At 64.1% G+C, this 41898-nt stretch carries 37 protein-coding genes and 1 pseudogene; 13 read left to right on the top strand and 25 right to left on the bottom strand.

The genetic code is table 11. From position 1 onward, the window contains the following. Nucleotides 1-156: 156 nt before the first annotated feature. The 3 genes from ACT9T4_RS23555 to ACT9T4_RS23545 are packed head-to-tail and all read right to left on the bottom strand — an operon-like array spanning nt 157 to nt 1940. Nucleotides 157-840, bottom strand: coding sequence for a GNAT family N-acetyltransferase (locus ACT9T4_RS23555; protein WP_499119236.1), 684 nt, complete (start codon nt 838-840; stop codon nt 157-159). 15 nt (nt 841-855) lie between these two features. Further along, a complete protein-coding gene (locus ACT9T4_RS23550; protein WP_042555686.1) occupies nt 856-1293 on the bottom strand; it encodes a GNAT family N-acetyltransferase in 438 nt (145 codons plus the stop codon). Nucleotides 1294-1313: 20 nt separating this feature from the next. Beyond that, nucleotides 1314-1940: an FMN-binding negative transcriptional regulator gene (locus ACT9T4_RS23545; protein WP_499119234.1), complete on the bottom strand. Its 627-nt coding sequence runs from the start codon at nt 1938-1940 to the stop codon at nt 1314-1316. Between the two features lie 90 nt (nt 1941-2030). Here ACT9T4_RS23545 and pdxR point away from each other — a divergent pair, with 90 nt between their 5' ends. After that, complete coding sequence (pdxR, locus tag ACT9T4_RS23540) at nt 2031-3503, top strand: MocR-like pyridoxine biosynthesis transcription factor PdxR (protein ID WP_499119232.1); 1473 nt, start codon at nt 2031-2033, stop codon at nt 3501-3503. Here pdxR and ACT9T4_RS23535 read toward each other — a convergent pair. Further along, nucleotides 3500-3607 (bottom strand): annotated as a pseudogene (locus tag ACT9T4_RS23535) (GNAT family N-acetyltransferase); the annotation flags it as partial. The gene pdxR and the pseudogene ACT9T4_RS23535 sit on opposite strands and share 4 nt — an antisense overlap. 619 nt (nt 3608-4226) lie before the next feature. Between ACT9T4_RS23535 and ACT9T4_RS23530 the strand changes: the two are divergent. Then, entirely contained in the window at nt 4227-5453 is a 1227-nt protein-coding gene (locus ACT9T4_RS23530; RefSeq protein ID WP_499119230.1) for a PrpF domain-containing protein, read from the top strand. Here the strand turns inward: ACT9T4_RS23530 and ACT9T4_RS23525 are convergent. The 16 genes from ACT9T4_RS23525 to glgA form a co-directional block, all read right to left on the bottom strand. Next, nucleotides 5450-5662 (bottom strand): DUF3079 domain-containing protein, encoded by a 213-nt coding sequence (locus ACT9T4_RS23525; protein ID WP_042555689.1) that lies wholly within the window; start codon nt 5660-5662, stop codon nt 5450-5452. The genes ACT9T4_RS23530 and ACT9T4_RS23525 overlap by 4 nt on opposite strands. Before the next feature lie 93 nt (nt 5663-5755). Further along, on the bottom strand, nt 5756-6748 hold the full coding sequence (locus tag ACT9T4_RS23520) for a lysylphosphatidylglycerol synthase domain-containing protein (protein WP_042555690.1): 993 nt from the start codon (nt 6746-6748) through the stop codon (nt 5756-5758). Then, on the bottom strand, nt 6745-7977 hold the full coding sequence (clsB, locus tag ACT9T4_RS23515; RefSeq protein WP_042555691.1) for a cardiolipin synthase ClsB: 1233 nt from the start codon (nt 7975-7977) through the stop codon (nt 6745-6747). The genes ACT9T4_RS23520 and clsB overlap by 4 nt, the downstream gene beginning before the upstream one ends. After that, nucleotides 7974-8753 carry an endonuclease/exonuclease/phosphatase family protein gene (locus ACT9T4_RS23510; protein ID WP_042555692.1) on the bottom strand — a complete coding sequence of 260 codons (780 nt, stop codon included), beginning with the start codon at nt 8751-8753 and terminating at the stop codon, nt 7974-7976. Before ACT9T4_RS23510 ends, clsB begins: the two co-directional genes overlap by 4 nt. Continuing rightward, on the bottom strand, nt 8750-9661 hold the full coding sequence (locus tag ACT9T4_RS23505; protein ID WP_499119228.1) for a DUF72 domain-containing protein: 912 nt from the start codon (nt 9659-9661) through the stop codon (nt 8750-8752). Before ACT9T4_RS23505 ends, ACT9T4_RS23510 begins: the two co-directional genes overlap by 4 nt. 77 nt (nt 9662-9738) lie before the next feature. Continuing rightward, nucleotides 9739-9942 carry a CBS domain-containing protein gene (locus ACT9T4_RS23500; protein WP_499119226.1) on the bottom strand — a complete coding sequence of 68 codons (204 nt, stop codon included), beginning with the start codon at nt 9940-9942 and terminating at the stop codon, nt 9739-9741. A gap of 148 nt (nt 9943-10090) precedes the next feature. Next, nucleotides 10091-10735, bottom strand: coding sequence for a glycosyltransferase family 2 protein (locus ACT9T4_RS23495; protein ID WP_042555694.1), 645 nt, complete (start codon nt 10733-10735; stop codon nt 10091-10093). Continuing rightward, the gene (locus tag ACT9T4_RS23490; protein ID WP_042555695.1) at nt 10732-11358 is read right to left on the bottom strand and encodes a class I SAM-dependent DNA methyltransferase; all 627 of its coding nucleotides are present in this window, start codon (nt 11356-11358) and stop codon (nt 10732-10734) included. Before ACT9T4_RS23490 ends, ACT9T4_RS23495 begins: the two co-directional genes overlap by 4 nt. Beyond that, the gene (locus ACT9T4_RS23485) at nt 11355-12113 is read right to left on the bottom strand and encodes a PIG-L deacetylase family protein (RefSeq protein WP_499119223.1); all 759 of its coding nucleotides are present in this window, start codon (nt 12111-12113) and stop codon (nt 11355-11357) included. The genes ACT9T4_RS23490 and ACT9T4_RS23485 overlap by 4 nt, the downstream gene beginning before the upstream one ends. Continuing rightward, complete coding sequence (locus tag ACT9T4_RS23480) at nt 12110-13147, bottom strand: acyl-CoA dehydrogenase family protein (protein ID WP_499119221.1); 1038 nt, start codon at nt 13145-13147, stop codon at nt 12110-12112. The genes ACT9T4_RS23485 and ACT9T4_RS23480 overlap by 4 nt, the downstream gene beginning before the upstream one ends. Continuing rightward, nucleotides 13144-15273 carry a glycogen debranching protein GlgX gene (gene glgX, locus ACT9T4_RS23475; protein WP_042555697.1) on the bottom strand — a complete coding sequence of 710 codons (2130 nt, stop codon included), beginning with the start codon at nt 15271-15273 and terminating at the stop codon, nt 13144-13146. Before glgX ends, ACT9T4_RS23480 begins: the two co-directional genes overlap by 4 nt. An 18-nt stretch (nt 15274-15291) precedes the next feature. Further along, on the bottom strand, nt 15292-15618 hold the full coding sequence (locus ACT9T4_RS23470; protein ID WP_042555698.1) for a DUF2934 domain-containing protein: 327 nt from the start codon (nt 15616-15618) through the stop codon (nt 15292-15294). Beyond that, complete coding sequence (locus ACT9T4_RS23465; protein ID WP_499119218.1) at nt 15615-18419, bottom strand: malto-oligosyltrehalose synthase; 2805 nt, start codon at nt 18417-18419, stop codon at nt 15615-15617. The genes ACT9T4_RS23470 and ACT9T4_RS23465 overlap by 4 nt, the downstream gene beginning before the upstream one ends. Next, the gene (gene malQ, locus ACT9T4_RS23460) at nt 18412-20490 is read right to left on the bottom strand and encodes a 4-alpha-glucanotransferase (RefSeq protein ID WP_499119216.1); all 2079 of its coding nucleotides are present in this window, start codon (nt 20488-20490) and stop codon (nt 18412-18414) included. Before malQ ends, ACT9T4_RS23465 begins: the two co-directional genes overlap by 8 nt. Beyond that, on the bottom strand, nt 20487-22229 hold the full coding sequence (treZ, locus tag ACT9T4_RS23455) for a malto-oligosyltrehalose trehalohydrolase (protein ID WP_499119214.1): 1743 nt from the start codon (nt 22227-22229) through the stop codon (nt 20487-20489). The genes malQ and treZ overlap by 4 nt, the downstream gene beginning before the upstream one ends. Next, complete coding sequence (gene glgA / locus ACT9T4_RS23450; RefSeq protein WP_179538528.1) at nt 22229-23767, bottom strand: glycogen synthase GlgA; 1539 nt, start codon at nt 23765-23767, stop codon at nt 22229-22231. The genes treZ and glgA overlap by 1 nt, the downstream gene beginning before the upstream one ends. A gap of 769 nt (nt 23768-24536) precedes the next feature. On the opposite strand from glgA, the gene pcaQ reads away from it, so the two are divergent. Further along, a complete protein-coding gene (gene pcaQ / locus ACT9T4_RS23445; protein ID WP_499119238.1) occupies nt 24537-25466 on the top strand; it encodes a pca operon transcription factor PcaQ in 930 nt (309 codons plus the stop codon). Between the two features lie 37 nt (nt 25467-25503). Here the strand turns inward: pcaQ and ACT9T4_RS23440 are convergent, their stop codons facing one another. Next, the gene (locus ACT9T4_RS23440) at nt 25504-26358 is read right to left on the bottom strand and encodes a DUF1838 family protein (RefSeq protein WP_499119212.1); all 855 of its coding nucleotides are present in this window, start codon (nt 26356-26358) and stop codon (nt 25504-25506) included. A 290-nt stretch (nt 26359-26648) separates the two neighbouring features. Here ACT9T4_RS23440 and pcaH point away from each other — a divergent pair, with 290 nt between their 5' ends. From pcaH to ACT9T4_RS23420, 4 genes are read left to right on the top strand one after another with little or no spacing between them, the layout of a single operon-like run. Beyond that, entirely contained in the window at nt 26649-27368 is a 720-nt protein-coding gene (gene pcaH / locus ACT9T4_RS23435; protein ID WP_042555704.1) for a protocatechuate 3,4-dioxygenase subunit beta, read from the top strand. Nucleotides 27369-27378: 10 nt separating this feature from the next. Next, entirely contained in the window at nt 27379-27987 is a 609-nt protein-coding gene (gene pcaG / locus ACT9T4_RS23430; protein ID WP_499119209.1) for a protocatechuate 3,4-dioxygenase subunit alpha, read from the top strand. Then, complete coding sequence (gene zapE / locus ACT9T4_RS23425; RefSeq protein ID WP_499119208.1) at nt 27977-29107, top strand: cell division protein ZapE; 1131 nt, start codon at nt 27977-27979, stop codon at nt 29105-29107. Before pcaG ends, zapE begins: the two co-directional genes overlap by 11 nt. Before the next feature lie 4 nt (nt 29108-29111). Continuing rightward, on the top strand, nt 29112-30053 hold the full coding sequence (locus ACT9T4_RS23420) for an AEC family transporter (protein WP_499119206.1): 942 nt from the start codon (nt 29112-29114) through the stop codon (nt 30051-30053). 131 nt (nt 30054-30184) lie between these two features. On the opposite strand, the gene ACT9T4_RS23415 is transcribed toward ACT9T4_RS23420, so the two are convergent. The 3 genes from ACT9T4_RS23415 to ACT9T4_RS23405 form a co-directional block, all read right to left on the bottom strand. Then, a complete protein-coding gene (locus ACT9T4_RS23415; protein WP_042555707.1) occupies nt 30185-30805 on the bottom strand; it encodes an NAD(P)H-dependent oxidoreductase in 621 nt (206 codons plus the stop codon). Further along, nucleotides 30798-32192, bottom strand: coding sequence for a class II fumarate hydratase (locus tag ACT9T4_RS23410; RefSeq protein ID WP_499119204.1), 1395 nt, complete (start codon nt 32190-32192; stop codon nt 30798-30800). Before ACT9T4_RS23410 ends, ACT9T4_RS23415 begins: the two co-directional genes overlap by 8 nt. 71 nt (nt 32193-32263) lie before the next feature. Beyond that, nucleotides 32264-33274 carry a DUF2804 domain-containing protein gene (locus tag ACT9T4_RS23405; protein WP_179538523.1) on the bottom strand — a complete coding sequence of 337 codons (1011 nt, stop codon included), beginning with the start codon at nt 33272-33274 and terminating at the stop codon, nt 32264-32266. A gap of 246 nt (nt 33275-33520) precedes the next feature. Between ACT9T4_RS23405 and ACT9T4_RS23400 the strand changes: the two genes are divergently transcribed. From ACT9T4_RS23400 to ACT9T4_RS23390, 3 genes are all read left to right on the top strand, one after another. Then, complete coding sequence (locus ACT9T4_RS23400; RefSeq protein ID WP_042555710.1) at nt 33521-34021, top strand: DUF2059 domain-containing protein; 501 nt, start codon at nt 33521-33523, stop codon at nt 34019-34021. 54 nt (nt 34022-34075) lie between these two features. Then, nucleotides 34076-34381 (top strand): BolA family protein, encoded by a 306-nt coding sequence (locus tag ACT9T4_RS23395; protein WP_179538522.1) that lies wholly within the window; start codon nt 34076-34078, stop codon nt 34379-34381. A gap of 110 nt (nt 34382-34491) precedes the next feature. After that, the gene (locus ACT9T4_RS23390) at nt 34492-36072 is read left to right on the top strand and encodes an EAL domain-containing protein (RefSeq protein ID WP_179538521.1); all 1581 of its coding nucleotides are present in this window, start codon (nt 34492-34494) and stop codon (nt 36070-36072) included. Nucleotides 36073-36993: 921 nt separating this feature from the next. Here ACT9T4_RS23390 and ACT9T4_RS23385 read toward each other — a convergent pair. Next, complete coding sequence (locus ACT9T4_RS23385; protein WP_499119203.1) at nt 36994-38007, bottom strand: zinc-dependent alcohol dehydrogenase family protein; 1014 nt, start codon at nt 38005-38007, stop codon at nt 36994-36996. Nucleotides 38008-38284: 277 nt separating this feature from the next. Here ACT9T4_RS23385 and trhO point away from each other — a divergent pair, with 277 nt between their 5' ends. The 3 genes from trhO to ACT9T4_RS23370 are packed head-to-tail and all read left to right on the top strand — an operon-like array spanning nt 38285 to nt 41629. Continuing rightward, nucleotides 38285-39223: an oxygen-dependent tRNA uridine(34) hydroxylase TrhO gene (gene trhO / locus ACT9T4_RS23380; RefSeq protein ID WP_499119201.1), complete on the top strand. Its 939-nt coding sequence runs from the start codon at nt 38285-38287 to the stop codon at nt 39221-39223. Nucleotides 39224-39225: 2 nt separating this feature from the next. Beyond that, nucleotides 39226-39858: a DsbA family protein gene (locus ACT9T4_RS23375; protein WP_042555714.1), complete on the top strand. Its 633-nt coding sequence runs from the start codon at nt 39226-39228 to the stop codon at nt 39856-39858. Then, on the top strand, nt 39851-41629 hold the full coding sequence (locus ACT9T4_RS23370; RefSeq protein WP_042555715.1) for an ABC transporter ATP-binding protein: 1779 nt from the start codon (nt 39851-39853) through the stop codon (nt 41627-41629). Before ACT9T4_RS23375 ends, ACT9T4_RS23370 begins: the two co-directional genes overlap by 8 nt. The last annotated feature ends 269 nt before the right edge of the window (nt 41630-41898 follow it).

The raw sequence follows: 41898 nt of genomic DNA, 5'->3' as shown, positions 1-41898 counted from the left end.
TTGCTGGCGAATGGTGGCCGTGGTGCGAGGTTGCGGGATGGCCGCTACCGCTTTCGCGCCGAGGGCGACGCTCCTACGCGATAGTGGGGATCCCGTAGGAGCCAGCTTGCTGGCGATTGGTGACGTGATGCGTGGTTGAGGCTGCCCGATAGATATCTATCTCGCCCGCAATGCTTCCAGGCGCTGCCGCTGCTTGCCATGTTCGTCGAAGTTGTCGGGCGACAGCCAGCGTTGTAGGGCGTCGCGGCATTGCGGCCATTCGCTGTCGATGATCGAGAACCAGGCGGTATCGCGGTTCTGTCCCTTGATTACCGCGTGCTGGCGAAACAACCCCTCGTGAACGAAACCCAGGCGTTCGGCGGCGCGCAGCGAGCGGGCGTTGCGTGCATTGCACTTCCACTCCAGGCGCCGATTGCCCAGGTCGTCCATCGCCAGGCTCATCAGCAGCCAGATCGCCTCGGTTGAGGCGGGGGAGCGCTGCATGGCGTGGCCAAAGGCGATATGGCCGATTTCGATACAGCCGTCGGCGGGCGCGATACGCAGGAAGGACAGCAGCCCTACGGCACGCCCGCTGGTCTTGTCGATCACGCTGAGGAACAGCGGGTCACTGGTGCTTTGCTTGTCCTGCAGCCAGGCATCGAACCCGGCGCGCTCGGCGAACGGACCATAGGGCAGGTAATCCCATAAGGCAGGGTCGCTGTCCACTCCTTGCAACGCCTCCCAGAGATCATCGCCATGCGCTGCTGCGTCCAGCGGTTCCAGGCACACGTAGCGGCCGTCGATGGCGCTGCGCGGTGGCGGCGAAACGGGTGTCCAGTCGAGCAGGGTGTCGTCGGTCATGGTCTGGGTTCCTGATTACAGCTGCTTGCGGTATTGCACGAAACCGGAGCGGTCGGCGATGTGATCGTAGAGCCGCATGGCGGTGGTGTTGCTTTCATGGGTCAGCCAGTGCACCCGCGAAGCGCCAGCCAGCTTGGCCTGAGCGTAAACATGCTCGATCAGCCCGCGCCCGGCGCCGCTGCCGCGAACGCTTTCGTCGACGAACAGATCCTGCAGGTAACAGTAATCGCCGGTCGTCCAGCAGGAGCGGTGGAAAATCCAGTGCACCAGGCCGATGGCGCGCCCTTCGTGCCAGGCGAGAGCCGCATGCATCGGTTCGTCGTCAGCGAGAAAGCGTTGCCAGGTCAGGGCTGTGGTGGCCTCGGGCATCTGCTGCCCGTAGAAGCGCAGATAGCCCTGCCAGAGTGGCGACCAGGCAGCCTGATCGTCAGCGGTGATTGCGCGTATTTCCATGATCGAAGTCTCCTCGGTGATTAGTCATTCATGCGCTGCGCCAGGGCGCGGTCGCGGGGATCAGCGCTGGCGCTGAGACCGTCATGCACGCCCTGGCGATCCGCTTCGCTGTGGTTCTGGCCAAGCTTCCATTTGCCCTCCAGGCGCTCGATGGGCAGGGCGAAGCCGACGATGGCGCGCAGCATGCCGGCGATGTACTCCCGGGGTGCATCGTTCAGTGCCCAGGGTTGCGGGCGCGGGTTCTCGTGACGGGCGCTGAGTTCGTCGAGCAGGCTCAGCAGGCGCTCGCTGTCATCGAAAACCGCGGCCTGGCCGTAGGCATGCACTGCGATGTAATTCCAGGTTGGCACCACCTTGCCGTGCTCGGCCTTGGCCGGATACCAGGACGGGCTGATATAGGCATCGGCGCTGTTGAAGATCACCAGCGCTTCACCGCCTTCGGCCAGTACCTGCCAATGCGGATTGGCCCGCGCCAGGTGGCCGTACAGCGTGCCGTTGCGGCCTTCTCCGGGGCGCAGCAGCAAGGGCAGATGGCTGGCTTGCAAGCCGTTCTCGCCATGGCTGATCAGGGTAGCCAGGCGGCAGTCGGCAATCTCCCGGTGCAGGGCGGCGAGGTCGTTCTGGCGAAATGCGGAGGGTACGTACATGGAGCATTCCCGTAGGTGGACGGACTCATGCTAGAACTGCCATTGGTCTGTTGTAAGATCCATTTTAAGTGACTTTCGTAGGGCCAATTAATGGCGTCTTCAGCTTCTTTGCCGGTCGACCTTTCCGGCCTGCATCTGCAGTCTGGCAAGGGATTGTCCCGCCAGCTCTACCAAGCCCTGCGCGAACGCGTGCTCGACGGCCGTCTGCCTGGCGGCACCCGACTGCCCGCCAGCCGGCAATTGGCCGAGCGCCTGGGGGTGTCCCGCAATACGGTGAACCGTGCGCTGGATCAGCTCTATGCCGAAGGCTACGTGCAGGGCCGGGTGGGTGATGGCACCTATGTGGCCGCCATCTCCGCGGTCGCGGAGCCGCCAGCCGCAGATGTGCCGGGCACGGCCAGTAGCGCCGCGCTGCAACGGCTCGACGAGTACCATCTGCCGGCACCGTTAGCCGGCGCACCGCGGGCGTTTCGGGTTGGCGTGCCGGCTTTCGATCTGTTTCCGTTCGAGACCTGGGCGCGGCTGTCGGCGCGTTTCTGGCGCAGGCCGTCACCGGCACGGCTGGGCTACGGCGATCCGGCGGGTGACCCGCAACTGCGCGAACTGATCGCCGCCTATCTGCGCAGCAGCCGGGGCCTGCAGTGCGATCCGGCGCAGATCATCGTCACCTGCGGCGCACAGCAGGCGATCAGCCTGTGCGCGCAATTACTGGTCGAGCCGGGTGATCCGGTGGCCGTCGAAGATCCGGGGTACCGTGCCGCCGGCCATGCCTTCAGCGTTGCCGGCGCGCAGCTGCGCGGTATTGCCGTCGATGGCGACGGCCTGGATGTCGCGCAGTTGGAGCGGGCAGGGGCGTGCCGGCTGGCCTATGTCACGCCTTCGCACCAGTATCCGACCGGGGTGACGCTGTCACTGCCCAGGCGCCTGGCGCTGCTCGACTGGGCCGAGCGTAACGATGCCTGGATCATCGAGGACGATTACGACGGCGAGTACCGTTACAGCGGCACGCCGCTGGCGCCGTTGGCCGCACTGGATCGTGGGCAGCGTGTGCTCTATGTCGGCACTTTCTGCAAAATCGCCTTTCCGGCGCTGCGGCTTGGCTATCTGGTGCTGCCACCCCGTCTGGCCACTGCCTTCTCCCGGCGTCGTGCGGTGGATATGCGCCACTCGGAGGTCGGCACCCAGGCGGTGATGGCCGCGTTCATCGCCGCCGGGCATTTTCAGCGGCACATCCGCCGCATGCGCAATGCCGCCCGCGCCCGTCGGGATGCGCTGCTGGCGGGCTGGCCGCAAAGTCTGCCGGGCTGCGAGCCGCTGCCCGATGTACACGCTGGCCTGCATCTGAGCGTGCGCTGCGAAAGCCTGGCGCGAGAACGGGAACTGGTTGCCGGTGCGGCGACGGTGGGTGTGGAGATCAACCCACTCAGCAACTACTGGCTACCTGGCGGCGATACGTCGATGGACGATCGCGCTGGCTTGGTACTGGGTTTCGCGGCGGTGCCGGAAAAGGCGATCGGCGAGGCCTTGCAGGCCTTGCAGGGTGCCTGGAAACTGTCTGATTAAAAAGGCGCCATCTTCGCCTGTAGACGAGTCTTCACGGCGGGCCACCCACTGTCGATGATGCTGAAACGCACCGAGTTGCACTTGCGCCCGTCGGGCATGATTCGTTAACGCTCACAGCCCAAGCTCCGAGCCGCATGCTCTGAGCCACCATCGGCGTTGAATGGCTTTGGTGGGTTAAAGCGCCACCCTACGGTCGATGCCCCTGGGGAGTAGGGTGGGCTTCAGCCCACCACCGAAAACGCTCACAGCCCGAAGCTCCGAACCGCATGCTCTGAATAGCCAGCCACCATCGGCGTTGAATGGCTTTGGTGGGTTAAAGCGCCACCCTACGGTCGATGCCCCTGGGGAGTAGGGTGGGCTTCAGCCCACCACCGAAAACGCTCACAGCCCGAAGCTCCGAACCGCATGCTCTGAATAGCCAGCCACCATCGGCGTTGAATGGCTTTGGTGGGCTGAAGCCCCACCCTACGGTCGATGCCTTGGGAGTAGGGTGGGCTTCAGCCCACCACAACAACGGCCACAGCCCCAAGTACTGAACCGCATGCTCTGAGCCACCAGCCACCTCGGCGTTGAATGGCTTTGGTGGGCTAAAGCGCCACCCTACGGTCGATGCCCTGGGGGTAGGGTGGGCTTCAGCCGACCGAACGATCGCACCACCGCCCGACCAGGCGAAGCCCCTGAACAGGTTAAGATGGGCGCCCACCCAAGCACGAGGAACTGCCGATGCGGATGTTGCAGTCTGCCGAATTTCATCCCCGTCTGCGTGAGGGCCTGCTCGAGTTTCCGGTGCACCATGTGCGCGGCGGGACGTCCACCGGCCTGGTGATCTGGGAACCGTTCGCGCCTGCGGATTCGGTGCTGCGTGAGGAACTGCTGCGCCATCTGATGGGGGTGCCCCTGAGTGGCTCGCAGCCCGGCAATCGTCAGATCACCGGCCTGGGCCGTGGTGCGCCGACCAGCAACAAGGTGTTCTTCGTCGACTGGGAAGCGACCCGTGACGGCGAGCGATTGGTCAGCACCCTGGCGCAACTGGCCAGTGATCACGCCGCCATCGACTGGAGCGTGAATTGCGGCAACCTGTCCAGCGCGTTGCCGCTGTGGGCGCTGGACGTTGGCCTGGTGACGGCAGCGGCGGGCGAAAGCCGTGACATCAGCATTCGCAACAGCAATACCGGAGTGATCAGCACCGGGCGCATCGGACGTACTGCCGAAGGCGCGCTGGTCTGTGCGTCGATTCCCGGTGTCGGCGGCGAATTTCCCTCGGTCGATCTGTTTCTGCACGATCCCGTGGGCGCCAAGACCGGGCAGTTGCTGCCGACCGGGCAGGCGGTCGAACAGATCGACGGGCGTGCGGTGTCCTGTGTCGATGTGGCAGTGCCGATGGTCATCACCCTGGCCAGCGATTTTGGCAAGACCGCCCATGAGCCCCTCGCCGACCTGCAGAACGACCAGGCCTTCATGGCTGACCTGCGCCGCGTGTGGGTCGAAGCGGGGTTGCGGATGAAGCTGCGCCGCCGCGACGGCGAGCTGATGACGGCGGACGAACTGGCGCGCAGCGAAACCCAGCCCAAGGTCTGCATCGTCGGCCCACCCCAGGCAGGCGGTAATATTTCGGTGCGTTATTTCACGCCCCAGGCACTGCATGCTTCGATGGCGGTTTCCGGTGGCTGCTGCCTGGCTGCTGCTGCACTGATCCCGGGCTCAGTGGCCTGGCAGGTGGCTACGGGGCTTGCCGCGCCGTCTGACGAGTTCGCCGATATCGAGGTGGCCATCGAAAACCCGGCGGGCGTTCTCGCCACCACGGTGGTGGCCCGTGAGCGCGACGGCAAACTGCAGGTCAGCAGTGCCGCCTATCGGCGCACGGCGCAGGTATTGTTGCGCGGCCACGTACCGCTGTATCGGGCATCGCCAGGGCTGGTCGAAGCACTATTGCCGTTGACCCAGCGCTAGACCAGGCGCTGTTTCGGGTTCTGTTCGGCGGGAGGAGGCTCGATGCCCCAGTCGCCATGCAGGTACCAGTCGTCACCGAGCATTTCGCTGGGATGCTGGGTGCGGCCTGCACCGTTGCCACACTCCAGGTCGTCGGCAGCGCAATAGCGGTCGCACCCCCAGCAGACGCGCTGGGGGTTCTTCGGGAGCAGGGGGAATTTCTTGGCCATGTCGCGCACTCCTGTGAGTCTCGAACTCAAGCTAGCGCGTCTGGCGTCGCGGCCCTTGACCTGGGTCAGCAGGGCCGCTGTCGATGCTGAACCTCAGGCCGGGTCGGTCGCTTCGCTGGAAGCGTCCTGATTGCCGTTCTGGCGCAGCTTCTTGGCCCGTTTTTCCAGCACCAGATACACCACGCAGGCGACGGCCAGTGGCAACAGGAAGTAGATCGCCCGGTAGCCGATCAGCGCGGCGACGATGCTGCCCTTGGACATTTCGTGCTGCAGCAGAGCAATGAACACCGCCTCGATGACGCCCAGCCCGGCCGGAATATGGGTGATCACCCCGGCGATACTGCTGATCATCAGAATGCCGAGAATCATCGGGTAGAAGGCTTCTTCCGGCAGCAACAGGTAGATGATCAGCGCCATCAGCGACCAGTTCAGTGCACCCAGGCCCGCCTGCAACAGCGCCATCGGCAGCGCAGGGAGGGTCAGTTCATGGCCACGCACCTTCCAGGTTCGGCGTTTGGAGAACTGGCAGGCGAGCAGGTAGCCGATGCCCACCGCCAGCAACGCCAGGCCGATGATGCGCAGGCCCGTGGCGCCGATGGCCCAGCCTTCCGGCAGCTTGAGCAGGCCGAAGGTGAAGATCACGCCTGCCAGCAGGATGTAACCCAGCCAGTTGGTGATCAGGCTCATGCTCAATACGCGGGTGATGGTCGAAACCTTGAGGCCGAGGCGCGAATACAGGCGATAGCGCAGGGCGACGCCGCCCACCCAGGAACTCAGGTTGAGCGTGAAGGCGTAGCAGACGAAGGTCAGCGGCAGGATCTGCCGCGCTGGCAGCTTGTGGCCGGTGTAGGCGCGGCCGATCAGGTCGAAGCTCGAGTACACGGCGTAGCTCAGCGCCGAGACGCCGATCGCGGCGAGCAGAATGCCGCTGCTGTAACCGCGCAGGGCCTTGCTGACTTCCTGCCAGTCGAGGTTCTTGACCAGCATGAACAGCAGCACCGGCACCAGGATGAAAAAGCACAGGGTCAGCAGGCGCTTGGCCCAGCGCCATACCGGTTTGCCTTGCTTGTCGTCGGGCTCGCTCACGAGACTTTCTCCTGGTCGATCTGCAGGGTGTTGCACTGTGGCGCCTCGACGTTCGGTTGCAAGAGCTTGAGCCGTGGCGAGTGGGCCGGGAACCAGCCGGCGATGGCCGGAAAGTGGCGCAGGAAGTGGAAGCACATGAAGATCAGCGGCGCGCGCCACCAGTAGCCGCGCATCACCCGCTTGAGCGGCACCGATTTGCAGCTCGAGGTGGCCAGTTCCATCAGGTGCTCGTATAACCGGCGATTGAGGGCCGGGTCACGGACGATCACGTTGGCTTCCAGATTCAGCGACAGGCTCAGGGGGTCCAGATTGCTGGAGCCCACGGTCGACCATTCGTGGTCGGCCAGCGCCACCTTGCCGTGCAGCGGGCGCTGGCAGTATTCGTAGATGGTCACGCCGTCGCGCAGCAGGTAGTTGTAGGTCAGCCGCGAGCACAACCGCACCAGCGGCATGTCCGGTTGGCCCTGAAGAATCAGGGTGACCTTGACCCCACGCCGCGCCGCGTTGCGCAATTCGCGCAGCAGGCGGTAGCCGGGAAAGAAATAGGCGTTGGCCACCACCAGGCGATGCTGGGCGTTGCGGATGGCGTCCAGGTAATGCTGTTCGATGGTGTTGGTGTCGTCGCCGTTGTCGCGGATCGCCATGAGCATCCGGCTGTTGCCTGCATGACGATGCTGAGTCGGCTGATTGCTGCGGCGCAGGGCCACTTCACGGTCGTCGCGCGCTTGCAGCAGGCGCTCGCTGGCAGCGTGCAGATCGGCAACGATCGGCCCGCGAACGCGAAGCGCGTAGTCCTGCTTGGCCATCGGCCCATTGGCGATGAGGTGATCGACGCCATAGTTGATGCCGCCGATGTAGGCCAGCTCGCTGTCGATCACCACGATCTTGCGGTGCAGGCGGCGGAACAGGTTGGTGCGCATGCCCATCAGGCGCTTGCCCGGATCGAACATGTGCACGCGTACGCCGGCAGCGACCAGCGCCGCGACGTATTCTTTCGACAGGTCGGCGGTACCGTAGCCGTCCACGGTGATCTCCACCCGGGCGCCGTTATGCGCGGCAGCGATCAACGCTTCCTGCAGCTCCATGCCGACCTTGTCTTCGAAGATGATGAAGGTTTCCAGCAGCACCTCGCGCTGGGCGTTGCGGATGCTTTCGAACACGGCAGGAAAGAAATCCTCGCCGTTGATCAGCAAATCGACCTGGTTGCCATCACGCCAGTCGTACTTCATAGCCGTATCTCCACAGCCAACGGTGCATGATCCGACAGGTGCGACCAGGGGCGGGTCGACAGCACCTGCGGGTTTTGAGTGGTTGCGTTGCGCACGTAGATGCGATCCAGGCAGAGCAGCGGCCAGCGCGCGGGAAAGCTCTTTGCCGGCGCGCCATGTTCGCTGACGAAGGCTTCCTTCAGACCGCTGGCGGCCAGCAACCCGTCGGCACGTTTGCGCCAGTCGTTGAAGTCACCCGCGACGATCACCGGCGCATCGGCAGGCAGGCGGTCGAGCACCTTGCAGAGCAGACCGAGCTGCTGCTTGCGATGGATTTCCCGCAGCCCCAGGTGCACGCAGATGGCGTGTACTTCGGCGTGGCCCGGCACGTCGAGCACCGAGTGCAGCAGCCCGCGCTGCTCCTGGGTGCCAATGGAGATATCCAGGTTCTCGTGGCGCAGGATGGGAAACTTCGACAGCAGTGCATTGCCGTGGTCGCCGTGGGGGTAAACGGCATTGCGGCCGTAGGCGAACTGCGGCCACATGCTGTCGGCGAGAAACTCGTATTGTGGCGTCGCTGGCCATTCTTCGTAGCGCTTGGCGTGGTGCTCGTGGGTACCGTGCACCTCCTGCAGGAACACCATGTCCGCCGACAACGTGCGGACCGCATCGCGCAGCTCCGGCAGGATGAAACGCCGATTCAGAGCGGTGAACCCCTTGTGGGTATTGACCGTGAGAATCTTCAGCGTGTGGACCGCCGTAGCCAGTTCGGTCGGTGCCGGTTGGTGGGTGCTCATTGGGAAACTCCTGGCGACCGGCCTGGGGCATTGGGCAGCCCCTCGGCCAGGTCGAACTGCTGTAAAAGCGAGTAGGCGTCGTAGGGGGCGCGTACCTTGAGATCGTTGTCGAAATAGCAGTAGACGTCGCGCGAGGCCCTGGCACGAGGCTTGTGGGCATCGATCAATTGCGCATCGCCTGGCTGGTTGCCGCGGCTCCAGGTGGCGATGCGCTGGTGCCAGTGGGCCAGCGCAGGCTCATCGTAGCCGCTGGCGTAGAGTTTCTTGTTGCCGTGCAGGCGCAGGTACACGAAGTCGCTCGTCAGGTCTTCGGCGTAGGGCCACTTGCCGCCACTGTCAGCGAACACCAGCGCCACCTTGTGCTTGCGCAGCAGGGCGATGAAGACCGGGTCCCGGAAACTGCCATGGCGGATTTCCACGGCATGTCGCAGACGCTGGTGATGGGGTGCGTCGAGACTGCCTTCGCTCTGCCGATCCGCTTCGCGGGCACAGCGTTGTGCCTGTTCGGTATCTTTGGGCAGCAAGGCGAGAAAGTCGGCGAAGCGCTGCTCATCGAAGACCATGCTCGGCGGGAACTGCCACAGGAACGGGCCGAGTCTGTCGCCGAGTTGCAGAGGCCCCGAGGCGAAGAAATTGGCGATCGGCGTGGCTACGTCGTTCAGGCGGCGTATGTGGGTGATGTAGCGCGGCGCCTTGACCGCGAAACGAAACCCCTCAGGCGTCTCGCTGGCCCAGCCGGCATAGCGCTCGGGCGTCTGCAGGGCGTAGAACGAGCCGTTGATCTCGATGCTGTTGACGGCCCGGGAGGCGAACTCCAGCTCCTCCTTCTGACGCAGGCCCTGGGGATAGAACTCACCCCGCCATGGCGCGTAACGCCAGCCGGAGATGCCAATATGGATGCGGCTCAAGGTGATTCACCCAAGCAACAGGCGCCAAGCGGCAAGCACCCAACCGGATGCCGTCTCGTCGCCTGTATCGGCATGGCTCAGTGCGCTCCGGTGAAGCTGCGAAACGGTGCCGTGCTGGCGTCACTGTCACCGGCCTGGGCGATGTTGCCCAGGGAAACCACCCCCACCAGACGATTCTCGCGGCTCAGCACCGGCAGACGACGTATCAGGTTCTCACCCACGTTGCGGGCCACATGACCGACGTCTTCGTCTTCGGAGCAGGTGATATCGTTGATTGTCATTCTGTCCTCCGGTCGGTGGTCGAGGTGTTCAGCGAGGCGACTGGGCAGCTTCAGGCGTTCCAGGCGTCGTTAAATTCCGACTGGAGCGGCGGGGGCGCGGTTCAAGGTTTTTGCCGCCTGGGCGACGGGAATCGGCGCTGAGCGGGTGTCAGAGCAGGGACTTGAGGTAATCGCCAAAACCGCCGCGTGCACGGCAGTCCAGTCGTGCGCTGGTGTAGACCTGTGGCAGGCAGCTCCAGGCGATGCGTGCGCCGATGCGCTCGAAGGCTGCAACCAGTTGTACGTCTTCATCGACCGGGATGGCCTTGAAACCGCCAGCGCGACGGTAGCAGGCGGCGCTGAAGGACAGGTTGGCGCCATGGATATGCCGGTGTCCGTCGCGGGCCTGGTAGGCGCTTGCGTAGCGCGCCTGCACCTCGTGGCCGAGGTCACCCCATTCGGCGACCTGCACGGTGCCGCAAACCATGTCGGCCTTCAGGCTCAACTGGCGTACCAGCCAGTCCGGGGCGACGCGGCTGTCGGCGTCCGAGCAGGCTATCCAGGTGGCGCCATGGGACAACAGCCACTCGATACCAGCAGCCCGCGCCAGGCCCACGTTCTGCGCCTCGATGGTGAGGGTGTCGACCGGGTAGTTGGCGATGACGCTGGCGGAGCCATCGGTGCAGCTGTCGAGCACGACCAGAATGCGAACGGCCACCTTCAGCTCGAGATGAGCAGCGGCGGTGAGCACGGCGTCGAGGCACTGGTCGAGTGACCGTTCTTCGTTGTGCGCAGGAATGACGACGCCGATCATGCTGGCAACTCGTCACCCGTGGAGGGGGCCAGCCCCTCACGTTGCGCAACCGACGTTGGCTCGGTGCCCCATACCTCGAGCAGCATGTCGGCATCTTCATGGCGCAGCAGGCGCGGCAGGCCCAATGCCTGATGAATGCGTTGGTGGACCTGGTCACCGGTCAGCGGGCATTCGTCGATCGGCCAGCGCCAGTGGCAAGCGAGCAGGTTGCCGCCCTGATTGAGCGAGGTCCGTGCCCGCTCGATGAGGCGATCGAGGTCTTCGCTGTCGAGGTAGTAGCACAGCTCGCTGAGTACGATGAGGTCGAAGCTGCCCTCCGGCCACTGCTCCGGCAGGCGGGTCTGCAGCAGGCGCACGTTGCTGCGATGGGCGAGACGATTGCGCGCCAGTTCCAGCGCGATGGCCGAGGTATCGCTGCACAGCAGTTGGGTGCAGCGCTCGGCAAGGCGTGCACTGAGCTCACCATTGGCACAACCTGGCTCGAAGATGCTGCCGTAATGGTTGCGCGGCAGGGCGGCGAGGGTCAGGTTGCGCTTGCGTTGCTCGTACCAGCGCTCGCGAAAGGACCAGGGGTCTTCGCTGCCTTTGAAGAGCCTGTCGAAATAGTTGTCGGCGACACTCATAAAAAAACCACCTCGAACGGTTGCTGCAGGCGCTCCACTGTCGTGGCCGAAAGCACCGGCTCGTGGCCCGTATCCGGGTCGCTGTAAAGCTGGCTGGCGAAGGCCTGTATGGCGTGGCGCTTGCGGGCTTGTGCCCATTTGTCCAGCTGCAGCTTGCGGGCCCGCTCCCAGGGCAGGCGAGGATCCTCGGGGTTCGCCCAGTGCCAGGCCCAGACCGGAATTTCGTGCACCCTTGCGCCGCAGCTCCGTGCCGCCGCCAGGGATGCGCGGCCTACGGCTTCATGATCGCTGTGACCGTCCTCGCTCCAGGTGGTGAACACCACGTCGCTGGGCTGCAGATAGGTGCTCAGGAATAGCTGCAGTTCGTGTTCGCGCGCGGCCACGCCGGTATCGGGAAATCCGCCGTGTACCCATTGCATCTGATTCAGGGGCAGGCCAAGGCGCTTCAGGGCGTCGGCGCTTTCCAGCGGGCGCACGACGCTGAGCCGCTGCGGTGTCCAATACCCGGAGCCCGGGTGGCTGGCACCGCCGTCGGTGACCGAGATCAACAGCACCTGGCGCTGTTCGCGGGCGAGCAACTGCAGCAGACCACCGCAGCCGAGTATTTCATCGTCCGGATGGGGCGAGACGATCACTGCCCTGTAACCTGCCGGCACCAGTTGCGTGCAGTCCATGTCAGGTACCTGAGCCAGGTGCCGCGACGCTCTCCAGGCTTGTGGCGAGGTGCCTTGTCCCTGAATCGGATTGGCTTTCATAGCGTCCAGCTCCCTGGTCGTTGTTGCGCTGCGAGACGGCCGAGGTCGGCCAGGTCGCGTTCTGCATGGCTTTGTCGCAGATACACCGGCAGATCGGCCAGGTGTCTGGCGAGTACGCCGTCACGGCAATAGGGGGCAGCGCCCAGTGCGCGGCCGACATGACGAATCACGCTGTCGGAAGCGCTTTCGCAGCGGGCACGCACCTGGCGCACCGGCAATTCGGCGTTCGCCTGCGGGTTGGCATCTATCCAGCGGGCGCAGTCGCGCAATGCGCTGGCCGCCGCGAGCAGGGCGTTGTCCACCTCGCCGAGGTGGGCGAGGGCGTGGGGTTCATCGTGGCGTGCACAGTGTTTGCGCAACGCCTCGCCGATCAATTGCGCCGAGCCGTACCAGCAGGCGGCGATACCGGCGCCACCCTGCCAGAAACCCGGACGCTGCAGATAGCCACCGGGCGGCCCCACGCGGTAGCCGCGAGCACCCTCGAACGACACCTCCACGCTTTGCGTGGCCTGCATGCCGATTGCCTGCCAGCCGCCGTTGCTGACGCTGACGCCTGACTGGGCCAGCGCGACGGCCACCAGTTGCTGCTCGCCGCTGGCATTCCAGGCGGTCAGTAGCCCATGGCTGAGCACCTTGGCGCCCGAGCACCAGGCCTTGCGCCCATGCAGATGGACACTGCCATCGCTCTGCTCGGCATGCAGCTCGACGCGTGCCTGGGGCGGCTCGGCGGCCCACATGCCCCAGGTGCTGTCGCTGGGCGGCGACGGTGCCGCGAAGTGCTGCATGATCGCCAGGGCGTCCGTGTGCCCTTCGTAGAGTTTGCACAGGCTCAGATCGTGTGCCGCGACCGTGGCCAACGCCTGCCAACGTTGCAGGGTATGGCCACCGCCGGGTTGCGGTAATTGGTCGAGGCCGGCGCCACAGAGCGTTTGCAACGCATGGGCGAGGGCCTCGGATTGGATCGGTGCAGCGAGCGGCAGCTCGTCCAGCAGAACGCCAAGGCGATCCACGGGAGAGCCGCCGCCGGGCGTCATGCCTGTTTTTCCTTGTGCAGCTCGAAGAGCACCAGAGAGCGATGGGTCACGGTGAACTCGTCGCCGAACTGGAAGCTTTCGTCTTCCGGTTCATCGGTGCGGTTGGTATCGAGCATGCAGGTCCAGTGGCTGCCCTGAGCGACTTCCGGCAGGCGGAAGTTGACCACGTCGTGATGCGCGTTGACCACCAGCAGCAGGGTTGCGTCGGCGCCGCTGCGGCGAATGCCGGTCGGCTGCGCGCGACCATCGAGCAGCATGCCAAGGCAGCGGGCGTGCGGATCGTGCCAGTTCTCCTCGCTCATCTCTTCGCCATGGGGCGCCAGCCAGGTGACGTCCTTGACTCCCAGCTCTTCGTTGTAGGCGCCGACGAAGAAACGACCGCGACGCAGGATCGGGTAGCTCATGCGCAGCTTGATCAGGCGGCTTACGAAGGCTTGCAGTTGCTTGCCCTGTTCACCGAGGTTCCAGTCGATCCAGCCGATCTCACTGTCCTGGCAGTAGGCATTGTTGTTGCCGTGCTGGGTGCGCGCGAACTCGTCACCGGCCACCAGCATCGGTGTGCCCTGGGCGAGCAGCAGGGTCGCCATGAAGTTGCGCATCTGCCGGAACCGCAGGTCGTTGATGGCTTCGTCGTCGGTTGGCCCCTCGACGCCGTGGTTCCAGGACAGGTTGTTGTTGCTGCCGTCCTGGTTGTTCTCGTCGTTGTCCTCGTTGTGCTTGTCGTTGTACGACACGAGGTCATTGAGGGTGAAACCGTCGTGGGCGGTGATGAAGTTCACCGACGTGAACGGGCGCCGACCGCGCTGGTTGTACAGGTCGCCCGAAGCGGTCAGGCGGCTGGCGAGCTCGGCCAGCTGACCTTCGTCACCTTTCCAGAAGCCCCGTACGTTGTCGCGGAACTTGTCGTTCCACTCCGCCCAGCCCGGTGGGAAACCGCCGACCTGGTAACCGCCCGGGCCGCAGTCCCACGGCTCGGCGATCAGCTTGACCTTGCTCAGCACCGGGTCCTGGCGGCAGGCGACCAGGAAGCTGTGGCGCTCGTCGTAACCGTCGTGGGCACGGGCGAGAATGGTCGCCAGGTCGAAACGGAAACCGTCCACGCCCATTTCCTTGGCCCAGTAGCGCAGCGAGTCGGTGACCATCTGCAGCACGCAGGGGTGGCTCAGGTCCAGGGTGTTGCCGGTGCCGGAATCGTTGATGTAGTAGCGCTTGTCGTCGGGCATCAGCCGGTAGTAGCTGGCGTTGTCGATACCGCGCATGGACAGGGTAGGGCCCAGCTCGTTGCCTTCGGCGGTGTGGTTGTAGACCACGTCGAGAATCAGCTCGAGGCCGGCGTCGTGCAGGTGCGCAGCCATCTCCTTGAACTCGTTGATGTGCCCACTGGCCAGGTAGCGCGGATGAGGCGCGAAGAAGCCGATGCTGTTGTAGCCCCAATAGTTGTTCATGCCCTTTTCCAGCAGGTGCTGGTCATTGACGAAGGCATGCACGGGCAGCAATTCCACCGAGGAAACACCCAGTTTGCGGATGTGCTTGATCACGTCGGCGTTCATCAGCCCGGCGAAGGTACCGCGCTTGTCTTCGGCCACCGACGGGTGACGCATGGTCAGGCCGCGCAGATGGGCTTCGTAGAGCACCGTCTTGTCCCAGTCGACGCGATGGTTGCGGTGTTTGCCCCAGGTATAGGCAGGGTCGACGACCTTGCACTTGGGCACGAAGGGCGCACTGTCACGCTCGTCGAAGCTGAGGTCGCCATCGGGATGACCGATCTCGTAGCCGAACAGCGCTTCCGACCACTTCAGTTCGCCAACCAGTTGCTTGGCGTAGGGGTCGATCAACAGCTTGTTGGGGTTGAAACGGTGCCCGGCTTCCGGCTCGTAAGGGCCGTAAACCCGGTAACCGTAAATCAGCCCCGGATGTGCATCGGGCAGGTAGCCGTGCCAGATCTCGTCACTGTACTCCGGCAACTCGATGCGTTCGATCTCCTCGAGACCGTCCGGATCGAAGATGCACAGCTCGACCTTGGTGGCGTGAGCCGAGAAGAGCGCGAAGTTGACGCCCAAACCATCCCAGGTCGACCCCAACGGAAAGGGGTGACCTTCGGTAATACGCGAGCGTGGTTGACTCATTCTGGGTGGCTCCTGGTGTCAGGCCTTGGGTTTCTTGGGGGCGGGTTTCGCTGCGGTCGGTTTGGCCTTGGCCGGCGCCTTGGCCGGTTTCAGTTCGGCCGGCTTTTCGGCTGCAGCCGGTGCGGTCTTGCTGGCGCGCGGCTTGATCGGCGCGGCAGGCTTCGGCTCGGTGGTGGCGGCCTTCGGCTTGCTCACGCGCTTGGCGGTGGCCTTGGCAGGCGTCTGCTCGGCTTCGGCGAGCTTGGTGGCCATTTCCCAATGGCGTTTGGCCTGGCCGCTGGGTTTCCCTTCGGATTCCCAGATCTGGTAGGCGAATTCACGGATGCGGTCTTCTTTTGCGCTCATGGGTGTGACTCCTGAGAATGGGTCGGGACGATCAGCAGATTGACGGGGACATCGCGCAGTACGTCGCGTACCGCGATATGGCCGTCGCTCGGTAACAGGTCGGCAGAGGAGAAGGCACTGTGCAAAGCCTTGTCGGACAGAGCCGGAGGCAGGGCGATGCGGGTGTCGCCCCATTGGTCATGGGCAATCAGCGGGGTCTGGCTGTCGCCCAGTAGCGATGCGGCCAGGCGTGGCACGATCACCAATGCGTGGGTGTCGCCATGGCTGCGCAGGAAGGCGAGCACCTTGCTGGCATGACGACCCGTTACGGTGAGCGGCTGATAGTCGCCTTTGGCGAACAACCGCTGATGTTGCTTGCGGGCGGCCAGGGTTGCGGCGATCAGCGCCTGCTTGATCTGGCCGTCGTGCCAGTGCGGCAGCGCCTCGGCAAGCGATGCATTGCTGTCCAGCGCCTGCTGGCGCGCGGCAAAATCCACTGGGCGGCGGTTGTCCGGATCGACCAGAGAGAAGTCCCAGAACTCGCAGCCCTGATACAGATCGGGTACGCCCGGCACGCTCATGCGCAGCAGGCTCTGGGCCAGACTGTTGAGTGCACCAGCAGGGGCGATCTCCACGGCAGCGGCGCGGATCTCTTCGCGCAGCTGGCTGCCTTGCCCGCTGCCCAGCAACTTCTCCAGATAGTCCCGGCAAGCACTTTCGTAGTCGCCGTTCGGGTTGCTCCAGGTACTGCGCAGCTTGGCCTCGCGAACGGCCTTTTCCTGCCAGGCGGTGACCCGCTCGGCGAGAGTCTGCAGGCCTTGGGAGTCATCCGCCGGGAGATCCAGCGGCCAGCAGGCCAGGAGGATCTGCAGCAGCATCAGCTCATCACCTGGCGACGGTGCAGTGCCGTCATCGAGCTCCTTGCGCAGCGGTGCTGCCAGCTCGCGCCAGTGTTGGCAACGTTCGGCGAACCATTCCGCGCGCTCGCTGAGCACCGCCAGCCGGGCACGGGTGTCTTCGCCGCGCTTGTGGTCATGGGTCGCGGTGGTCAGCAGGTTGGCCGGAAAGTGCTGAGCACGTTCCTGGCAGCCCTGATGGAAAGCCTCGACGGGAGCACTGAACTGCTGCGGGTCGAAGCCCACGTCATTGCGCGACAACAACACCGCGCTGCGGTAGCAGGCGGTATCTTCCACCGCCTTGGCGGCGGCCGGGGAAGTGAGCTGCTGGAAGCGCTCGATCATTTTCGTCCACAGCTTGCGCTGCGGGCTCGGTGGCAGCTCGGAAAGCACCTGGCCGCCCAGCCAGTTGTCCAGGTGCTTGAGCAGCGGCCAGTCGGCTTCGGCCAGGGTGCTGCGCGCGCCTTCCAGGGCCTGGTCGAACACCGCCTGGTCGCTGGCGCTGCGTCCAGCGGCGGACACGTAAGTGCGGTACACGGGGAAATGCACGATCAGTTCCAGCAGGGCCCGGCGAATGGCACCCAGGGTCAGGTCGCGGGTAGCGATATCGTCCCGAGCGATCAGCAGCAGGCCTTGTGCCAGCGCCTCCAGATCGCCGGCCAGAGAGGTGGTCAGCACCAGTTGGCGGGCCTGACGCACTTCCTCCATGAAGTCGGCGCCACGGCCGCTGGTTTCGCTCCACAGTTGGGCCAGCACGGCCTCGCCCTGAGGGTCGTGCTGCAGCAGGGACACCTGGTTCATGAACTCGTAGCCGGTGGTGCCATCGACACCCCAGTCGAGAGGCAGCTGCTCACCCTCGCCGAGAATCTTCTCGACGTAGATCGGGAAGCGGCTGCCGCGCAGCTCGGCGGGGCGCTGCGGCAGCAGTCTCTCGACGCGACGGCGCAGCTTGCGGCAGTAAGCACGTGGGTTGGCCAGGCCATCGACATGGTCGATACGCAGACCGTCGACCAGACCTTTCTCGATCATCTCGAAAATCTTCGCGTGGGTCGCTTCGAACACCTCGTGGCGTTCGACCTTGAGGCCGCCCAGTTCGTTGATGTCGAAGAAGCGCCGCCAGTTGATGTCGTCCGCCGCGGTGCGCCAACTGGCCAGGCGATAGTGCTGGCGCTCGAGCAGTTGATGCAGGGGCTCGAAACCCTTTTCTTCGCTTGGGCGCAGGCTGGCGATGGCGCGATCGATTGCGCCTCCGGCCTTGCTGGCCAGTGCGACCAGCTCACGGAACAGGGTGCGCGCCTGGCGTTGGCCGTCCTGGCTGTCGTCCAGTGCCGCGAAGCGCTTGCCCAGGGCCTGCAGTTCGGGATGCCCGCTGTGTTGCAGCACGTCGCCGTAGGTCGGCGGGTTGAGCGGAAAGCGGTGATCGTAGTGCTTGGCGTAGAGCAGGCCCCGTTCGGCATCGAAATGCAGCTCGATCTCGCCGGCTGCCAGGACCTCGCCATAGTCGCTGCGCAGGAAGGGCACCAGCAACTGACCGCGCAGCAGCGGGTCGTGGGACTGCCAGTGAATGTCGAAGAACTTGGCGTGGGGGCTGCTGATGCCCCATTCCAGAACGTCCAGCCACCAGGGGTTGGCGTCGCCGCCCACGGCCATGTGATTGGACACGATGTCGAGGATCAGGCCCATGCCCCTGGCGCGCAATGCCGCGACCAGGCGCTGCAGGGCCGCTTCGCCGCCCAGCTCAGGGTTGATGCGGGTCGGGTCGACCACGTCATAGCCGTGCATGGAACCCGGCCGCGCGGTCAGCAGCGGCGAGGCATAGATGTGGCTGATGCCCAGGCGAGCGAAGTAATCGACCAGGGGCACTGCGTCTTCGAGGGTGAAGCCCTTGTGGAACTGCAGGCGAACGCTGGCGCGCAAATCAGTCATGGCGTGTGCCCTCGACCAAATTGCGTGCCCACTGCAGGCGTTGCAGGCGGTGGCTGACTGCTGGCTCGTCGAGCATGCCATCGGCATCTTCCGACCAGCGCCGCCGCCAGTTCGGGTGTTCTTCGCCGGGGCCCGGCAGGTTGGGCTGCTCGGTGGCGGCCATGGCATCTTCCAGTGGCAGCAGTACCAGCGGTGCCGGTGTGCTGCCGATGAAGGCGATGCTGGCATCCAGTTGCTGGGTGTCGTCCATGTGTTCCGCAGTAGCGTGTCCGTGCTCGTGCAAGGCCTGGTGCAGTGCCTGGGTTTCGTGAGCGCGCAAGTCGTGATCCTGTCTGGTGTAGTCGTCGCTGCGGTGACCCGCGGCCTGGCGCCAATGGATGTCGCGGGAGGCAAGCCAGCCGCGGATACTCGGCAAATCGTGGGTCGTGGTGGTGGCCAGGGCATCGCGTGGCCAATGCGCCGGCGCGTTGAAACGGCCATTGCTTTGCTCGAACAGCAGCACGCGCATGCCGAGGATGTTGCGCTGTGCCAATTCTTCACGCAGACCATCGGGCACGGTGCCGAGGTCTTCGCCGATGATCAGCGCCCCGTGGCGCTCGGCCTCGAGGCACAGCAGGCGCAGCAGATCCCGGGACGGGTAATTGAGGTAGGCGCCTGCGCCGGAGTCCGCACCTTCGGGAATCACCCACAGACGGCGCATGCTCATCACGTGGTCGATGCGCATGCCACCGGCGTGGGCCAGGTTGGCGCGCAGCATCTCGATATAGGCGCGGAAGCCGTTGCGTTGCAGACCGCTGGGCGAGAACGCGGAAACGCCCCAGTTCTGCCCGGAGCGGTTGAGGATGTCCGGTGGGGCGCCGACGCTCACTGCCTGCAGCAGTTCGGCCTGGCGAGCCCAGGCCTGGCTGCCGGCCGCGTCGGCGCCCACCGCCAGGTCGGCGATCAGGCCGACCGCCATGCCGGCTTCACGGGCGCTATCCTGGGCACGGTCTAGGCAGCGGGCGATCAGCCATTGGGCGAAGGCGTGGAATTCGACTTCTTCCTGATGGCCCTCGCAGAACTGCTCGACGGCTTCGTTGGCCGGGTCACGGTACTGTTCTGGCCAAACGCGCCAGTCCACCGGCAGCCCGTTGAGATCCATGAACCCGCGCAGCGCTTCGAAGCGACAGTGCTGGCGCAGGGCGTCGCCAGCCTCGCGGCGAAAGTCGTCGAAGTCGTCGCGCAGCGGGTGGGCGCTGGCGCGAAAGTCGGCATGCAACTGACGCAGGATACGCATACGGCTGCCAGCCACACCCGGCCAGTCGATCAGCTCGAGGCTTTCCAGGCGCGCCAGTTCTTCACCGAGACCGCAGCTGCGAATCGCCTGCTGCAGCGCGTCTTCGCCAAGAATGCTGCCCGGCGCGGCATGCAGCACGTTGAAGAACAGACGGCTGGAAGGCGAGTAGGGGCTGTAGGTGTGCAGATTGGCGCTGAACATGGCATGCATCGGGCTGATCGCCACGGCATCGGCGCCACGCCTGGCTGCGTTGCAGACCAGGGACTCGAGCGCCTGGGTGTCGCCCAGGCCACCATCGTTGGGGCGACGCAGCGAGTACAACTGGGCACTCAGCCCCCAGATCTTGGCATTTTCGCGGTCGGCCAACTGGGCGACGCTGGGGCAGGCCGCGGGTGCGACCGCCAGAGTCACCACGCCGCCAGCGATGCGCAACTGGTGATAACCGGTGATGCCGATGACCGGCAGGCGGCCGCTGTCATCCAGGCGGCCTTCCAGGCGTTCGCCCTGTTCCAGTTCGATCTCGTACAGGGTTCCTGGCGGGAAGTAACGGGTCAGATCGAGGGTTTCCTGGAGGTCCAGAGTCACCAGTGGTCCAAGTGCAAGGCTGTCCTGACGCTGTTGCAGTTCGGCGAGGCTGGCGTCGATCTGCTCGCTGTCCTGCACGGCATAGCCCAGTGCCTCGAGCAGGCGTCGCTGATTTTCCGGGGTAACCGATTGCTGGCGACCGTCGGCGTCGATCCAGTCGACGCTCAGGCCTGCGGCACGGCTCAGTTCGGCAAGGCGTGCATCGCTCATGCTGCGCCCTCCAGCAGAACCCGGATGCTGCGTGGCGGCAACTGGTCGTCATCCTTGTCCGCACGATGGGCGAACAGTGTGGTGGCACCTGCAGGGGCATCTGCGGCGACGTGCGCGTCGCTCAGGTTCAGGTCGATACGCAGGATCTGCCCATCACCCAGCTGCCAGCTGGCAGCCACTGCGGCCTCTGCCAGTACCCGGCTTTCCAGGGCCTGGCTGCCCTGCAGGCGCGGCACGATGTGCTCACGGCGCAGGCTAAGCAGCTCGCGGTAAAAACCCAGCCAGGCCTTGCCGGAGGCGGTCTCGCGGGTGTGGTGATCAGGGGTGGAGGCCTGGAATGTGCTGGTTTCGTTAGGGGCGGGAATTTCCTGTCCGGAGAACCTGGAGAATTCGCGAAACTCGTTCTGCCGGCCCTTGCGTACCGCTTCGCCCAGCTCGTCGTTGTGCGAGGTGAAGAACTGGAAGGGCTGTTCGCTGCCCCATTCCTCGCCCATGAACAACAGGGGAATCATCGGGCTGAGCAGCAGCAGGGCAGTGGCGCTCCTCAGTGCATCGCCGTCGGCCAGGCTGAGCAGGCGCTCGCCAAGAGCGCGGTTGCCGACCTGGTCGTGATTCTGCAGGAACAGCACGAAGGCGCTGGGAGGCAGATGCCCGCTGCTGCTGCCACGGGCCGTGCCGTGGCGGGTGGTTTCACCCTGGTAGATGAAGCCTTCGCGCAGGCAGCGGGCGAGCTTGTGAGTGGCGTCCTCGGCGAAGTCGGCGTAATAGCCTTCGTGCTCGCCGGTGAGCAGATGATGCAGCACGTTGTGGCCATCGTCGTTCCACTGGGCGACGAAACCACGTTGCAGCAGCTCGGCGTCGTTGTTCTCGTTTTCCAGCACCAGGTGCAGATGACGGCCACTGGCAATCGAGCCATGTACACGCTCAGCCAGCTCGAGCAGGAAGTCGCGCTCACCGATGGCATGCACGGCATCCAGACGCAGGCCGTCGACGCGGTAGTCCTGCACCCACATCAGCGCATTGTCGATGAAGTAGTCGCGCACTTCGCGGCGGCGGAAATCGATGGCCGGGCCCCAGGGCGTGTGGACGTCCTCACGGAAGAAGCCACTGGCGTACTGGCCGAGGTAATTGCCATCGGGGCCGAAGTGGTTGTAGACCACATCGACGAACACCATCAGACCCAATTGGTGAGCATGATCGATCAGCGCACGCAGCTCGTCGGGGGTGCCGTAGGAGGAATCCGGGGCGAAGGGTAAAACCCCGTCGTAGCCCCAATTGCGGCCACCGGGAAATTCGCCCAGGGGCATCAGTTCGATGGCGGTGATGCCCAGCTCGCTGAGCGCCTGCAGTTTTTCCTGCACGCCTTTATAGCCGCCGAGGGTGCCGACATGCAGTTCGTAGAGCACCGTTTCCTGCCAGGGACGACCCTGCCAAGCGGCCGTGCTCCAGTGGTAGTGGCCAGGCGCGTCCACGCGGCTCGGGCCATGAACGTCCGCGGCTTGCCAGCGTGAAGCGGGATCAGGTACCAGCAGGTTTTCGTCGATCAGGTAGCGGTAGTCGCTGCCGGCACCTACCGGCAGCGTTGCCGTGAACCAGCCGTCCTGGCTGGCGGTCATTGCATGTCGCTGATTATCTTGCAGTGCTACTGCTACACGCTTGGCATCTGGTGCCCAGAGGGCGAAATGGGTGTGACCATGTTCGTCCAGCCAGGCGCCATGTCGTCGGGATTTCTCAACCATCACGCCAATTTCCCACCCGACATCTTCGCGGCCAGCAGCTTGCGGTACAGCGCCGCATAGGGCTCCACCGACTGCGTCCAGTACAGCGGTGATGCCATTGCACGGGCGCGCATGGCGTTGAGCAGCTGCGGATTGCGATGCACGGCCATGGCCCGGCGTACCGCTTCCAGATAGCTCTCGGTGCTGGTTTCGTTGAACAGGAAGCCGCTCACGCCATCTTCGATGGTGTCGGCCAGACCGCCGGTAGCACGGGCGATCGGCAGTGAGCCGAAGCGCTGGGCGTACATCTGGCTGAGGCCACAGGGCTCGAAGCGCGACGGCATGAGCAGGAAGTCGCTGCCTGCGAACATGCAGCGCGCGTCCGCTTCGTTGAAGCCGACATTGGCGCCGACCCGGCCCGGGTAACGGCGGGCGAGTTCTCGCACCGCTTCTTCCAGGTGCTCTTCGCCTCGGCCGATGATGGCGATACGGCCACCTTCGGCAACGATGGTGTCAGCGATTTCCAGGGTCAGGTCGATGCCTTTCTGTTGCACCAGCCGGGACACCACGGCGAACAGCGGACCATCGCTCTGCTCGAGGCCGAACATCTTCTCGACGTGGCGGGTGTTGACCCGTTTGCTTTCCCAGTCGTGGGCTTCGAAGCCCTGCACCAGATGCGGGTCGTTCAGCGAATCCCAGCTTTCGTCGATGCCGTTGGGGATGCCGCTCAACTGGTTGAGCTGCACCTTGAACTGCAGCATGCCTTCCAGGCCGCAGCCGAATTCCTGGGTGGTGATCTCGCGGGCGTAGTTTTCGCTCACGGTGGTCACGTGATCGGAGTACACCAGGCCAGCCTTGAGGAACGACAGTCTGCCGTAGAACTCCATGCCCTGATGGCCACACGCCGAGGAGGGCAGGCCCAGTTCAGGGCTGCATTCGAGGCTGCACAGGCCCTGATAGGCGAGGTTGTGAATGGTGAACACGGTGGGGGTGTTCTGGCCACGCCAGGTCATGTAGGCAGGCGTCAGCGCAGCAGGCCAGTCGTTGGCGTGAACCACCTCGGGGCACCAGCTCAGGCAGGCGGTACCGGAGGCGATCTCGGCGGCAGCCAGGCCCAGGCGAGCGAAACGGATGTGGTTGTCTTGCCAGTCGCGGCCCTGGGCGTCGGCGTAGGGGGTGCCGTCACGGTCGTAAAGCTCGGGGCACATCAATACATAAACGATCAGCCCGTCGGGCAGGGTCATGCAGCCTACGCGGGCCGGGGGCAGGGCGGCGTGGCCGGGAACGCTGCCCACGTCGCGAATAGCGTGACCGCTTTCCAGCACCTGGCGGTAGCCGGGGATCAGTACGCGAACATCGTGATTGGTGCTCATGGCGCGTGGCAGCGAAGCTGACACGTCACCCAGGCCACCCACCTTGATCAGGTCGGCGAGCTCGGAACTTACAAAGAGGACTTTCTTCTTTGCTGCATGCAAATTGGTGATTTTGCTCTGCGGCTTGAGTGGCATTTCTATCGATAAAGCCTGATCAAACCGTGTTGCCACGACAGCGTTTCCCATACCCACCTCCGATCGATTCTGTCCTTGACCCGTAACTGTTTCTTTCGCTTGCACGCTAACGGGAATATGCCGCATGTCGTTCCAGTTGAATCCCGTGTCAGGGCCGGAGGAAAAGCTGCTTTCTGATTATTAATTCCCACGTAGTTCATGACCTAGGTAGGAAAGAAGAAGTTTCGACTATTTTCAATGTCGAGCCGCGCGGCGGGGAACTAATGGAAAACAGCAGGTTTTCGCTGCGATTACGCCGCAAGTGACTGATTTTCGACTGTGATAGGCGCTTCTGGTTGGAGCTTTCAGCTGTCCGAGAGTCGCTCTGGGAGGCGCTTGTCAGGTTTTTGGCTCACTCAGGGCGACAGGCGGTCATGTTTACCTTCATCGCCGGGATTTTTGGTGGGCCCTTAATAGCTCTGGCAGGAGTTGGACAGAAACTTGGACAACTAAGGCCGGCGTGCAAGTGATGAAGTGCTGGCACTTTAGTTTGATCGTTTGAATAACTATCGCCGCTAACGTCATATATAGATTTTTGAGTGTTCAATATTCCCTGTCGTAAATTAGAGTGGGCACTTTTCAAACGGATGCTGTCCGCCGCACAAAGGCTGGAACGCTGCCGTTTTCTGCACTTTGCAGGCGCTCTTTTGCTTTCCTGGCGGATTAGCGCAGTCGCCTGTCGTGTGACGCTGTTGAAAATCGTGAACGCCTGCCCGCTCGGGAGGCGCGCGAACGGGGCATTCTGGTACTGTGGCGCAGCCCTCAACAGCACCCCATGGCCATGAACCTCGATAACCGCATCAAATTCCGCCACCTGACCTGCTTTCTGGAAATCGCCCGCCAACGCAGTTTCGCCAAGGCTGCCGACTCTCTGGCAATCAGCCAGCCGGCGGTATCCAAGACGCTCAAGGAACTGGAGGAAATTCTCGCTGCCGTGCTGTTCGAGCGGGGCAAGAGCGGTGTCAGCCTGACGGCCGCCGGTCTGGCGTTCATGCGCTACGCCGGGCCTTGCGTGCAGGCGCTGCGCGACGGGGTGGCGAGCTTGCGTGGCGGCGAGCATGACGCCGGCCATGTGCGCGTTGGCGTGCTGTCGACCGTCGAGAGCCTGCTGATTCCGGAGGTGGTGCGCCGCCTGCACGAGCGTCACGCCGCGCTGGTGGTCAGTGTCGCCACCGGGCCAAGTGCCTATCTGCTGTCGCAGCTGCGGGTTGGCGAGCTGGATCTGGTGGTCGGTCGCATGACCGACAGCCCGGAGATCCAGGGTTTGACCTTCGAACACCTGTACAGCGAATCGATGAGCCTGGTGGTACGCCCGGGGCACCCTCTGCTCGCACTGGGCGACGAGGGCCTTGTGCAACTGGGTGACTATCCACTGGTACTGCCGCTGGCCGGCACCACTATTCGCCGCTATGCCGACAGCCTGTTCGTGCAGTGCGGTGTGCCGCAGCCCCGGCAACGACTGGAAACCCTCTCGCCGGCCCTCAGTCGGCGTTACGTGCAATGCAGCGACGCGGTCTGGGTGGCGCCGCTGGACGCCGTACGCCTTGACCTGCAAAGCGGTGAACTGGCGGAGCTGTCTCTGGGCATTCGCGAGCCCGGTGGTTCGGTCGGTATCTGCAGCAACGCGGCACTGCCGCTGTCACTGGCTGCCCAGTGGTGTTGCGAGACCTTGCGCGAGTTGGCTTCGGAGTATCACGGGCACCGATCCTGAGCCTGCTCGAGGTCTGCCGCGAGTCGGCAACGTTGCGCTAAGCGGGTTCCTGGCGCCTGTCGAGCCGGTCGCGGGCCGCTGTCCAGCTGGTGACGTTGGGGCGTTGGTCATCCAGAGGTGGTGGCGCTGCATAGTGGGGATACTCGTCCGCAATGACCGTCTGCAGCACCGCTGGCAATTCAGCGATGCCAGGCACCTGCTGGCCCGTAGCGTTGAACACCATCAGGCCTGGTCGGCTGCCCATGCGCATGAAGGGCAGCCAGGGCGCAATGCGGACCCAGGCGACACTGGCGATGGCGCTATCGGTATCGGTGCGCAGCAATTGTTCGCGGTCGGCCGTGAAATTGAAGATTTCCATGGCGTGGTACTGATTGCCCACCAGATCCTGATGGTTCCCGGCCAGTGGATTGTCATGGAACAGAGGAATCTCGGCGCTCAGGAACACCCGCTCAGCCTGCATGCGCAGAGGGGCTATGAAAGGGCGCCCCTGCGCGTCGCGCTCGAAGAAGGGCGGCAGGTTCACCGGGTCGTTGGCCACGTGCATGACGGCTACATCGGCCCCCGTCCAGGGGTTGTGCCAGCTATGCAGTGGCTCGCCCGTCAGTGGGTCGAGGTAGAGCATCAGCTCCCGGGATACGTGACGGAAGCCGATTCCGCGCCTGGGGTCTTGCAAGGTGCCAAGCTGGCGGATGTTCATGCCTTCGACCCGGAACAGCAGGCGGTCCGCTTCTCCCTCGACTCGCGACCAGACGCGGCCTGACCAGTGATAGATGGTCGGGATGCCGTCAAGGGTCGAACCGTGGATCTTGCGCAGGGCGATAAGCGCGTCGGCAGGCTGGTTCAAGTCGAGCCGGCGAGTGCTTTCCAGCGTTTGATGAAGTGGCGTAAGCATGGGGAGCGATCCTCGGGCAGGGTGGCTAATCTGCCGATGCAGCCGTGGTGTGGCTTGCATTATCCGGTGCTTCACCGCTGCGCCGATAGGGCCGCACCGGGCCTGGTCCAGGGCGATGGCGGGATTTAATCCAATCTTAATTCATAACCCATGGGTTATTGATGGGCGGGTTATATTCATTGGGCGCGACGCGCTGCCTGCGTGATCATTGTCTGTAGAACCCGTACCGTCCGCCAAGCCTGAGCACGGTCAACGGGGCGACTCCATAATTTCAATAACCGGAGCCTCTCATGCCTGTTGAGGATAATAGCCGTTTCGTCATTCGTGATCGTAACTGGCACCCCAAAGCCTTCACTCCCGATTACAAGACCTCCATCCCACGTTCGCCGCGCCAGGCGCTGGTGAGCATTCCGCAGTCCATTTCGGAAACCACCGGGCCGAACTTCACCCATCTGAAGATGGGCCGGCACGACAACGACCTGCTGCTCAACTTCAACAACGGTGGCCTGCCGGTTGGTGAGCGCATTCTGGTCTGCGGGCGAGTGATGGATCAGTACGGCAAGCCGATCCCGCACACCTTCGTGGAGATGTGGCAAGCCAACGCCGGGGGGCGCTATCGTCACAAGAACGACCGCTACCTGGCACCGCTGGACCCGAACTTCGGTGGTGTGGGCCGGGCCCTGACCGACAGCGAAGGCAATTACAGCTTTCGCACCGTCAAGCCGGGTCCGTACCCGTGGCGCAATGGTCCCAATGACTGGCGGCCTGCGCACATTCACTTCTCCATCAGTGGCCCGTCGATTTCGACCAAACTGATCACCCAGCTGTATTTCGAAGGAGATCCGCTGATCCCGCTGTGCCCGATCGTCAAGGCCATCGCCAACCCGGACGCGGTACAGACGCTGATCGCCAGGCTCGACATGAGCATGGCCAACCCCATGGACTGCCTGGCCTACCGCTTCGATATCGTGCTGCGCGGCCAGCGCAAGACCCACTTCGAGAACTGCTGAGGAGCCTGTCATGCCTGTCGAACTCTTGCGCGAAACCGCTTCGCAAACAGCCGGCCCTTACGTTCATATCGGCCTGGCACTGGCCGCCGCCGGCAACCCGACCCGCGACCAGGAAATCTGGAACCAGATGGCCCAACCCGGTGCGCCAGGTGAGCACATCACCCTGATCGGCCACGTCTACGATGGCAACGGCCACCTGGTGCGCGATGCCTTTCTGGAACTCTGGCAGGCCGACCATCAGGGTCGCTATGACACCGAGTACGATCTGGACAAGCCCTTCAACGGCTTCGGTCGTACCGCGACCACCTTCGATGCCGGCAGCGAATGGACGGTGCAGACCATCAAGCCCGGCGTGGTCAACAACGCCGCCGGGGTTGTGATGGCACCCCACGTGAACGTCTCGCTGTTCGCCAGGGGCATCAACATCCATTTGCATACCCGCATCTATTTCGACGACGAAGCCGAGGCCAATGGCAAGGATCCGGTGCTCAACCTGATCGAGCAGCCATCGCGCCGCGAGACCCTGGTCGCCAAACGCTGCGAGGTTGACGGCAAGCCGGCCTACCGATTTGATATCCGCATTCAGGGGGACGGCGAAACGGTGTTTTTTGATTTCTGACAGAGGGCCGGATACGCCCGTCGAGCGGATCGGCGAGCGTATCCATCAGGGGTTCACGGCGGCACTCGACGCCCGCGGCTTTCGTGCCGATACCGAGCAACAGCGAGCAATCGATATCCTGGCGCAGTGGCTGCAAGGCTGGTGCGCCGGGCGTCGTGGCTGGCTGCGCAAACCCGCTGCCGGTGTTTACCTGTGGGGCGGCGTGGGCCGTGGCAAGAGCTTCGTCATGGATGCCTTCTTCGCCGCCGCACCCTTCGCGGCCAAGCGCCGTGTGCATTTTCATGCTTTTCTGCAGGAACTGCAGGAGCGCATGAAGGCGTTCGCCGGTCACCCCGATCCTCTGGTGCTGGCGATCCGCGCGCTGGCACAGGACATCCGCCTGCTGTGCTTCGACGAATTCCACGTGCACGACATCGGCGATGCCATGCTGTTGCGGCGCCTGCTCGATGTGTTGGTCGAGGAGGGCGTTGGCCTGGTGATGACCTCCAACTACGCACCTGCGGGGCTGTGCCCCAATCAGCTGTACCGCCAACGCTTCACGCCGGCGATCGAGATGATCGAAAAGCGTTTCACCGTGCTGACGCTGGACGCCGGTATCGATTACCGCGAGCTGCCCGGTGGCGGGCAGCGCTGGGGCGAATACCTCTGGCCACAATCGGCAGGTGGCCTGGCTTACCTGGAAACCTGGCTGGCGCTGGACGACCAGGCGCAGCGCGATCGATCGCTGACGGTCAATCATCACCCGTTGCAGGTAAGGGCGCTGGCTCCCGGTCGCGCCTGGCTGGAGTTCGCAGAGCTGTGCGGCAATGCCCATTCCACCGCGGACTTCCTCTGGCTGCTGCAACGCTACCCGCGCCTGGCGCTGACGGGCGTGCCGGCCCTGGATTCGCAACCTACCGACGCCTGTCAGCGTTTCATCAATCTGATCGATATCGCGTACGATGCGGGCGCGAACCTGCTGCTATGCAGCGAGTCCAGCCTCGAGCGACTGTGTCGCGGTTCGCCTCACCAGGACTTCGGGCGCACCCGAAGCCGCCTTAGCCAGCTCCAGGCACGTGAGCTCAGCGTGATCGAAAGCGCTAGCCGGCATGCCACTGGAGTCAGCGACAAGGAATTCTGAAACCGTGCTGCAAATCTTCCAGATCACCGCGCCGATCTTTCTGCTGATCGGGCTCGGTTATGCCGCCGCCATGAGCGCCGTACTCAATCGTGAACAGGTGCGTGGCATCGGTGCGTTCGTGATCACCTTCGCCATGCCGGCGCTGCTGATCAAGACCTTGGGCACTTCGCCGATTCAGCAGACCCTCATTCCAGGCTACCTGCTGGCCTATACCCTGGGTTCCTGCGTGGCCTTCGCGGTAGCGTTCGGCGTGTCGCGCTGGTTACGCCGCGACGATCTGTCGGGCTCGGCGATCAACGCCATGGGCATGTCGGTATCCAACAGTGGCTTCATCGGCTACCCGCTGGTGGCCGCGGCCATCGGATCTCCCGCGGTGCTGGGCATGGCCATGGGCATGCTGGTCGAGAACCTGCTGCTGATTCCCTTGGCCCTGGTACTGGCCGAAGCCGGCAAGCAGCGGGGCGGTGGTGGGCTTACCGTACTGCGCATGACCTTCGGGCGACTGCTGAAAAACCCGGTGATCATCGGTATCGTCATCGGGCTTTGCGTGTCGCTGCTGGATATCGAGATTCCACCGCTGCTGCTCAAGCCCATCGACATGCTGGCGGGTGTCTCGGCGCCGCTGGCGCTGTTCGTGATCGGGGCCGGGCTGTTCGGCATGAGGGCCCGTGGCGTGTGGATCGACGCCGCGTGGATATCCGCCGGCAAGCTGATCATCCATCCGCTGGCGGTGCTCTGCGCGTTCATGCTGGTGCCTGATGTCAGTCCGGTGATGAAGGCGGTGGGGGTGTTGTTCGCCTGCTCGCCGATGATGAGCATCTTCCCGATCCTCGGTCAGCGCTTCGGCCTCGAGGATCGCTGCAGCGCGACCCTGCTGGTGGCCACCGTGCTGTCGTTCTTCACCATCAGCGTGGCGCTGATGTTCATCCACGCCACGCCAGCCTGAGCGCTTGCCCCTCATGGCGGTGATGCGACCAGGTGGTGGCCCGGGCGGCGTCCGCTGAAGCCCACCCTCGGCTCAATCGTAGGGCGGTAGTGAGGGCTTCGGCCCACCGGCTCGAGTGGCCGTTTCCGGCTCTATACCCGACTACCGAGTTGCTCGGCGCGCCGCAGCCAGTTCTGGCGCTGGGTTTCCGAAGAGGGGCGTACGGGGGAGAACTCTGCCAGACGCCGGGTCTTGATACCGCAGAAGCCGAGAATGGTGCGTTTCATCTGGCGATGGGCCGGTGCGCCATAGATCCAGCGGAAGTACCAGCTTGGCGTGTCCTGAGTCACCAGCAGGTCGGCGGTGCGGCCGCTGAGCAGCTTGTCCCACAATTGCGAGTCACTGCGGTACTTGAAGGCGAAACCGGGCAGCAGCACGCGGTCGAAGAAGCCCTTGAGCAGTGCTGGCAGGCCGCCCCACCAGACCGGGTAGACGAATACCAGATGCTGGGCCCAGTGAATCTGTCGCTGGGCTTCGAGCAGGTCCGGCTCCAGGGTCTGGCTTTGCGTATAGCCTTCGTGCAGCACCGGATCGAAGCTGATCGCTCCGAGATGAATCTGCCGCACCACATGACCCTCGGTGCGCGCACCCAGCGCGTAAGCCTCTGCCAGCGAGTGGCACAGGCTGTCGCTTTTCGGCGTACCGATGATCATCAGGATGCGCTTGCCATCACCCTCGAGTGGGGTGGCGCCGCTCTTGGCGGTTTCAGTCATGTTGCCCTGCCTCCAGCATGGTTTCCGGGCGAACCCAGGCGTCGAACTGTTCCGCGGTCAGATGACCCAGCGCCAACGCCGCTTCACGCAGGGTGGTGCCGTCCTGATAAGCCTTCTTGGCGATCTCGGCAGCCTTGTCGTAACCGATATGCGGGTTCAGGGCAGTGACCAGCATCAGGCCACGTTCCAGGTGCTCCGCCATGCGCTGCTCATCAGGTTGCATCCCGACGATACAGTGTTCACGGAAGTTGCGACAGCCGTCGGCCAGCAGGCGAATCGACTGCAATACGTTGTGGATGATCACCGGCTTGTAGACGTTGAGCTGCAGGTGCCCCTGACTGGCCGCGAAGCCGATGGTCACGTCGTTGCCCATCACCTGGCAGGCGAGCATGGACAGCGCTTCGCACTGGGTCGGATTGACCTTGCCGGGCATGATCGAGCTGCCCGGCTCGTTGGCCGGCAGGCGTACTTCGGCGAGACCACCGCGCGGGCCGGAGCCGAGCAGGCGCAGGTCGTTGGCGATCTTCATCAGCGTGGTGGCCAGGGTTTTCAGGGCACCGGAGAGCGCTGCCAGCGGCTCATGGCCGGCGAGGGCCGCGAACTTGTTGGGCGCGCTGCGCAATGGCAGGCCGCTCAAGGCAGCCAGCTCGGCGGCGATGGCTTCGCCGAAGCCGGATGGCGAGTTCAGCCCGGTGCCCACTGCCGTGCCACCCTGGGCCAGCTCACAGACCGCTGGCAGTGCGGCACGGATCGTCTGTTCCGAGTATTCCAGCTGGGCGACGAAGGCCGACAGCTCCTGGCCGAAGGTGATGGGCGTGGCGTCCATCATGTGCGTACGGCCGGTCTTCACCAGACGGCTATGGCGCGCGGCCTGGTCCGCCAGGGCTTCGGACAGTTCGCCGATAGCGGGCAACAGGTCGCGTTGCACTGCACCGACCGCGGCGATGTGCATGGCGGTCGGGAAGCAGTCGTTGGAGCTCTGGGCGCGATTGACATGGTCGTTCGGGTGCACCGGGCTCTTGCCGCCACGCGGGTTGCCCGCCAGCTCGTTGGCGCGCCCGGCGATCACTTCATTGACGTTCATGTTGCTCTGGGTGCCGCTGCCGGTCTGCCAGACCACCAGCGGGAACTGCTCGTCGTGCTGGCCAGCGATGACTTCGTCGGCAGCCTGTTCGATCAGCCTGGCGATATCGGGAGGCAGGTCGCCGATACGGTCATTGATGCGCGCAGCGGCTTTCTTGATCAGCGCGAGCGAATGCACCACGGCGATGGGCATGCGTTCCTCGCCAATGGCGAAATTGACCCGTGAGCGCTGTGTCTGTGCACCCCAGTAGGCTTGTTCGGGGACGTCGATGGGGCCGATGCTGTCGGTTTCGGTGCGGCTCATGGGGGGGGCTCTCCGTTGCTGTTCAGGCAGTTTAGGCTGCGACAACGGCGACACGTTCCAATTCCAGTCGCTTACCAGCGGCTTTTCGACGCGCCCATCCAGCCCAGCGCTGCCCTGACCGGCACGCGTTCACCCTGGGCGTCACGCAGCAGGCCGTCGTAATGACCGAACCATTCCTGGGTGTCTGCATACAGCAGGCCCAGTGCCAGTCGAGGTTTGGCGATGTGCAACTGGCGCGGGGTGAAGGTGAGATCGACCTGGCCGTCTTCGGTGAACAGCTGCCAGGGCGCCAGAGGGCTGTCCTGGGTCTGGCGCATCTGCACGGCCTGATCGACGTGCAGCAGTAACCCGCCGAACCACAGGGCGTTTTCCGTCAGGCCGCTGCCGTCCGTCCAGCCCGTGCCGAAATTGCCACCGATGCCGCCGGGGGCTGCGAACACCGCCCGGGTCCAGTGGCTGTGCAGCGGCCATACGCCACGGCCGAAATCCATCGACGCGAAGCTCTGACCCGGGCTGCAGTGGTATTCACGATCACCGAGGTGGACGCTGCCACTGACCGGCAGGCCGACCTGCCGGCAGGTGGCGTGAAACCCCCTGGAGCCGAACGGCACGACCAGATTCACCGACTCGAGGTGAGCAGGGCGCTGGATATCCAGGGCCAGATGCAGCGGCAGGCCGCCGATGTTCGCCGAGGTGGCGGTCAGACGTACGCGGCCGGGGTATTCGTTGAAATGCAACTGCAGGCGAGAGTGGTCGAAGGCATGGCTGCCCAGGGGGGTATCCGGCAGGCTGCAGCCGCGCCCGAACAGGCTCAGCTGGCTATGGGCGACGTGCTCACCGCTGGCCAGATCGAGAAAGTACACGGCGCCATAGCCGACGTAGTCGATATCGGCCTGGATCAGTGACAGCGTCCAGTCGGGTGTGTTGATGGTCCAGTGATTCCAGCGCTTGCGGCGTCCCAGATTGCCCGGCAGCGAGCAGGCGACCCGCGGTTGTGGCGACCAGCCAATGGCGTCCGGATTAAGGCGCCCGCGCGGGTCACACAGGGGAATCGGCGGTGGTGGAACGAAAGGGCTATTCATCGGGCACGTCCGTGTGTGCGACATCAGCCGCCGAGCATGAAGGCGTCGTGCGGCAGGAACAAGTACTGGCATTTTGGACCTGGCTGGAAGAGTGCGCCAGTAGGCATTTAGCGATAGTCATTGGCCGCCATATCGCCGCCGGTACATCTCTCAGGCTAACGAAAAGGCTTGAGAGGCGCGGCCGCGGGGCACAAAATGCGCTGCAGTCGGTCCAAGCACCTCACCCTCGTGATCAGGAGTACCCCGATGTCCCGTATCCCCGCACTCTGCATTGCCGCTCTGATGGCTGTTGGCAGCACCCAGGTGCTGGCCGATGCCCGCAGCCATGCCGCCGATGCCGAGCGCTTCCTGCAGCTCGCCCACGCCGACAAGCTCGCCGTTCCGGTGTACGCCCAGGTCCAGCAGATGTTCGCCCAGCGCTTCGCCGAGGCCAAGGCCCCGGAAAGCAAGCAGGCGGTGCTGGAAACCTACCAGGCCAAGGCCAACGCCGAACTGGACAAGGCGGTCGGCTGGGACAAGCTCAAGCCCGATATGGTCAAGCTCTACACCAGCAACTTCAATGAACAGGAGCTCAAGGACCTGATCGCTTTCTATCAGTCGCCGCTGGGCCAGAAGGTCCTGCAGAAGATGCCGGCACTGACCGCGCAGTCCGCCCAGATCACCCAGGCCAAGCTGGAAGGCGCGGTACCCTCGGTGAACAAGCTGCTGGCGGATATGAGCACTGAACTGGGCGTCAAGAAGCCCTGATAGCCGTCGTGGCCGGCACCTTGCCGGTCACGGTTTCCCCCCGCGGAGCAACCGATGTCGAAAATCGAACACCTTCAGGCGGCCTTTGCGGCCCTGCAACCCGAGCACCTCGACGTGCTGGACGAGAGCCACATGCACAGCCGCGGTCTGGAAACCCACTACAAGGCCGTGATCGTCAGCCCGCAGTTCGACGGCCTCAATGCCGTCAAGCGCCACCAGAAGGTATATGGCGCACTTGGCGACCTGATGGGCCAGGTGCATGCCCTGGCGCTGCACACCTATACGCCCCAGGAATGGTCCGCCCAGGGCATCGCCCCGGACTCGCCAACCTGTCGCGGCGGCAGCAAGCACGACCATTGACGGTCAAAAGCCTACTCTTCAGGGCAGCGCGCATGGCATCACAAATGTGATGCGGTTGCGCTGGGCAGCGGCGTACACTCGGCCGATCACTGCTGCAAGAGTGTGCTGCAATGCGCAAGAAAAGCCTCATTATCTTGTATTGCGTACTGGGTGCCGTGGCCTACGTCCTGCCCATCGGTTTATCCATTTCCCTCGCCTGGCAGAGTGGCCATGCAGAGGCGCGGCACTACCTCGAGCAGTTGAGCGACGACGTGCTGCGGCGTTCTTTCGAGACGCACAGACAAGTCAGCATCGCGATCGCTGCCATGCAGGTGTCGCCGCAACTACCCACCTGTTCTCCTGAGCAATTGCGCCGCATGCGCGCGGTCGCTGCCGGTTCCGTTTACCTCGAAGGGCTGGGCTATCTGCAGGACAACGCGCTGCTTTGTGCGTCTTTCACGCAGCTCGATCAGCCGCTAGAGCTGGGTGAACCGGATCGCATCACCCCGTCCGGCGTGGTTTCCTGGAGTTCGGTGGAGTTGCCCAGCGTGCCGGGTGTTCGCTTCAACATAAACGCTCGTGACGGGTTCGCGGCGATCATCACTCAGGATCTGGTGCTCGACACGCTACCCGACAACTCCATTTCGCTGGCTCATGTCAGTGATCAAGGCGTAATAGTCCGCTCGCGTGGGGTTTTCTTGCCAGAGTGGCTGAACGACTACAGCGGCGAGCCACTGACCTTTTCCAATGGCGAGTACCTCGTGGTCATCCGGCCCGCAGAAAATCGGGAAACCTCGGTCGTCGCTGCCATGACCCATGAGCAGTTGCTTGGCAAGATCCAGGCCGCCATGTGGCGTCTGGTGCCACTTGGTGTGCTCGTCGGGCTTCTGCTGGCAGGGCTGATGTATTTCATTGCACGCTATCGCCTGTCTCTCAAGGCTCAACTGCTGCGGGCCCTGAGTCGGCGGGAGTTCTACCTGCTTTATCAACCGGTGGTCGATTTGCAGACCGGCCAGTGTGTCGGTGCAGAGGCTTTGGTGCGCTGGAACCGACCCGCTGGTGATGCCATCGGCCCGGCGATATTCATCCCGGCCGCTGAAAAGCATGGGTTGATCGTGCAGATCACCGCGCAGGTGATGGAGATGGTCGCCAGGGACACGATTGAACTGCTGCGTGACCATCCGGATATTCACATCGCCATCAATTTCTCGGCGGACGATCTGCACTCTTCTGAAACCGAAGCCCGGCTGCAGTCGCTGATTGCCAACGCAGGTGGCACCTCGCGCAATATTCTCATCGAGGCCACCGAGCGCGGCTTCATGTCGCCTGAAAAAGCCAAGGGCGTTTTGGTTTCCGTGCGTTCCAAGGGGTTCAAGGTTGCTATCGACGACTTCGGTACGGGTAATTCCAGTCTCTCGTACCTGGCCACCTACGACCTGGATTACCTGAAGATCGACAAGATGTTCGTCGATGCATTGGGCACCGATACGCCGAGCAGTCGAGTCGCCTTCCACATTATCGCCATGGCCAAGAGTCTCGACTTGCAGATGATCGCCGAGGGAGTCGAGACCGAGCAGCAGCGGGATATCCTGCGCGACGCCGGCGTGCAGTTCGCCCAGGGCTGGGTGTTCGGCAGGCCTATGCCAATGCACGAATTGGCGGCGTTCATTCGCTTGCACATTGATGGTCCGCCTGAGCCCGCTGCTCCGTAGCCACTGCTACCGACCTGGTGAGTTGATGTCTTTCACGCCGTTGCGGCGATCCTGGCCCTACTAATCGCGTAGGGGCCTGCCGACCCACCAGACCAATCAGCGCCGGTGCTGGCTGGATTCACCTCGCAAGTTGCGTATCTACAATCCAGTGTGGGGGCGGGCCGCGCCCGCGATTCGCGCGCATGGCGCGCTCCCACAATCGTTGTTGGTGCTCACGCCAGCAGGGTGGGGCACGCCTCACCGAGGCGCCAGAGCACTCAACGCCGATGCTGGCTGGGTTCGCCTCGCAAGCTGCGTATCTGCAACCCAGTGTGGAAGCGGGCCGCGCCCGCGATTCGCGCGCATGGCGCGCTCCCACAGTCGTTGTTGGTGCTCACGCCAGTAGGTGGGTCACGCCTCACCGAGGTACCAGAGCACTCAACGCCGATGCTGGCTGGATTCACCTCGCAAGCTGCTTATCTGCAACCCAGTGTGGGAGCGGGCGGCGCCCGCGATTCGCGCGCATGGCGCGCTCCCACAGTCGTTGTTGGTGCTCACGCCAGTAGGTGGCGCACGCCTCACCGAGGCACCAGACCACTTAACGCTGGTGCTCGCTGGATTCGCCTCGCAAGCTGCATATCTGCAACCCAATGTGGGAGCGGGCCACGCCCGCGATTCGCGCGCATGGCGCGCTCCCACAGTCGTTGTTGGTGCTCACGCCAGCAGGGTGGGGCACGCCTCACCGAGGCACCAGAGCACTCAACGCCGGTGCTGGCTGGATTCACCTCGCGAGCTGCGTATCTACAATCCAGTGTGGGAGCGGGCCGCGCCCGCGATTCGCGCGCATGGCGCGCTCCCACAAGCGTTGTTGGTGCCGACGCCGGTAGGGGAGCACGCCTCATCGAGGCGCCAAACCAGTCAACGCCGATGCTGGCTGTGCCGTTACCACTCGACCACGATCTTGCCGAAATGGCTGCCGCTTTCCTGCAGACGAAAGGCATCCGCGAGGTTCTCGAGGGCGAAGCTGCGGTCGAGGATCGGGCGCACGCCGGCGCGTTCCAGGGCGCGGATGTAATCCTGCTGGTGGCGGCGGCTACCGACGATCAACCCCTGCAGGCGCACCTGCTTGGCCATCAGTACCGAGGTCGGCACTTCGCCCTGACGCCCGGTCAGCACGCCGATCAGGGCGATATGACCGCCCACGCGCACGGCGCTGATCGATTGCGCCAGGGTACCCGGGCCGCCGACTTCGACGACCTGATCGACGCCACGCCCATCGGTCAGTTCCAGCACCCGCTTGCCCCATTCCGGGGTCTGTCGGTAGTTGATGGTGTGATCGGCACCCAGCTTGCGCAGGCGCTCGAGTTTTTCGTCGGACGAGGAGGTGGCGATCACCGCTGCGCCCATCATCCTGGCGATCTGCAGGGCGGCGATGGACACGCCGCCGCTACCCAGTATCAGCACGCTGTCACCGGCTTTCAGTCCGCCGTCGACGACCAGTGCCCGCCACGCGGTCAGTCCGGCGGTGGTGATGGTCGCCGCTTCGGCATGGCTCCAGCCGCGCGGCGCATGGGTGAAGGCCGAGGCGGCGCGCACCGCGTACTGGGTGGCGAACCCGTCGATGCCGTCGCCCGGCGTGCCGGCGAAGTTGCTGACCGGGGCGAACACGTCGCCGTCCGGCCATTGTGGGAAAAAGCCGGAAACCACGTGGTCGCCGACCTGAAATTCACTGACCCCGTCGCCCACGGTTTCGACCACGCCGGCACCGTCGGACATCAGCACCCGGCCGTCGGCCGTGGGAATGCTGCCATTGGCCACCAGCAGGTCGTGAAAATTCAGCGAGCTGGCGTGGAGGGCGACGCGAATCTGGCCTGGTCCCGGTTGGCCGGTATCGGCGATGTCGGTCACCTCGATCTTGTCCAGGCCTCCGGGGCTGCGAACGACGACGGCTTTCATGGGGTGCTCCTCTATGGTGGGTGTGGGCTTTGGCCAGCGCGGCGACGCTGGCGAACGACTGCGGCAGGGAATCGCCGCGCTTCTCTCTCGACCACCCTCGCTACTGAGCGTTCCACTACACCTGAGCGTCCAAGACCAGTAAACTGCACGGCCCATTTCCGCAGCGCACCGCGCCATGCCCCGGCGACGCCATCGGGCAGTGCCATGCTTCGCTGAAACGGCTCCCATTTCGTACCCAGTCCGCCCTTTGCGAGGGCGACTACTGAAGGACAGTGACATGACCGACAACATCGTCGTGGCGGCGCTCTACAAGTTCGTCTCCCTGCCGGACTACGAGGCGCTGCGCCAACCCTTGCTCGATACCCTGGTCGCCAATGGCATCAAGGGCACCCTGCTGCTTGCCGAAGAGGGCATCAACGGTACCGTTTCCGGCAGCCGTGAAGGCATCGATGGCCTGTTCGCCTGGTTCGCCCTCGACCCGCTTCTGGCCGATGTCGACCACAAGGAGTCCTATTGCGCCGAGCAGCCTTTCTATCGCACCAAGGTGAAGCTGAAGAAGGAAATCGTCACCCTGGGCGTACCGGGCGTCGATCCCAATCAGCGCGTCGGCACCTACGTCGAGCCCCGGGATTGGAACGCGCTGATCGCCGACCCTGAGGTATTGCTGATCGACACCCGCAACGATTACGAAGTGTCCATCGGCACCTTCGAAGGCGCCATCGACCCGCAGACCAAGTCCTTCCGCGAGTTTCCGGCGTACATTCGCGAGCACTTCGACCCCAGCAAGCACAAGAAGGTGGCGATGTTCTGTACCGGCGGCATCCGCTGCGAGAAGGCCTCCAGCTACATGCTCAACGAGGGCTTCGAGGAGGTTTACCACCTCAAGGGCGGCATCCTCAAATATCTGGAAGAAGTGCCCCAGGAAGAAACCCGCTGGCAGGGCGACTGCTTCGTCTTCGACAACCGCGTCACCGTACGCCACGACCTCAGCGAAGGCGACTACGACCAGTGCCACGCCTGCCGTACCCCGATCTCGATCGAGGACCGCTCCTCCGAATATTTCAGCCCGGGGGTGAGCTGCCCGCACTGCTGGGACACGCTGCCGGAGAAGACCCGCGAGGGAGCCCGTGAGCGCCAGCGTCAGATCGAACTGGCGAAAGTGCGCAATCAGCCCCATCCTCTGGGCAACAATCCCCGCCAAAAGCACGAGGCCTGAGGATGCATGCGCGCCTGCTCTACGTGATGGACCCAATGTGCTCCTGGTGCTGGGGCTTCGCGCCGGTGCTCGAAGCGCTGGCCGCTCAGGCCGCCGAGCGCGGCGTGCCGGTGGAGCTGGTGCTCGGCGGCCTGCGCCGTGATCAGGTGGCCATCGATGCCGCTGCGCGGGTGCGTTACCTGGGCTACTGGCAGGCGGTCAACGCCAGCACCGGTCAGCTGTTCAACTTCGATGCCGGGCTGCCCGAGGGCATGCGCTACGACACCGAGGCGGCGTGCCGGGCGGTGGTCACCGTGCGCGGCCTCGACCCGCAGAGCGCCTGGCCGATGGCGCGGCGCATTCAGCAGGCGTTCTATCAGGAAGGCGCGGACGTGACCCAGGCACTCACCCTGGTGCGCCTGGCCGAAGAGGTCGGTATCCCGCGTATCGAGTTCGCCGAGGCCTTCGACAGCGAAGAACAGCACAGGGCCACGGCCGCGGATTTCAGCTGGGTGCAGGATCTCGGTATCGCCGGCTTCCCGACCCTGCTGGCCGAGAAGGGCGGGCGCCTGGCATTGCTCACCAACGGCTACCAGCCACTCGATGCGCTCTCGCCGCTGCTCGCGCGCTGGCTGGAGCACGCCATCGATGGTTGATCGCCTGAGCTGGGCGGAAATCCGTCGCCTGGCCTTGCGCCACAAGCGTGGGCTGATCCTGGCCAACCTGGTCGCCGTGCTGGCGACCCTGTGCAGTGTGCCGATCCCTTTGCTGCTGCCGTTGCTGGTCGACGAAGTGCTGCTGGGTGACGGCAACTCCGCGCTCAAGGTGATGGACAACTTCCTGCCTGCAGGTTGGCAGAGCGCAGTCGGCTACATCCTGCTGATGCTGGCGCTGACCTTCTTGCTGCGCGGCGGCGCGCTGATCTTCAACGTGGTGCAGGCGCGGCTGTTCGCGCGGCTCTCCAAAGACATCGTCTATCGCATCCGCATCCGTTTGATCGAGCGCCTCAAGCGGATCTCCCTGGCCGAGTACGAAAGCCTTGGGGGCGGTACCGTGACCACTCACCTGGTCACCGATCTCGACACCCTCGACAAATTCATCGGCGAAACCCTGAGCCGCTTTCTGGTCGGCGTGCTGACCCTGGCCGGTACATCGGGAATTCTGCTGTGGATGCACTGGAAGCTGGCGCTGCTGATCCTGCTGTTCAATCCTCTGGTGATCTACGCCACGGTGCAGCTGGGCAAGCGCGTCAAGCACCTGAAAAAGCTCGAGAACGACAGCACCTCGCGCTTCACTCAGGCGCTGACTGAAACCCTCGACTCGATCCAGGAAGTGCGCGCCGGCAATCGCCAGGGCTACTTTCTTGGCCGCCTGGGCGGGCGTGCCCGTGAAGTGCGCGACTATGCCGTCGCCTCGCAGTGGAAGACCGACGCCTCGAACCGTGCCAGCGGTCTGCTGTTCCAGTTCGGCATCGATGTGTTCCGGGCGGCGGCGATGCTCACCGTGCTGTTCTCCGACCTGTCCATCGGCCAGATGCTCGCGGTGTTCAGTTACCTGTGGTTCATGATCGGCCCGGTCGAGCAGCTACTGAGCCTGCAGTACGCCTTCTATGCCGCCGGTGGGGCGCTGACCCGCATCAACGAATTGCTCGGGCGTCGTGACGAACCGGACTATGTCGGCGGCGCCGATCCGTTCAAGGGCCGCGAAACCGTCGGTATCGATATTCGGGACCTGACCTTCTCCTATGGCGAGGAACCGGTGCTGACGGGGCTCAACCTGTCCATCGCACCCGGTGAAAAGGTCGCTATCGTCGGTGCCAGCGGCGGCGGTAAAAGCACCCTGGTGCAACTGCTGCTGGGCCTCTACACGCCTCAGGCGGGTGTCATCCGTTTTGGCGGCAGCAGCCAGGAAGAGATCGGTCTGCCGGCCATTCGCGAGCACGTGGCGGTGGTGCTGCAGCATCCCGCACTATTCAACGACTCCGTACGCGCCAACCTGTGTATGGGCCGCGACCGCAGCGACGACGCCTGCTGGCAGGCACTGAGCATCGCCCAGCTGGCGCAGACCATCCGCCAGTTGCCGCAAGGCCTGGATACTGTGGTCGGTCGCTCCGGCGTGCGCCTATCCGGTGGCCAGCGGCAGCGCCTGGCGATCGCCCGGATGGTGCTCGCCGAGCCGAAGGTGGTGATACTCGACGAGGCCACATCGGCCCTGGACGCCGCGACCGAATACGCCCTGCACGAAGCCCTGGCGCAGTTCCTCAGCGGTCGCACCACGCTGATCATCGCCCACCGCCTGAGTGCGGTGAAACAGGCTGACCGCGTGCTGGTCTTCGATGGCGGCAGCGTCGCCGAAGACGGCGACCACCGCCAACTGATCGCCGAAGGCGGCCTGTACGCCAAGCTCTACGGCAATCTGCAGCACTAGGCGGGTTCACGCCACTATCGGTTTGAACCACGAATTCGCCCGCAAGCGGGCTCCTACGGATATCGAGGTGCCTACGTAGGCGGTGCTGATCTGGATGGTGTAGGAGCCCGCTTGCGCGCGATGGATAGCGGCCACATCGCAGCATCGCGTCGGCCAAACGATTCGCCCGCAAGCGGGCTCCTACGGATTATCGAGGTGCCTGCTGCTGGGGCGGTGTTGACTCGGATGGTGTAGGAGCCCGCTTGCGGGCGATGGATAGCGGCCATACC

It is taken from the genome of Pseudomonas sp. SZ40 (genome assembly GCF_052958135.1).
This window is presented reverse-complemented; position numbering and strand designations above follow the sequence as displayed.

What these genes read in the sequence shown, in the direction of transcription:
- glgX (WP_042555697.1), bottom strand. Translation starts at nt 15,273, where the DNA reads ATGAGTCAACCACGCTCGCGTATTACCGAAGGTCACCCCTTTCCGTTG.
- ACT9T4_RS23500 (WP_499119226.1), bottom strand. Translation starts at nt 9,942, where the DNA reads ATGACAATCAACGATATCACCTGCTCCGAAGACGAAGACGTCGGTCAT.
- ACT9T4_RS23555 (WP_499119236.1), bottom strand. Translation starts at nt 840, where the DNA reads ATGACCGACGACACCCTGCTCGACTGGACACCCGTTTCGCCGCCACCG.
- ACT9T4_RS23415 (WP_042555707.1), bottom strand. Translation starts at nt 30,805, where the DNA reads ATGACTGAAACCGCCAAGAGCGGCGCCACCCCACTCGAGGGTGATGGC.
- ACT9T4_RS23550 (WP_042555686.1), bottom strand. Translation starts at nt 1,293, where the DNA reads ATGGAAATACGCGCAATCACCGCTGACGATCAGGCTGCCTGGTCGCCA.
- trhO (WP_499119201.1), top strand. Translation starts at nt 38,285, where the DNA reads ATGACCGACAACATCGTCGTGGCGGCGCTCTACAAGTTCGTCTCCCTG.
- pcaH (WP_042555704.1), top strand. Translation starts at nt 26,649, where the DNA reads ATGCCTGTTGAGGATAATAGCCGTTTCGTCATTCGTGATCGTAACTGG.
- ACT9T4_RS23495 (WP_042555694.1), bottom strand. Translation starts at nt 10,735, where the DNA reads ATGATCGGCGTCGTCATTCCTGCGCACAACGAAGAACGGTCACTCGAC.
- ACT9T4_RS23510 (WP_042555692.1), bottom strand. Translation starts at nt 8,753, where the DNA reads ATGAGCACCCACCAACCGGCACCGACCGAACTGGCTACGGCGGTCCAC.
- glgA (WP_179538528.1), bottom strand. Translation starts at nt 23,767, where the DNA reads ATGGGAAACGCTGTCGTGGCAACACGGTTTGATCAGGCTTTATCGATA.
- ACT9T4_RS23385 (WP_499119203.1), bottom strand. Translation starts at nt 38,007, where the DNA reads ATGAAAGCCGTCGTCGTTCGCAGCCCCGGAGGCCTGGACAAGATCGAG.
- clsB (WP_042555691.1), bottom strand. Translation starts at nt 7,977, where the DNA reads ATGAAGTACGACTGGCGTGATGGCAACCAGGTCGATTTGCTGATCAAC.
- ACT9T4_RS23405 (WP_179538523.1), bottom strand. Translation starts at nt 33,274, where the DNA reads ATGAATAGCCCTTTCGTTCCACCACCGCCGATTCCCCTGTGTGACCCG.
- ACT9T4_RS23545 (WP_499119234.1), bottom strand. Translation starts at nt 1,940, where the DNA reads ATGTACGTACCCTCCGCATTTCGCCAGAACGACCTCGCCGCCCTGCAC.
- ACT9T4_RS23465 (WP_499119218.1), bottom strand. Translation starts at nt 18,419, where the DNA reads ATGACTGATTTGCGCGCCAGCGTTCGCCTGCAGTTCCACAAGGGCTTC.
- ACT9T4_RS23480 (WP_499119221.1), bottom strand. Translation starts at nt 13,147, where the DNA reads ATGACGCCCGGCGGCGGCTCTCCCGTGGATCGCCTTGGCGTTCTGCTG.
- ACT9T4_RS23400 (WP_042555710.1), top strand. Translation starts at nt 33,521, where the DNA reads ATGTCCCGTATCCCCGCACTCTGCATTGCCGCTCTGATGGCTGTTGGC.
- ACT9T4_RS23490 (WP_042555695.1), bottom strand. Translation starts at nt 11,358, where the DNA reads ATGAGTGTCGCCGACAACTATTTCGACAGGCTCTTCAAAGGCAGCGAA.
- ACT9T4_RS23440 (WP_499119212.1), bottom strand. Translation starts at nt 26,358, where the DNA reads ATGCTTACGCCACTTCATCAAACGCTGGAAAGCACTCGCCGGCTCGAC.
- ACT9T4_RS23410 (WP_499119204.1), bottom strand. Translation starts at nt 32,192, where the DNA reads ATGAGCCGCACCGAAACCGACAGCATCGGCCCCATCGACGTCCCCGAA.
- ACT9T4_RS23395 (WP_179538522.1), top strand. Translation starts at nt 34,076, where the DNA reads ATGTCGAAAATCGAACACCTTCAGGCGGCCTTTGCGGCCCTGCAACCC.
- malQ (WP_499119216.1), bottom strand. Translation starts at nt 20,490, where the DNA reads ATGAGCGATGCACGCCTTGCCGAACTGAGCCGTGCCGCAGGCCTGAGC.
- ACT9T4_RS23525 (WP_042555689.1), bottom strand. Translation starts at nt 5,662, where the DNA reads ATGGCCAAGAAATTCCCCCTGCTCCCGAAGAACCCCCAGCGCGTCTGC.
- ACT9T4_RS23530 (WP_499119230.1), top strand. Translation starts at nt 4,227, where the DNA reads ATGCGGATGTTGCAGTCTGCCGAATTTCATCCCCGTCTGCGTGAGGGC.
- ACT9T4_RS23370 (WP_042555715.1), top strand. Translation starts at nt 39,851, where the DNA reads ATGGTTGATCGCCTGAGCTGGGCGGAAATCCGTCGCCTGGCCTTGCGC.
- ACT9T4_RS23390 (WP_179538521.1), top strand. Translation starts at nt 34,492, where the DNA reads ATGCGCAAGAAAAGCCTCATTATCTTGTATTGCGTACTGGGTGCCGTG.
- pcaG (WP_499119209.1), top strand. Translation starts at nt 27,379, where the DNA reads ATGCCTGTCGAACTCTTGCGCGAAACCGCTTCGCAAACAGCCGGCCCT.
- treZ (WP_499119214.1), bottom strand. Translation starts at nt 22,229, where the DNA reads ATGGTTGAGAAATCCCGACGACATGGCGCCTGGCTGGACGAACATGGT.
- pdxR (WP_499119232.1), top strand. Translation starts at nt 2,031, where the DNA reads ATGGCGTCTTCAGCTTCTTTGCCGGTCGACCTTTCCGGCCTGCATCTG.
- pcaQ (WP_499119238.1), top strand. Translation starts at nt 24,537, where the DNA reads ATGAACCTCGATAACCGCATCAAATTCCGCCACCTGACCTGCTTTCTG.
- ACT9T4_RS23485 (WP_499119223.1), bottom strand. Translation starts at nt 12,113, where the DNA reads ATGAAAGCCAATCCGATTCAGGGACAAGGCACCTCGCCACAAGCCTGG.
- ACT9T4_RS23470 (WP_042555698.1), bottom strand. Translation starts at nt 15,618, where the DNA reads ATGAGCGCAAAAGAAGACCGCATCCGTGAATTCGCCTACCAGATCTGG.
- ACT9T4_RS23375 (WP_042555714.1), top strand. Translation starts at nt 39,226, where the DNA reads ATGCATGCGCGCCTGCTCTACGTGATGGACCCAATGTGCTCCTGGTGC.